Source organism: Pseudomonas sp. BN515, assembly GCF_029873155.1.
In the GTDB taxonomy this organism is placed as follows: Bacteria; Pseudomonadota; Gammaproteobacteria; order Pseudomonadales; family Pseudomonadaceae; genus Metapseudomonas.
On the sequence record NZ_SSOH01000024.1, the window covers coordinates 55456 to 113126 of the forward strand.

Annotated in this window: 50 protein-coding genes (1 of these 50 running past the window's edge); 2 read left to right on the top strand and 48 right to left on the bottom strand. The window is 64.0% G+C overall.

Going from position 1 to position 57671, the window contains the following annotated elements; genetic code table 11:
* Positions 1 to 18: 18 nt before the first annotated feature.
* The 48 genes from E8E91_RS06360 to E8E91_RS06595 form a co-directional block, all read right to left on the bottom strand.
* Complete coding sequence (locus tag E8E91_RS06360; RefSeq protein ID WP_280375049.1) at positions 19 to 1713, bottom strand: fused response regulator/phosphatase; 1695 nt, start codon at positions 1711 to 1713, stop codon at positions 19 to 21.
* 11 nt (positions 1714 to 1724) lie between these two features.
* Complete coding sequence (locus tag E8E91_RS06365) at positions 1725 to 2030, bottom strand: STAS domain-containing protein (protein ID WP_151132628.1); 306 nt, start codon at positions 2028 to 2030, stop codon at positions 1725 to 1727.
* A 313-nt stretch (positions 2031 to 2343) separates the two neighbouring features.
* Positions 2344 to 2790: a flagellar export protein FliJ gene (gene fliJ, locus E8E91_RS06370; protein WP_280375050.1), complete on the bottom strand. Its 447-nt coding sequence runs from the start codon at positions 2788 to 2790 to the stop codon at positions 2344 to 2346.
* A gap of 6 nt (positions 2791 to 2796) precedes the next feature.
* Positions 2797 to 4149, bottom strand: a complete 1353-nt coding sequence (gene fliI, locus E8E91_RS06375) for a flagellar protein export ATPase FliI (RefSeq protein ID WP_190830150.1) — start codon at positions 4147 to 4149, stop codon at positions 2797 to 2799.
* The gene (fliH, locus tag E8E91_RS06380; RefSeq protein WP_280375051.1) at positions 4139 to 4936 is read right to left on the bottom strand and encodes a flagellar assembly protein FliH; all 798 of its coding nucleotides are present in this window, start codon (positions 4934 to 4936) and stop codon (positions 4139 to 4141) included. Before fliH ends, fliI begins: the two co-directional genes overlap by 11 nt.
* Before the next feature lie 10 nt (positions 4937 to 4946).
* Positions 4947 to 5963, bottom strand: a complete 1017-nt coding sequence (gene fliG / locus E8E91_RS06385) for a flagellar motor switch protein FliG (protein ID WP_151132624.1) — start codon at positions 5961 to 5963, stop codon at positions 4947 to 4949.
* Complete coding sequence (fliF, locus tag E8E91_RS06390) at positions 5956 to 7743, bottom strand: flagellar basal-body MS-ring/collar protein FliF (protein WP_280369417.1); 1788 nt, start codon at positions 7741 to 7743, stop codon at positions 5956 to 5958. Before fliF ends, fliG begins: the two co-directional genes overlap by 8 nt.
* A gap of 14 nt (positions 7744 to 7757) precedes the next feature.
* The gene (fliE, locus tag E8E91_RS06395) at positions 7758 to 8090 is read right to left on the bottom strand and encodes a flagellar hook-basal body complex protein FliE (RefSeq protein WP_151132622.1); all 333 of its coding nucleotides are present in this window, start codon (positions 8088 to 8090) and stop codon (positions 7758 to 7760) included.
* 192 nt (positions 8091 to 8282) lie between these two features.
* Positions 8283 to 9698: a sigma-54-dependent response regulator transcription factor FleR gene (gene fleR / locus E8E91_RS06400; protein WP_280375052.1), complete on the bottom strand. Its 1416-nt coding sequence runs from the start codon at positions 9696 to 9698 to the stop codon at positions 8283 to 8285.
* A gap of 6 nt (positions 9699 to 9704) precedes the next feature.
* Positions 9705 to 10910, bottom strand: a complete 1206-nt coding sequence (locus tag E8E91_RS06405; protein ID WP_280375053.1) for an ATP-binding protein — start codon at positions 10908 to 10910, stop codon at positions 9705 to 9707.
* Between the two features lie 110 nt (positions 10911 to 11020).
* Positions 11021 to 12493, bottom strand: a complete 1473-nt coding sequence (locus E8E91_RS06410; protein ID WP_280375054.1) for a sigma-54 dependent transcriptional regulator — start codon at positions 12491 to 12493, stop codon at positions 11021 to 11023.
* A gap of 218 nt (positions 12494 to 12711) precedes the next feature.
* Positions 12712 to 13008 (bottom strand): flagellar protein FliT, encoded by a 297-nt coding sequence (locus E8E91_RS06415; RefSeq protein ID WP_280369425.1) that lies wholly within the window; start codon positions 13006 to 13008, stop codon positions 12712 to 12714.
* A gap of 28 nt (positions 13009 to 13036) precedes the next feature.
* Complete coding sequence (fliS, locus tag E8E91_RS06420) at positions 13037 to 13417, bottom strand: flagellar export chaperone FliS (protein ID WP_151132617.1); 381 nt, start codon at positions 13415 to 13417, stop codon at positions 13037 to 13039.
* A gap of 84 nt (positions 13418 to 13501) precedes the next feature.
* Positions 13502 to 13900: a flagellar export chaperone FliS gene (gene fliS, locus E8E91_RS06425; RefSeq protein ID WP_280369427.1), complete on the bottom strand. Its 399-nt coding sequence runs from the start codon at positions 13898 to 13900 to the stop codon at positions 13502 to 13504.
* A 3-nt stretch (positions 13901 to 13903) separates the two neighbouring features.
* Positions 13904 to 15346, bottom strand: a complete 1443-nt coding sequence (gene fliD, locus E8E91_RS06430; RefSeq protein ID WP_280375055.1) for a flagellar filament capping protein FliD — start codon at positions 15344 to 15346, stop codon at positions 13904 to 13906.
* A 96-nt stretch (positions 15347 to 15442) separates the two neighbouring features.
* Positions 15443 to 15805 (bottom strand): flagellar protein FlaG, encoded by a 363-nt coding sequence (locus E8E91_RS06435; RefSeq protein WP_280375056.1) that lies wholly within the window; start codon positions 15803 to 15805, stop codon positions 15443 to 15445.
* A gap of 81 nt (positions 15806 to 15886) precedes the next feature.
* Positions 15887 to 17080: a flagellin gene (locus E8E91_RS06440; protein WP_280375057.1), complete on the bottom strand. Its 1194-nt coding sequence runs from the start codon at positions 17078 to 17080 to the stop codon at positions 15887 to 15889.
* Between the two features lie 303 nt (positions 17081 to 17383).
* Positions 17384 to 21724 carry a glycosyltransferase gene (locus E8E91_RS06445; protein WP_280375058.1) on the bottom strand — a complete coding sequence of 1447 codons (4341 nt, stop codon included), beginning with the start codon at positions 21722 to 21724 and terminating at the stop codon, positions 17384 to 17386.
* Between the two features lie 14 nt (positions 21725 to 21738).
* Positions 21739 to 22812, bottom strand: a complete 1074-nt coding sequence (locus E8E91_RS06450; protein ID WP_280375059.1) for a CDP-glycerol glycerophosphotransferase family protein — start codon at positions 22810 to 22812, stop codon at positions 21739 to 21741.
* Positions 22809 to 23753 carry a WxcM-like domain-containing protein gene (locus E8E91_RS06455; RefSeq protein WP_280375060.1) on the bottom strand — a complete coding sequence of 315 codons (945 nt, stop codon included), beginning with the start codon at positions 23751 to 23753 and terminating at the stop codon, positions 22809 to 22811. Before E8E91_RS06455 ends, E8E91_RS06450 begins: the two co-directional genes overlap by 4 nt.
* Complete coding sequence (locus E8E91_RS06460; RefSeq protein WP_280375061.1) at positions 23754 to 24848, bottom strand: DegT/DnrJ/EryC1/StrS family aminotransferase; 1095 nt, start codon at positions 24846 to 24848, stop codon at positions 23754 to 23756.
* Positions 24849 to 24897: 49 nt separating this feature from the next.
* Positions 24898 to 25644, bottom strand: a complete 747-nt coding sequence (locus tag E8E91_RS06465) for a class I SAM-dependent methyltransferase (protein WP_280375062.1) — start codon at positions 25642 to 25644, stop codon at positions 24898 to 24900.
* Positions 25641 to 26174 (bottom strand): adenylyl-sulfate kinase, encoded by a 534-nt coding sequence (locus E8E91_RS06470; RefSeq protein WP_280375063.1) that lies wholly within the window; start codon positions 26172 to 26174, stop codon positions 25641 to 25643. Before E8E91_RS06470 ends, E8E91_RS06465 begins: the two co-directional genes overlap by 4 nt.
* Entirely contained in the window at positions 26171 to 26920 is a 750-nt protein-coding gene (locus E8E91_RS06475) for a phosphocholine cytidylyltransferase family protein (RefSeq protein ID WP_280375064.1), read from the bottom strand. Before E8E91_RS06475 ends, E8E91_RS06470 begins: the two co-directional genes overlap by 4 nt.
* 75 nt (positions 26921 to 26995) lie before the next feature.
* The gene (locus E8E91_RS06480; RefSeq protein WP_280375065.1) at positions 26996 to 27592 is read right to left on the bottom strand and encodes a gamma-glutamyl-gamma-aminobutyrate hydrolase family protein; all 597 of its coding nucleotides are present in this window, start codon (positions 27590 to 27592) and stop codon (positions 26996 to 26998) included.
* A complete protein-coding gene (locus E8E91_RS06485; RefSeq protein WP_280375066.1) occupies positions 27589 to 29916 on the bottom strand; it encodes a PEP-utilizing enzyme in 2328 nt (775 codons plus the stop codon). Before E8E91_RS06485 ends, E8E91_RS06480 begins: the two co-directional genes overlap by 4 nt.
* A 216-nt stretch (positions 29917 to 30132) precedes the next feature.
* Positions 30133 to 31383 carry a flagellar hook-associated protein FlgL gene (gene flgL, locus E8E91_RS06490; protein ID WP_280375067.1) on the bottom strand — a complete coding sequence of 417 codons (1251 nt, stop codon included), beginning with the start codon at positions 31381 to 31383 and terminating at the stop codon, positions 30133 to 30135.
* An 11-nt stretch (positions 31384 to 31394) separates the two neighbouring features.
* Positions 31395 to 33446 carry a flagellar hook-associated protein FlgK gene (gene flgK / locus E8E91_RS06495; RefSeq protein WP_280375068.1) on the bottom strand — a complete coding sequence of 684 codons (2052 nt, stop codon included), beginning with the start codon at positions 33444 to 33446 and terminating at the stop codon, positions 31395 to 31397.
* Positions 33447 to 33456: 10 nt separating this feature from the next.
* Positions 33457 to 34614, bottom strand: coding sequence for a flagellar assembly peptidoglycan hydrolase FlgJ (gene flgJ / locus E8E91_RS06500; RefSeq protein WP_280375069.1), 1158 nt, complete (start codon positions 34612 to 34614; stop codon positions 33457 to 33459).
* Positions 34615 to 34623: 9 nt separating this feature from the next.
* A complete protein-coding gene (locus E8E91_RS06505) occupies positions 34624 to 35724 on the bottom strand; it encodes a flagellar basal body P-ring protein FlgI (RefSeq protein ID WP_280369456.1) in 1101 nt (366 codons plus the stop codon).
* Between the two features lie 11 nt (positions 35725 to 35735).
* A complete protein-coding gene (flgH, locus tag E8E91_RS06510; RefSeq protein WP_190830184.1) occupies positions 35736 to 36449 on the bottom strand; it encodes a flagellar basal body L-ring protein FlgH in 714 nt (237 codons plus the stop codon).
* A gap of 18 nt (positions 36450 to 36467) precedes the next feature.
* Entirely contained in the window at positions 36468 to 37253 is a 786-nt protein-coding gene (gene flgG, locus E8E91_RS06515) for a flagellar basal-body rod protein FlgG (RefSeq protein WP_151132596.1), read from the bottom strand.
* 45 nt (positions 37254 to 37298) lie between these two features.
* Entirely contained in the window at positions 37299 to 38042 is a 744-nt protein-coding gene (gene flgF, locus E8E91_RS06520) for a flagellar basal-body rod protein FlgF (protein WP_190830186.1), read from the bottom strand.
* A 329-nt stretch (positions 38043 to 38371) separates the two neighbouring features.
* Entirely contained in the window at positions 38372 to 39709 is a 1338-nt protein-coding gene (gene flgE, locus E8E91_RS06525) for a flagellar hook protein FlgE (RefSeq protein ID WP_280375070.1), read from the bottom strand.
* Between the two features lie 45 nt (positions 39710 to 39754).
* Entirely contained in the window at positions 39755 to 40435 is a 681-nt protein-coding gene (flgD, locus tag E8E91_RS06530) for a flagellar hook assembly protein FlgD (RefSeq protein WP_280375071.1), read from the bottom strand.
* A 19-nt stretch (positions 40436 to 40454) separates the two neighbouring features.
* On the bottom strand, positions 40455 to 40901 hold the full coding sequence (gene flgC, locus E8E91_RS06535; RefSeq protein WP_280375072.1) for a flagellar basal body rod protein FlgC: 447 nt from the start codon (positions 40899 to 40901) through the stop codon (positions 40455 to 40457).
* 14 nt (positions 40902 to 40915) lie between these two features.
* Positions 40916 to 41323, bottom strand: a complete 408-nt coding sequence (gene flgB, locus E8E91_RS06540; RefSeq protein WP_280369464.1) for a flagellar basal body rod protein FlgB — start codon at positions 41321 to 41323, stop codon at positions 40916 to 40918.
* A 275-nt stretch (positions 41324 to 41598) separates the two neighbouring features.
* Positions 41599 to 42303, bottom strand: coding sequence for an NAD(P)H-dependent oxidoreductase (locus E8E91_RS06545; RefSeq protein WP_280375073.1), 705 nt, complete (start codon positions 42301 to 42303; stop codon positions 41599 to 41601).
* 89 nt (positions 42304 to 42392) lie between these two features.
* Complete coding sequence (locus E8E91_RS06550) at positions 42393 to 43583, bottom strand: pyridoxal phosphate-dependent aminotransferase (RefSeq protein ID WP_280375074.1); 1191 nt, start codon at positions 43581 to 43583, stop codon at positions 42393 to 42395.
* Between the two features lie 21 nt (positions 43584 to 43604).
* Complete coding sequence (locus E8E91_RS06555; protein ID WP_280375075.1) at positions 43605 to 45212, bottom strand: 5-guanidino-2-oxopentanoate decarboxylase; 1608 nt, start codon at positions 45210 to 45212, stop codon at positions 43605 to 43607.
* An 86-nt stretch (positions 45213 to 45298) separates the two neighbouring features.
* Positions 45299 to 47383, bottom strand: a complete 2085-nt coding sequence (locus tag E8E91_RS06560) for an acetate--CoA ligase family protein (protein WP_280375076.1) — start codon at positions 47381 to 47383, stop codon at positions 45299 to 45301.
* Between the two features lie 76 nt (positions 47384 to 47459).
* Positions 47460 to 48620 carry an acyl-CoA dehydrogenase family protein gene (locus tag E8E91_RS06565; RefSeq protein ID WP_280375077.1) on the bottom strand — a complete coding sequence of 387 codons (1161 nt, stop codon included), beginning with the start codon at positions 48618 to 48620 and terminating at the stop codon, positions 47460 to 47462.
* Between the two features lie 28 nt (positions 48621 to 48648).
* Positions 48649 to 49431 (bottom strand): enoyl-CoA hydratase-related protein, encoded by a 783-nt coding sequence (locus tag E8E91_RS06570; protein WP_280375078.1) that lies wholly within the window; start codon positions 49429 to 49431, stop codon positions 48649 to 48651.
* Between the two features lie 326 nt (positions 49432 to 49757).
* Positions 49758 to 51155 carry an amino acid permease gene (locus E8E91_RS06575; RefSeq protein WP_280375079.1) on the bottom strand — a complete coding sequence of 466 codons (1398 nt, stop codon included), beginning with the start codon at positions 51153 to 51155 and terminating at the stop codon, positions 49758 to 49760.
* 179 nt (positions 51156 to 51334) lie between these two features.
* Complete coding sequence (locus tag E8E91_RS06580) at positions 51335 to 53581, bottom strand: ATP-binding protein (protein ID WP_280375080.1); 2247 nt, start codon at positions 53579 to 53581, stop codon at positions 51335 to 51337.
* Positions 53578 to 54351: a transporter substrate-binding domain-containing protein gene (locus tag E8E91_RS06585; protein ID WP_280375081.1), complete on the bottom strand. Its 774-nt coding sequence runs from the start codon at positions 54349 to 54351 to the stop codon at positions 53578 to 53580. Before E8E91_RS06585 ends, E8E91_RS06580 begins: the two co-directional genes overlap by 4 nt.
* Before the next feature lie 4 nt (positions 54352 to 54355).
* Positions 54356 to 55078, bottom strand: a complete 723-nt coding sequence (locus tag E8E91_RS06590) for a response regulator (RefSeq protein ID WP_271472211.1) — start codon at positions 55076 to 55078, stop codon at positions 54356 to 54358.
* 77 nt (positions 55079 to 55155) lie between these two features.
* Positions 55156 to 55806 carry a TetR family transcriptional regulator C-terminal domain-containing protein gene (locus E8E91_RS06595; RefSeq protein WP_280369483.1) on the bottom strand — a complete coding sequence of 217 codons (651 nt, stop codon included), beginning with the start codon at positions 55804 to 55806 and terminating at the stop codon, positions 55156 to 55158.
* A gap of 154 nt (positions 55807 to 55960) precedes the next feature.
* Between E8E91_RS06595 and E8E91_RS06600 the strand changes: the two genes are divergently transcribed.
* Positions 55961 to 57055: a polyamine ABC transporter substrate-binding protein gene (locus tag E8E91_RS06600; protein ID WP_280369484.1), complete on the top strand. Its 1095-nt coding sequence runs from the start codon at positions 55961 to 55963 to the stop codon at positions 57053 to 57055.
* A 31-nt stretch (positions 57056 to 57086) separates the two neighbouring features.
* Positions 57087 to 57671 carry the 5' portion of an aminotransferase gene (locus E8E91_RS06605; RefSeq protein ID WP_280375082.1) on the top strand. Its footprint extends 834 nt past the window's final position, so the window shows 585 of its 1419 coding nt (coding positions 1-585); it begins with the start codon at positions 57087 to 57089; its stop codon lies beyond the right edge, outside the window.

Consider the following 57671-nt stretch of genomic DNA (forward strand, 5'->3'; position numbering starts at 1 on the left):
GTACTGAACCTCGGAAAATTATGCCCTAACGGGCCAGTGGAATTCGACGTGGATTCCCTTGCCGTTCTCGGCGGGCTCACAGCGCGCCGTGAGTTGTTTCACCAGGCTCAGGCCTCTGCCACAGAAGCTTTCCATCGACGGTTGGCTGGCCAGCGCCGCGCCCAGGTCGAAGCCCTCGCCGCTGTCCTCCACCTGGATCAGCAACCGCCCTCCCCGGCCCTCGGGAACCAGCTGCAGGTTGAAGCGCACGTACCCTGCCTCCAGCTTGGAGAGGCGTTCGCTGCGCTCGCGGTAGTAGCGGGCGAACCCTTCGGCGTTGCCCTTGAGGGAGGAGTCCAGCCCCAGCACGCCATGCTCCAGGGCGTTGGAGTACAGCTCGGCAAGCACCGTATAGAGCGCGCCACCCTGATCGCGCAGCCCCTGGACCTCCAACAGCAGCTGCAGGAGGAACGGCAGCGGATTGAAGCGTTTCAAGGTCTGCGCACGGAATTCGAAGGAGGCGGACCAGTCCAGCGGACTGGCCTGGCCGCTGTCGGTGAAGGCCAGTTTCGCGCGCTCGGTGGACTCATCGAGCATGCGAATCTCGATCATGCTCACATCGTCCTGGGCATGGCCGCGGAAGGCGCTCAGGGCCAGCTGGATTTCGTCGAACAGCCGATTGCCGTCGCTATTGGCGTCGAACACGGCGCGCAGGCGTTCATCGCCGAAGGTCTCGTCGCTGTCATTGCGCGTTTCCAGCACGCCGTCGGACACCAGCAGGATGCGGTCGCCGGTCTCGATGGGGTAGGACTCGAAGTGCGCGTTGAAGCTGCCCTGGTCAAGCACCCCCAGCGGCAGGTGGCGCGACACCAGCGGCAGCAGCTCTCCGGTCTCGGCGCGGCGCAGGTAGCCTTCGGGCAGGCCGCCGTTCCACACCTCAACCATGCGCCGCTGGAAGCTCAGGTTGAGGAAGGTGGCGCAGCAGAACACCCCGACCGGCAGGATGCGTTTCAGCTTGGCGTTCATCTCCCGCAGGATGTCCGCCATGGCATAACCCTTGGCGGTCATGCCGTAGAACACCTCGGCCAGGGGCATGGCACCGATGGCGGCTGGCAGGCCGTGGCCGGTGAAATCGCCCAGCAGCACGTGCATACCGCCAGAGGGCTTGTAGGCGGCCAGCAGCAGGTCGCCGTTGAACAGCGCGTAGGGCGATTGCAGGTAACGGATGTTCGGGGCGCTCAGGCAGCCGGAGTGCGCCACCTTGTCGAACACGGCCTTGGCCACCCGCTGTTCGGTGACCAGGTGCTCGTTGTGCCGGGCGATCAGGTCGCGTTGTTGCAGCACGGTGTCCTGCAGGCGGCGCAGGCGGTCCAGGGCCTTGATCTTGGCTTCCAGGATGACCCGGTTGTAGGGCTTGGCGAGGAAATCGTCGCCGCCCGCTTCCAGGCAGCGCACCAGGGCTTCGTTTTCTGTCAGCGAGGTGAGGAAGATGATCGGCACCAGCGACTCGCCCGCCAGTTGCTTGATCCGGCGGGCGGCTTCGAAGCCGTCCATCTCCGGCATCAGGGCATCCATCAGCACCAGTTGCGGCTGTTCCTGTCGGAACAGCGCCACGGCCTCGCGGCCATTGGCGGCGGTCAGCGCGCGATGGCCCTGGCGGCTGACGATGGTGGACAGCAGCAGTCGGTCCGCCGCGTTGTCCTCGGCAATCAGGATCGTCAGCGGCGACGGCATGGCAACAGGCCTCAGGCGATCTGGAACAGTTGTTCGAAGTTGGAAATGGCGAGGATCTTGCGCACGTCGGGATTGCAGTTGGCCAGGCGGATCTGCGCACGCTCGCCACCGGCGTGGTCGCGCAACAGCAGCAGCATCCCCAGGGCGGAGCTGTCGAGGTAGGTGGTGCCCTTGAGGTCCACGACATAGCGCTTGGGCGTGGTGTTGACGCGCTCGTATGCGTCGCGGAATTCCTGATGGGCGCCGAAATCGAAACGTCCCTGGATGTAGATGGTCAGCTCCTGCCCATCATCGGAGGGCATCGAGGTGATGGCCATGCAAAGCTCCTTGTTCAAGTTCGGAATGCGCGTGGTGAAGATTTAGCACCCACCTTCAGGCACGGCAACTGGAAAGCCGCGTCGCGGGAGAATTTATGGTTCTGAGATGACGCGCTGAAGAATGCATTCGCGCGTCGGCGTCGGGAGGGGACGACACAAGATCGATCGCTTTAGCTCGGTCTGGACCGTAGGGTGCGCTGTGCGCACCGACTTTTGGATCAACTTCAACGCCTGGTCAAACCGCCGGTGCGCACGGCGCACCCTACCCGATCGGTCCCACCCTGCCAGCCCGGGCATTCAAATAAGTTCGCGCCTACAGGTCTCTGGCCGGCAGGCGCTGCACCAGTTCGTCCAGGAGCTTCTGCTCGCGCTTGTCTTCGGCGGCACGGGCTTCGTCGAGGTAGCGCTGCACCAGCTTGCGCAGCCCTTCGAGACGCGCGTAGCGCTGCTGCCAGGCGCCACGGGCCTTGTCGAGGTTGTCGCGGTGCCAGTTGACGCTCTGCATCTGCTGGCCGATGGCGGATTCCAGCTGGGACAGGAAGCGCTGGTAGTTCATCAGCCACTGGCCGGAAACACCACGCCGCCCCTCTTCGATCCATTGCTGCTGGTAGTCGGAGCGGTAGCGCTCGAGTTCACCGAGCTTCATCTCCGCCTGGGTCAGCTGGCCCTGGCAGCGACCGAGCATGCGCGCCGCTTCTCGCTCGGCGCGCGCGGCCATCTCGACCACCGGCGCCAGACGCGCCGCACGATTTTGCGACATGCCCTATCAGCCCTTGACGCCCAGGCTCGCGGCCAGGCGCTCGGCGCTCTGGGCCAGACGCTCGCTTTCATCCAGGCCCTGGCGCAGGAAGGCGCTCATGGCCGGTTGGCGGGCGATGGCCAAGTCAGTATCAGGATCGCCACCGGCGACATAGGCGCCGACGCTGATCAGGTCGCGGCTCTGCTGGTAGCGCGACCAGAGCTGCTTGAAGCGCTGGGCCATCTTCATGTGTTCGGGGCTGACCACCTGGGGCATCACCCGGCTGATGGAGGCTTCGATATCGATGGCCGGGTAATGGCCTTCCTCGGCCAGGCGACGGGACAGCACGAAGTGCCCGTCCAGCACACCGCGCGCGGAGTCGGCGATGGGGTCCTGCTGGTCGTCGCCTTCGGACAGCACGGTGTAGAAGGCCGTGATGGAACCGCCGCCCTGCTCGGCATTACCGGCCCGTTCCACCAGCTTCGGCAGCTTGGCGAACACCGACGGAGGATAGCCCTTGGTGGCCGGCGGCTCGCCAATGGCCAGGGCGATTTCGCGCTGGGCCTGGGCGAAGCGGGTCAGGGAGTCCATCAGCAGCAGGACGTTCTTGCCCTTGTCGCGGAAGTATTCGGCGATGCGGGTGCAATACATGGCGGCGCGCAGGCGCATCAGCGGCGCATCGTCCGCCGGCGACGCCACTACCACCGAGCGCTTGAGGCCCTCTTCACCGAGAATGTGCTCGATGAACTCCTTCACCTCGCGACCCCGTTCGCCGATCAGCCCGACGACGATGATTTCCGCTTCGGTGAAGCGGGTCATCATGCCCAGCAGCACCGACTTACCCACACCGGTACCAGCGAACAGGCCGAGGCGCTGGCCGCGGCCAACCGTCAGCAGCGAGTTGATCGAGCGGATGCCCACATCCAGCGGTTCGCTGATGGGGTGGCGCTTGAGCGGGTTGATGGTGGGGCCGTCCATCGGCACCCAGTCTTCGGCCTTCATGCCGCCCTTGCCATCCAGGGCGCGACCGGCTCCATCGAGCACGCGGCCCAGCATGGACATGCCCATGGGCAGGCGGCCGGTATCCGGCAGAGGTACGACGCGGGCGCCCGGGGCAATGCCGGAGAGGCTGCCCACCGGCATCAGGTAGATCTTGCTCCCGGAGAAGCCCATCACTTCGGCTTCCACCTGCACCGGGTGGTAGCTGTCGTCGTTGATCACCAGGCAGCGGCTGCCTACCGGCGCGCGCAGCCCTTCGGCTTCCAGGGTAAGGCCCACCATACGCAGCAGGCGGCCCTCCACCAGGGGTTGCGTGGGCAGATCGATGACGTCGTTGTATCCCGCCAGGCGCTTGGCGAAGCTGGCGCGCTCAATACGCATGGTCGAGGCTGTCCGGGGCGTCCAGGTCCAGCACCAGGTCGGCCGACGGCGGGTGGACCTTCTGTTCGCGCTGTTGCTCGAAGAGCTGCTTCATGGCCTGGTTCAGGCGCGTCTCGATGCTGGCATCGATGCGCGAGTGCTCGGTCTCGACCCGGCAACCGCCCGGTTCCAGGGATTCGTCTTCGAGGATGCGCCAGGTTTCCTCATGGCGCTCCCGCAGGGCTTTCACCTGTTCAAAGTCCTGGGGGTTGATGTGAATGCGTACGTTGCTGGCGCCCATGGGCAGCAGCTTCAGGGCCTCGCGCAGCACATGGCGGATCTGCCCGGAATCCATGCGCAGCTCGCGCTGGATCACCTGGCGGGTGATCAGGCTGGTGAGGTGCACCAGGGACTCCTCGATCTGCCGGTCCTGCTCGGCGATGGGGTCCAGCAAATGCCCCATCAGCGTGTCGAACTGGGCCAGGCGGGCGCTCAGCGCGGCTTCCGCTTCCTGCTTGGCCTTGAGCTGACCGGCGTGGAAGCCGTCACGCTCGCCGGTGGCGAAACCTTCGTTGTAGGCGTCCTGGCGGATGGCCTCGAGTTCGTCCAGCGTCAGCGGCTTGACGTCCTCGACCGGCACTTCCTCGATCTGCGGCTCAGGCTCGGGCTCGGGCGACGCCTCGGCTTGTGGTTCTTCAGGTTCTTCGGGCTCCGGGGCGTCCGGGTCGAAGCTGGGTAGCGACCAGCGATCGAAGACGTTGACGTCCTTGGCGCGGATCAGTTCGCTTGCCGAGTCCTTGTTTGCCATGGGCGCCGCCTTAGATCATTTCTTCGCCGCCCTTGCCACCGAGGACGATTTCCCCGGCTTCGGCCATGCGGCGGGCGATGGTGAGGATTTCCTTCTGCGCCGACTCCACGTCGCTGACGCGTACCGGCCCCTTGGCCTCCAGGTCGTCGCGCAGCAGTTCGGCCGCGCGCTTGGACATGTTCTTGAAGACCTTTTCCTTGATGGCGTCGTCCGAGCCCTTGAGGGCCAGCACCAGCACATCAGACGACACTTCGCGCAGCAGCGCCTGGATGCCACGGTCGTCGACGTCGGCCAGGTTGTCGAAGACGAACATGAGGTCTTCGATCTGGGTGGAGAGGTCTTCGTCCACCTCGCGGATGGAGTCCATGAGCTGGCCTTCGACCGAGCTGTCGAGGAAGTTCATGATGTCTGCCGCGCGCTTCACGCCGCCCATGGTGGTGCGGGTGGTGCTGGCGTTGCCGGCGAACTGTTTCTCTAGGATCAGGTTGAGTTCCTTGAGCGCGGACGGCTGTACGGTGTTGAGCGAGGACACGCGCAAGACGATGTCCAGGCGCACCTTGTGGTCGAAGTGGCTGAGCACTTCGGCAGCCTGGTCCGGGTCGAGGTAGGCAACGACGATGGCCTGGATCTGCGGGTGCTCGTAGCGGATCACGTCGGCCACGGCGCGCGGCTCCATCCACTTCAGGCTGTCCAGGCCGCTGGTGCTGCCGCCCAGCAGGATGCGATCGATCAGGTTGTTGGCCTTGTCCTCACCCAGGGCCTGGGTAAGCATCTTGCGGATGTAGCCGTCAGCACCAACGCCCAGGCTGGTCTGGTCGCCGACGATCTCGACGAACTCGCTCATCACCTGTTCCACCTGCTCACGGTGGACATTGCGCATCTGCGCCATGGCAACGCCGACCCGCTGCACTTCCTTCGGGCCCATGTGCCGGAGCACCTGGGCAGCGTCGGTCTCGCCCAGGGACAGCAGCAGGATGGCTGCCTTGTCGACCTTGTTCAGTTTGGCGGGGGCGCGGTTATCACTCATCGGCGTTGATCCACTCTTTGACTACCAGGGCCACGCGGCCGGGATCTTCAGCCACCAGGTTCTTGATGGCATTGAGTTGCGCATCATACCCGTCGCTCGGACTGGGCAGGAGGATGCTTTGCGGTCCACCGAGGCTGACGCGGTCATCCGACAGCTCGCCGGAAAGGCCCATCTCGCCCAGGTCGACGTCGCCATCGCGACCGCCTTCCAGTTCCCTGGACTTGCCGCCGCTGATGTTGCTCAGCACTGGACGCAGCACACCGAACACCAGCACCAGGATGAAGAGCACGCCAAGAACCTGCTTCACCACATCCCAGAACCAGGGCTGGGTGTAGAACGGAATGTCGATGACTTCTTCGCTGTTATCCGCCAGGAATGCGGTATTGATCACGCTGACACTGTCACCACGACTGGCGTCATAGCCCACCGAGTCCTGCACCAGGCGGGTGAAGCGGGCAATCTCGTCGGCGCTCCAGGGCACCCGGCTGGTTTCGCCGGTTTGCGGGTCCACCTTGACCTGGTCATCCAGCACCACCGCGACGGAAAGCCGGCGCAGGCGGCCCTGCTGTTGCTTGGTGTAGCTGATGGAGCGGTCCAGCTCGAAGTTGCGGGTGGTCTGGTCGCGCTTGTCGGTGGGATACGGCGCGAGCATGGGCTTGCCCGTGGCCGGGTCGATGATCTGCTGGCCGTTGTCGTCCAGCAGCGGCTGGCCCGGCTGCACGCTTGCGGTCGTGGTGCTCGTGGCCTGCTGCGGCGCGGCACCAGGGGCCGGCGGCTGGTTGGACAGCGCACCGGGCACACCTTGCGGGCCGCCGTTGTTCTGGCGTTCCTCGGCGAGCTTCTGTTCGCTGCGCAGGGCCGGTTGGTCCGGGTTGTACATTTCAGAGGTGGATTCGACGGCGCTGAAATCCACGTCTGCAGACACTTCCGCCTTGTAGCGGCCACTGCCCAGCACCGGCTGCAGGATGCTGTGCACGCGCTGGGTGTAGAGCGTCTCCATGCGGCGGGTGTAGTCGAACTGCTTGCCCGCCATGGTCAGCTCGGACAGTTCCTGCTGGTCAGACAGCAGGTTGCCTTTCTGGTCGACGACGGTGACCTGGGACTTTTCCAGTTCCGGCACGCTGGTCGCCACCAGGTTGACGATCGCCATCACCTGGCTCGGCTCAAGGGAACGCCCCGGATAGAGTTCGACCAGCACCGAAGCGGTCGGCTTGCGCTCGTCGCGGACGAACACCGAGCTCTTCGGAATGGCCAGGTGCACACGTGCGCCCTTGACGTTGTTCAGGCTGGAAATAGTGCGCGCCAGTTCGCCTTCAAGGCCACGGCGGTAGCGGGTGGCTTCCATGAACTGGCTGGTACCGAGACCCTGATCCTTGTCGAGGATCTCGAAGCCGACGGTGTTATCACTGGGCGCCACGCCGGCGGCAGCCAGCTTCATGCGGGCCCGGGCGAGGTCATCGGACTTCACCAGCAGGGCGCCGGAGTTGGGCTCGATCTTGTAGGGGATGTCGGCAGCGCCAAGGGTTTCCACCACCTGGTTGGCGTCCATTCCAGACAGGCTGCCATACAGCGGGCGATAGTCCGGCTGTTGCGACCAGAGCACCACGGCAAAGCCGATGGCGACGCTGGCGGCCAGGCCGACCAGCAGGCCGACCTGGCGCAGCATGGTCATCTGCGAGAGGTTTTCCAGGAAGGACAGGCCGAACAGCGGCTTCTTCTCTTCCGACGCCCCGGAGGCATCCGCCTTGGCGGGAACCTTTGCAACAGCGGCTTCAGCCATTTCTCAACCCGTCCTCAAACCGGCATCTGCATGATGTCTTGGTAGGCCTGGACCAGCTTGTTCCGCACCTGGGTCATGGCCTCGAAGGAAACGCTGGCTTTCTGCGACGCGATCATCACGTCGGTGAGGTCCACGCCCTTCTGCCCAACCTCGAATGCGGTGGCCATGTCTGTGGAAATCTTCTGGGTTTCAGCCACCTTGTTCACCGCCTTGCCGAGCATGTCGGCGAAGCTCGGCACACTGGCTTCAGGCGCCGCCACGGGGGCGGGTTTGGCACGGGCCATCGCATCCATCTGCATGGCCCGCATTTCCAACATCAGGCGATTGAACTCAACACCCTGGCTCATCACATTCCTCCAACTGCCGCGATTTTTTGACGCTACGCGGTCCGATGAAGGGGTATCTGCAACAAGGGTGCCAAAAGCTCAGGAATGGGTATTACGGGGAGAAAATAGACTTGTAGGAGCGAGCTCTGCTCGCGAAAAATCGCGCGCGGACTCTTCGCGAGCAGAGCTCGCTCCTACAAAAAAGCGTCAGCCTCAGCTGGCGTAGAGATAAGCCTCCACGTCCAAGCCGGCGTCGCGCATCTGGGCCAGCTTGTAGCGCAGGGTGCGCGGGCTGATGCCCAGGCGCTCGGCGGCTTCCTTGCGGCGGCCACGCTCCGAACGCAGGGTGTCGATGATCATCTGGAACTCGTGGCGGCGCAGATCATCGCCCAGGGCACCGGGTGCTTCGGCGGGCGCAGCGGCCGTCGGCAGCGGCACCACCGGAGCGGACACCGGCATGGCAGCGAATGTTGGCGCGACGGGCGCGATGGCCATGCCGATCGGCGCGGTCAGGCACAGGTCGTGGGGCTGAATCACCCCACCCTGCTGCAGGATCAGCGCGCGCTGCACAGCGTTGTCCAGTTCGCGCACGTTGCCTGGCCAGGCGTGGGCCAGCAGCGCCGCCAGTGCTTCAGCGGAGAAACGCACGGCGGCGTGATTCATTTTTTTGACGTGCTTGGCGAGCAGGCGCTCGGCCAGGGGCTGGATGTCCGCCGGACGATCCCGCAACGGGCGCCAGGCCAGGGGGAAGACCGAGAGACGGTAATAGAGGTCTTCACGGAAACGCCCCGCTGCCACTTCACCGGCCAGGTCGCGGTTGGTGGTGGCGAGCACACGGATGTCCAGGCTGATGGGACGACGCGCGCCCACTCGCTCCACTTCACGCTCCTGCAGCACGCGCAGCAGCTTGGCCTGCAGGCCCAGGGGCATTTCGGAGATTTCGTCGAGCAGGATGGTGCCACCGTCAGCCAGCTCGAACTTGCCCGGCGCGCTGGCGATGGCGCCGGTGAACGCGCCCTTCTCGTGGCCGAACAGGGTGGCCTCCAGCATGTTGTCCGGAATGGCCGCGCAGTTGATGGCGATGAAGGGGCCATTGGCGCGAGTCGATTGCTGGTGGATGTACTGCGCCAGCACTTCCTTGCCGGTGCCGGACTCGCCGGAGATCAGCACAGTGGAATCGCTGCGCGCAACCCGCGCGGCCAATTCCAGCAGTTGCCGGCTGGCCGGCTCCAGCGCCACCGGACCGTCACCGATGGGCTGGCTCACGCGACCCAGCGCATGACGCGCCACCAGATCCAAAAGGGTATTGGGCTCGAAGGGTTTGACCAGGTAATCAGCGGCACCCTGGCGAATGGCATCCACCGCACGCTCGACAGCGCCGAACGCCGTCATCAACAGCACCGGGAGCTGCGGGTAGCGCTGGCGGACGATGGCCAGCAACTGGTGGCCGTCCATGCCCGGCATGTTGACGTCGCTCACCATCAGGCCGAAGGACTCCTCCCCCAGCGCGACCAGGGCAGCTTCCGCACAATCCACGGCACGGTAGTCATAGCCGCCGATCATCAGGGTGTCCGCCAGGGCTTCACGCAGGGCGCGGTCATCTTCGACCAGCAGAATTTTGGCAGTCATCGTCCTTTACTCCTGTGTAACCGACTGTGCCGCGGGAATCAGCGGCAGGACCAGGGTGGCGCACGTGCCACGGCCAGGACGCGAGCGCAGCTGCAGCTCGCCCCGGTGGGCGCGCGCCACCGCCTTGACCACGGCCAGCCCCAGGCCGGTACCGGTGGTCTTGGTGGTGAAGAAGGGTTCGCCCAGGCGCGCCAGGGTGGCGGCGTCTATGCCCGGGCCGTTGTCACTGATGGTCAGGCGCAGGTCACCCCCGCGCTTGTAAAGATGAACCTTGAGGAGCAGGTCGCGGCTGGCGGCCTGATTGGCGTTCTCGATCAGGTTGAGCATCGCCCCTACGAGCGTGTCGCGATTGCACAGCAGCTCGCCCCCGCTCAGGTCGCACTGCCAGCGCACCTGTTTGCCTTCGAGGTGGGAGTCAGCCGAGGCGCGCAGCGCGGAAAACAGCGCGGACGGCGCCAGGCGGTCCGGCAGCGGCAGCTCGCCACGGGCGAACACCAGCATGTCGCGCACCTGGTGCTCCAGCTCGTGCAGGCGCTCCTTGAGGCGGCTGGCAAAGCGTTGCTGCTGCTCGGTGGGCAGCACCTGCTCGGCCAGGTGGCTGGCATAGAGCAACGCGGCGGACAGCGGCGTGCGGATCTGGTGGGCCAGGGACGCGACCATGCGCCCAAGGGAAGAAAGGCGTTCGTGGCGGGCCAGTTGATCCTGCAGGCGACGGGTTTCCGTCAGGTCATTGAGCAGTATCAGTTGGCCGGGTTCGCCATTGAGGGAGCGAGTGGCGATGGAAACGCGACGGCCATCCTTGAGGGAAATTTCGTGGCCATCGTCTTCACGCGGGGCGAAATTGCGGGCGATCACTTCGCGCCAGAGCATGCCCACCAGGGGCTGGCCAAGCACGCTGCGCGCCACGGGGTTGGCTTCGCGTACCACGCCCTGCCCGTCGATCACGATGACACCGCCGGGCAGCAGGTCCAGCAAGCTCTGCAGGCGGTTGGCGAGGCGCTCCTTCTCCGCCAGCTCCTGCATACGCTGAGCACTGACCAGGGCCAGCTGGCCCTTCAACTCGGTGACCCGCGCCTCCAGCATGCTGTAGGACTCGCTGAGCTGGGTCGACATCTGGTTGAACAGCGCGAAGGCCTGTTCAAGACCAGCGCGACTGGCCTGCTCGGCTTGGGCGGATTCCGGATTCTGTGCGGGGATTACGGCGTGGCTCATGCTCTTCTCTCGCTCCATCGACCGTCAGCAGACGGTCGGTCGAGGGAGATAAAGCAATACCCGTGCCTAAAATTTATTCCTTTAAAAACAACGACTTGTAAAAAGCGGAATTATTCTTCCGCCAATTCCTCGTCGCGACGGCTCATGCCGTACTTGCGCATCTTCTCCACCAGCGTGGTGCGGCGGATGCGCAGGCGCTCGGCGGCACGGGCCACGACGCCGGAAGCATCGTCCAGCGCCTGCTGGATCAACCCCTGTTCCAGGTTGCCGAGGTAGTCCTTGAGGTCCAGGCCTTCCGGCGGCAGCAGCGCAGGCGAGGAGACACCCGGCAGCCCGGCACCGATGGCCGAACGCTCTTCGATTTCCTCGCGCAGGCTGGCCTTGAGCTGCTCGTCCTCGTCATCCACATGGCGGAATTTCTTCGGCAGTTCGCTGACGCCGATGACACCGTAGGGATGCATGATCGCCATGCGCTCGACGAGGTTGGCCAGTTCACGGACGTTGCCCGGCCAGTCGTGGTTGCACAGGGACATGATGGCGGCGGAGTTGAAGCGGATGGAGCCGCGCTTCTCGTGCTCCATACGCGAGATGAGTTCGTTGATCAGCAGCGGGATGTCTTCCACGCGCTCGCGCAGCGGCGCCATCTCGATGGGGAACACGTTGAGGCGGTAATAGAGGTCTTCGCGGAAGCTGCCCGCCTCGATCATCTGCTCGAGATTCTTGTGGGTGGCGGCGATGATGCGCACGTCGACGTTCTGCGTCTTGTTGCTGCCCACGCGCTCAAAGGTGCGCTCCTGCAGCACGCGCAGCAGCTTGACCTGCATCGGCAGCGGCATGTCGCCGATCTCGTCGAGGAACAGGGTGCCGCCGTTGGCCAGTTCGAAGCGCCCTGCCCGGCTGGTGATGGCACCGGTGAAGGCGCCCTTCTCGTGGCCAAAGAGTTCGCTTTCCAGCAGCTCCGCCGGGATGGCACCGCAGTTGACCGGCACGAAGGGTGCCTCGCGACGCTTGGAATGGTAGTGGAGGTTGCGCGCGACCACTTCCTTGCCGGTGCCGGACTCGCCGAGGATCAGCACGCTGGCGTCGGTGTCGGCCACCTGCTGCATCATCTGGCGCACCTGCTGGATGGCGCGACTGGTACCGACAAGGCTGCGGAACAGGTTGGGTTCGCGCTGGCGGCCACGCTCGCGGGCGTGGTCGTACATTTCGCGGTAGACCTGGGCGCGATGCAGGGAATCGAGCAACTTGTTGTAGCTCGGCGGCATCTCCAGGCTGGCCAACAGGCGACGGCGCAGGTCTTCAGGCCAATCCGCCTGGACCTGGTCACCGATCAGCAGGACCGGCAGGAACTCGTCCCAGGTCAGTAATTGCTTGATCAGCTCGAGCACGCCGCCCTTGGCGCTCACTTCGCCCAGCATGACGCACAGGACGTCGCGGCTGGAATCCAGGGAGCCCGTCAGGTCGCGCCAGTCATTGCTGGCACAGTCCAGGTGCTCTTCCCCAAGGAAATTCAGGATCACCGCGAAGTCGCGGCGGCGATCGCTATTGTCGTCGATCAGCAGAATCTTGGTTTCACGCCACATTGTCTGGTTCTTGCTTTTAGGGCTGAACGCCGCGTTCCACGGCGTATGGGCAGACGGTGCATCCCGAGCGCGGGACCGACCGGCAATTGGCCACTAGTAAAGTGAAAAACCTTTGCCGAGTCAATTTTATGGCGTGCTTTTTTTGATTGAGCCGACGGAATGGCTAAGCGATTGTCGGCGCAGTATCGAAGTAGTGGCAGTTGAGAATCGTGCGGCCATCAGCCGAACAGCTTGTAGACCTTGGCCCCCTGCTGGGCCTGGTTAAGCTGGATCAATTCGCCGGCAATACGCTGCTGCTCCGCCTGGCAAATAGTCACCAGCTCGCGATAGAGCGACAGCAGTTCCTGCAAGCGGCCGCCGAGTGCCTCGACATCATCCACGGCCTCAACCATGGCGTCATCCACCACCTGGCGGCAAAGCTGGTCGAGCTCGCCGATGGCAGCCCAGTCCTGGCGAGCCAGCGCGTCGCGCAGGGCGCTGCCGGTTGCTTCAAGACGCTGGACTGATGCATTCATTGGAAATCTCCTGCCAACCCGGACGGCATCACTGGGCGATGCCATCCCATCCGGTTTTCACGTTGCGCAGCAATCCTGCCACTTCGTCCACCAGCGCAGCGTCGCTTTTCAGGTTCGCTTCCAGCAGGCGGGACACCATGTACTCGTAGAGTGCATCGAGGTTGGAGGCGATCTCGCCGCCCTGCTCGAAGTTCAGGCCGTCACGCAGGCCGCCAATGATAGCGATTGCCTTGCCGATCAGCTCGCCTTTTTGTGCCAGCTGGCCACGCTCGATGGCGCCACGGGCCTGAGCCAGGCGGGTCAGGCCACCTTCCATCAGCATCTGGATCAGTCGATGCGGGCTGGCGTCCACCGCCTGGGCCTGGGTGTTAACGGACTGATACTGCTTGAGGGCCGCCATCGCGTTCATGTTCGCTCTCGCTCGTGTGTCGGGCTGTGATACCCAAGGTATCGGCAGCGACAGCGAGAGCTTTAGGCCGCACCTTTGCGGAAATCAGGAAATTTCCGCGGCGGCCGGAGCGTCCACTTCGGGACCGATGCTGTCCCACGCCTGCTTGATATCCAGCAACAGGGCCTCGACCTCATCGATGGGACGCGGCGAGTTGTCCAGGGCAACCCGGGACAGCCGGCGGGTCATATAGTCGTAGAGGGCATCGAGGTTCTCGGCGATCTCACCACCGAGCTGCTTGTCCAGGCTCGCCTGGAGCACGCCGATAATGCTGAGGGTCGAACCCACGGCCAGGCCGCGCACTTCCGGGTTGCCGGTTTCCAGGCCATGGCGGGCGAGCGACAGGCGCTCCAGGGCACCATCGAGCAGCAATTGCACCGCGCGGTAGGGGCTGACTTCCTGGCTGGTCTTGACCTGCTTGTAGGTATCGATTGGATTGGCCATTGCTTAGCTCTTCTTGACTACACCGGGAAGATTGGAAAGGGCCTGGCTCATCCGGTCGCTGGTCTGCTTCAGATTGGCGATCAGGGAGTCCATGGCGTTGTACTGGGCATACAGGCGCTTCTGGACCTGTTCAATTCGCTGGTTGAGCTTGGTGCGCTGGTCCGTCACCGATTTGAGGGTGTCCTGCAGGCCATCCTGTCGTTTGGCGAGGATGCCCCCGGTCTCGGTATAGGCGTCCAGCTTCGAATTCATGCGAGCGGTCAGCCCCTTCTCGCCAGTGAAGAAACCAGCGACGGCCTCGTACTGGGTGCTAAGGACCTTGTCGAGTTTCGAGTCCTCGATCTTCAGCGTACCGTCCTTCTGGGTCGTGATACCCAGGTCGGACAGGATGGAGATGCCACCGTTCTGATCCGAGGGGTTCACCAGCTCGTTGCGCACGGTGGACACCAGCGAGCGCACCGTGGCATCACCCACGAGGGCGCCGGTCACGGGAGCCTTGTCGTCACCAACCGAGGTCACTGACGTCAGCGTCTTGGTCACCCCCATCAACTTGTTATAGGCATCGACGAACTTCTTGATGTTGCCTTTGACGGTCGAGGTGTCCTGCTCGACCGTTACCTTGAACTGCTTGCCGGGTTCAGCATTGACCAGATTGAGGGTGACCTCGGAAATCGCGTCGGACACGGTGTTGCTGGCGCTGCGCAGGCTCAGGCCGTCGATGGTGAACTCCGCATCCTGGGCCTGGGAGATGTAGCCACTGCTGGCGGCATTGTTGCCGTCCAGTGCGGTCAGGGCGCCGGTGGGACTGGAAGTCGGATCGTTGTCGGCGAAATTGCCGATGCGGAAAGCTTCGAGGCCAGCCGAAGCCTGGACGTAGATGTCCTTGCCGGCACCGGTCGTGTTGGAGCTGAACACCAGGCGTGACGATCCATCCGCCGGGTTGCTGACGATGTTGGCGCTGACACCCTTGTCCTTGAGCGCCTTGTTCAGGCTGTCGCGGATTTCGGAGAGGGTGGCACCGGCAGCAACCTGCACATCGACACCGCGGTCATCGGGCCCCAGCTTGACGGTGAGCGTGCCGGCTGCAGCAGCGGTGGCGTCCTTGGCGAAGGTGGCGGTGCCGACCTTGCTGGCGGTCGCGAGCTTCTCGACAGTGACCTGGTAGGTTCCCGAGCTCGCCTTGTTGGTGGCGGAAACGGTCGCCAGATCGGTATTGCTGGACTTCGCCGCACGTTTGGAAAAAAGGTCGCTGGAGTTGAGGTCCTTCAGCGCGGTCTGGAACTCGCTGATGGCGCTCTTGAGTTGGCCGACAGCGGAGAACTTCGAAGTGGCGGCCTTCTCCACCCGCGACAACTGGTTCTCCTTGGGCGCTCTTTCAGCGTCCGCCAGAGCCTTCACGATGTCGTCGATGTTGATGTTCGAACCGAGTCCGGTTATGCCAGCCATTTTTCCGTTACCTCGCCAATCGTCTGACGCCTTCTCCAATATTCGATAAAGCAGTCAAGAAACGTGCCATGTAGCACGAAGGTACTACCCTGCGTGTCAGGCTTCGGCCTTGAACAGCAGGCTGCGCATTTCCGACAGGCTTTCCGCCAGTTTCAGCGCATCCTCCGACGGAATCTGGCGGATTACTTCTCCGGACTCCGTATCGGTCACCTGCACCACGACCCGGCCACTGCTGTCGTCAACGTCGAAATTCAGGTTGCGGCGAATGCTCTGGACGAACTCCTGGATGCTGGAGGCGGCGGCTTCGACCGGCTCGCGCTCTTCGGCTTCGGACTTTTGCCGTGCCTGCTCGGATACCTTCTCGGGGCTTTCCTTCTCCGCCGGGCCGCGAACCTGGGCATTGCCGGCTGGAGTGGCATTCACGCCCTTCCCCGTCAGGTTGATGATTCCGATATCCATTGTGCTCACCTCACAAATGGCAAGAAGGGGGGAAGCGCCAAGCACTTCCCCCCGCGTTTACCGCCTTGCCTCGTCCGGGCCTTAGCCCAGGAGGCTGAGGACCGCCTGAGGCAGCTGGTTGGCCTGGGCCAGGATCGAGGTACCTGCCTGTTGCAGGATCTGGTTCTTGGTCAGGTTAGCGGTTTCCGCTGCGAAGTCGGTGTCCTGGATACGACCGCGGGCGGCCGACACGTTCTCACCGATGTTCTGCAGGTTCGAGATGGTGTTCTCGAAGCGGTTCTGCACAGCACCGAGGCTGGCGCGTTGGGCGTCGATGGACTGGATGGCCTGGTCGATGATGATCACGGCTTCCTGAGAAGAGGAAACCTCGGTCAGGTCGATGTCCTTCACTTGGTTGCCAGTGGTCACTGCGGTCAGGCTCATGGCAGTACCACCGCTGGCAGCGGTCTCTGCAGCCGCGACACTGGCGCCGGAAGCGAAGCTCAGGGACTGGATGTTGCCGTTGGCAGTACCGGAAGACAGGGCGGAAACCAGATCGATGCCACCATTGGTGTTGACGAAGGCACCCACACCGACGTTGGCGTCGTTGATCACGGTGGCCAGGGCCTGTACCTGCTCGGCTGCAGTGGCGCCGCTGGCGAAGGTGGCGCTGAAGCTACGCGCTTGGCCGCCAGCCATGGTGACGGAGATGGCGATGGCACCGGAGGCGTTGGCGGCTGCGGTGGCAATGGAACCAGAAGCAACGGTGCCCGAGGTGTAGGTGGCATCCAGGGACTCGGTGCTCATCTCGTCGATCTTGACGCTGATGGTTTCGTTGGCAGCGCTGCCCACCTGGAAGGTGGTGGTACCGAAGGTGCCATCGAGGAGCTTGCGACCACCGAAGGTGGTGGTGTTGGAGATACGATCCAGCTCTTTCTTCAGCTCGGTCACTTCGTCGTTCAGGGCCTTGCGTTCCTCGGTGCTGTTGGAACCGTTGGCCGACTGCAGCGACAGGTCACGCATACGCTGCAGGATGCTGGTGGACTGCTGCAGAGCGCCTTCAGCGGTCTGCGCCATGGAGATGCCGTCGTTGGAGTTCTTCACCGCAACGCCGAGGCCGTTGATTTGGCTGCTCAGACGGTTGGCGATCTGCAGGCCGGCGGCGTCGTCCTTGGCACTGTTGATGCGGGAACCGGTGGACAGACGTTGCAGGGAAGTGTCCAGCGCACGGGAGGAGGTGTTCAGGTTGCGCTGGGTATTGAGAGAAGCAATGTTCGTGTTGACGGTCAAAGCCATGGTGGTGTCCTCCGAGGACTGCGTGTTTGCCTGAGCTTGCGACCTTGGGCGGGCATCGCCCAGGCACCCATAAAGTTCGCATTCGTTCTTCGTATCGGCGGTGTCGGAGGAAGCTTTAGGGGCATTAAAAAAAATTTCTTACCCGGGGCTTGCCACGCCAACGTCCGCCATCCAGTCAGCTTTTCGACCCGCATCCCGAAAACTTGAGGGCAGGATGCTGACCGATCCGGCAAGATGCCCTGCCCCGGTCCAGAAACGACAAGGCCCCGCATGTGCGGGGCCTTGTTGGCTTCGACTTCAGCGTCAGCGCGAACCGGGCGTCCAGCCCTTGAGCCAGAGCTCGAGGTTACGGCCTTCCAGCATCCAGTCCCGACGAACCACGGCCTGGAGCTCGTCACCCATGCGGGCGGTGGCATCCAGGTCAGCCAGGTGCATGCGGATCGCCTCCACCCAGTCCTTGAAGCGGTTCTTCACGCGGGTCACTGGCAAATCGCCCTGATAGCAACGGATATCGCTGCAGATCACCGGGAAACCGCAGGCGCCGTACTCCAGCAGACGCAGGTTGCTCTTGCACTCGTTGAACAGGTTCGGCTCTACCGGAGCCAGGGCCAGATCCAGATTCAAACGGGCCAGCGCCGCTGGGTACTGCTCAATGGGCAAACCAGGGTGGTACTCATGGATGTAGGGGCGAATGGATTCGGGGCACATGCCGAAGAAGACCCATTCAACCTCATTGGCCAATTCCTTGACCACGTCCTCGATCAGCTCCAGATCGCCGGTATGGCTCGAACCGCCCGCCCAGCCGACTCTTGGTTTTGCGCCGACTCGGCGTAAGCCCTGGAGTCCCTGCCACCAGCTTGGCGGCAGACGGTTCTCGACGACGCGGATATCGTCATGCAAGCCCGCGAAGGCCTCGGCCAGAGGCTCGGTCGACACCACGAAGCGATCGACGAAACTCAACCCACGCCGCAGGGACTTGAGAATGTCCTTTGGCATGTGCTGCCGGTGAGCGCTCTTCATCGGCAGATTGAGCAAGTAGTCGTCCAGCTCGTACACCTTGAAGGCACGGGAGAACGCCTTCATCCGCCGCATGGCTTCCAGACGCTCGTCACCAATCTGCCGTTGCAGGATCAGGGTGTCCGGGTCGTAGCGCTCCAGGTCGGTCACATGCATGAGCCCGACGGACAGGGCGCCATCGACCATCCCGGCCTGCTGCAACGCGGTGAAAGGCTGGATGACACGGTAGTGCCCACAGCCGTACAGATCGGCAGGATGGGCCAGCACGGTGGGCAGCGGTTTCCAGGATGACAACGGCCGCCAGGAAAGCGCCGTGTCGGCCAGTTTGAAGCCGCCGGGCTGGGCTAGGGAGAAGTTCGGGTTGTAGGCCGGGTCTCGCGCCAACACGGGCAGCCATTTCTCGTAAAGCGCGTCGCTCTCCTCCGCCGAAGCGACACCTGGGGCCTCCCCGTCGAGCATCAGCTTCGCATGGGCAGCCCAGACGGTGAGGTAGCCCGCCTGCCTGGCCCGCAGGCAGAGGTCGGCGTCGAGATAGCGTTCCGGCACATCCTCTGCCAGCCCGCCCAGAGACTCGTGGAGGTCGCGGGGAATCATCAGGCAGTCGAGACTCACCGCGCTGTAATCCTGGTCGACCTGCAGCCGCTGCATATAGCCCGGGGCATCCAGAGCCTGGCCTACGAACGGCCGACCTACCGGCCCCTCCAGACCGAGAATCAGGCCGGCATGCCGGACCTTGCCATCGCGCCCCAGTAGCTTGCCGCCCACCACACCCACTTCGGGGCGCTGGGCATGGTTGAGCAGCTCGTCCAGCCAGTCGCGGTCAATCACGGCGGTGTCCGGCGAGAGCAGGAGCAGGTAGTCCCCTCGAGCCTGAGACGCTGCGGTATTGAGCGCAGCAGATGCGGAGGCCTTCGAAGCGCCGGGTCGGATCGTCCGCACCCGCTCCTCGCCCAGCCCCTCGAGGGCATGCAGCCACTCGCAGACCTCAGGCGTGGTGTCATCACGCTCGATCAGCAAAAGCTCATAGTGAGGGTAGCCAGTAGTTTCCAGCAGGCTTTCGACGCAGCGTTGCAGACGGGGCAGTTGATCGCCCGCCATGATCAGCAACGAAACAAGGGGCTGCTGCGGATGTCCGTAACGCACACGGTAGTGTCCCGGCATGTCCGACCGGACCTCCGGCTGCTCATAGCCTCGCGCCAGCAGGTGCTCGACGATCGCCCGCTTCTCGTCTTCTACATCGACGACCCGGGGTGGGTCAGTGATCAGCAGGGGCTCGGCAATCTGTCCCAGCCCCGCCAGTCCCCCCTGGGTGATCAGACGCAGGACCAGCTCGAACTCCGGAGTCTGCGAATACCGCGTGTCGAAGCCGCCGGCCTGTAGCAGTACATCGCGACGGAACAGCCAGTTGCGTCCCATACCAGCCGGGAAGCTCAGCAGGTAATCGAGGTTGAACGCGGGCAGGAAGGCTGCGCCAAGGCTACCGTCCGGCTGGCGATACAGGCTGTCGCAATAGATCGCCCGACATTCCGGTGCCGAAAGCAGTTCAAGGCTGGCGATCAGCAGACCGTTGGACGTCAGCTCGTCACCGGCGGTGATCAGCGCAAGCCAGTCGAAGGACGACTCGGCGACCAGACTGTTGACGGTGCCGATCCAGTCTTCGGCCGTCACCTGGATCACAGGGCCCTTGAAGTCAGGCGCCACGTCCGGGTCAACCGTCAGCAGCACGGGCTGGATCTTCTCGTACGAATTGTGCGGACCTTTCAGGGTCGCGAGTGACGCCGCGACCCTGGCAGCATCACCTGACAGGTCGAGCACCAGCACGCCAAACACCTGAGCGCCGCCCTGGTCCTGCAAGCGTTCCTCGACCAGCAGCTTCTGCGTGGGTGACAGCGAACGCCGCTGCAGCCATTCGGTCAGGTTCGCCGTACGGGTCGTGCTCGTACCGGCAATGCCGAAGCGTCGCAGCATTTCGCGGCGCCCACGACGAACAGCGTCGCTGCCGAGGTCCGAATGCCGGCGGTACAACTCCTGATACAGCCCACCGAAATTCTTCTGCTCGCGGCCGAGCATGTGGTCGCTGCCAGTGTTGGGCGCATCCCGCAGGTGAACTTCGGCAGTGACTTGCGGGATGCGAACGAAGGGATAGCGCGCAGCCAGGCGCAGCAGCATGTCCCAGTCCTCGAACGCCGTCAGGCCGGTATCGAACTCGCCTACATCCGCGAGGAGGGTACGCGGATGCGCCCAGGTGTTGACCGGAATGTAGTTCTGGATGAACAGCCGCTCCCGATCGAATACCTCATGGGCAAACGGATCGGTTCGGGAAAGCTCGACGCGCTTGCCTTCCTCCAGACGCTCGTTGATGTACTCCACGCCGGTATACGCCACACACTGCGGCTGGCGTTCAAAGGTCTGCGCCAGTAGCGCCAGGTGATCAGGCAGATAGAGGTCATCGTCGTCGAGGTAAGTGACGAAACGTCCTTCCGCCACGCGAAGCGCTGTATTCCGAGCTGCAGAAAGCCCCTCGTTGCGCCCCTTGTAGATATAGGTAATAGGAAAGTCGAACTCACCAAGAACCGACTCGACGGGGTCGCCGTGGTCGTTCACGAGGACAACTTCAAAATCACGGAAGCGCTGTTCAGCCAAGCTGCGCAGGGCGAAAACCAGCAGCTGCGGACGATTGTAAGTGGTCAGAATCACCGAGAAGAACGGGGCATCGGGGCGCATCTTGAGCGCGGCGCTGGGATGCAGCGCGGCACGAATAGCGTTCGCGCGCTCACGGTACTTTTCAGTGATTGCCTGAGGATAGGCATCGATCCGCGACTGGTAGAGTCGCCAGATGCCATCCGGCTCTGCTGCGGCCCTGGAGCGGACGGCTTCGTCGGCCAGATTGAATTCCAGGATTCGCGTGTGTTCGGCAAGCGGTTTCTCCGAGGCGTAGAAGCTCTGGGAAACCTGCCCGCCATGGATGCGGTAGCCCACAGTGGCCTGGCGCAGGAAAACGAAATCCGGGAAGGTGCGGGCAATGCGCGTCCACAGCTCCCAGTCACCGGCGACCATATCCATGTAGTGGACATGGCCGTCGGGCAGGCGGACCCGGTCGAAGATGCTGCGCCGCAGCATGATGGCCGAGGGCGTGATGTAGTTGTCGTGGCGGAGCAAGTCGAGCACTTCGTCCCGACCACCGAAGTAGGAATGCGGTGCATGGCCAGGATGGTCGGCGTATCGCAGCAGCTTGCCGTTCTCGTCGATCCAGTTGCACTGGGTATAGGCCAGAGGAGCCTCGGGGTGAAGCTCCAATGCCGAGAACAGGGATTCCAGGTGGCCCGGGTAAATCAGGTCGTCCGAACCCAGAACCACGGAATAGCGCCCGCTACCGATTTCCAGGCAGCGGTTGTAGTTGCCCATCATGCCGAGATTCTGCGGATTCACCTCGAAGCGAAAGCGCGGATCCCCGCTGTAGCGCTCAAGGATCTTGACGCTGTCATCGCTCGAACGGTCATCCAGCACGATCAGCTCGAACGACACCCCGGTCTGCGCCAAGACCGATTCAACGGTCTCGCCAATGTAGGCGGCGTTGTTGTAGGACATCACCGCGACGGTGATATCCGGCTGGAAATGGTTGGACATGGTGTTCCCCACAGTCAGGCCCTCCGCCCGTCAGTCGCGGCTCGCCCGGTAACGAGGGTCTCGGCCATTTCGACAAAACTCGCTTCGCTTTCCCCGATATTGAAAATCAGCCAATCGCGGAACTGGGCGATCTGGCCATGGAGGAAGCGGCAGTGGCGCTGTGCGAGGCGCAACCGGGGCACCAACTCATCGATGCCACGCACAACCAGGCCGATGTTGTCGCGACGCTCGAACTGGATTCCGCGCTTGCCGCGCTCCTGCTCTGCGTCCGGTGCGAAGAACAGTGCCGGGCGGCCGAAGGTGAAGGCGTAGGTGAATCCGGTGCCGGAGATATCGGTCAGCATCAGGTTCGTCTGGGCGTATTGGTCGAAGTAGTTTCCCGAACGATCCACGGTGAAGCTGGGGTGCGAGCCGAAGCGTTCGACTATGCCTTCCACCACCGGTTTGTCCTGATCCCGCCACGATTCCACGTGGGGCCGGAACACCACGCGAATACCGTCGGCCAGCATGGACTCGACAATCTGCTCGCCATGATTGCGCAGCACCGAGTAGCCCTGGTTGATGTAGTAGGCGTGCGTGGGAGCGAATACCACGGTCAGCGCATCCTCGGCTGGCGCCAGGGATGACTCGGCAAGCTGCCGGCGCTGTCCATCCAGTTTCGGATAACCCACCGGCAAGAGCTCTTTGCTCTGCCAGTTCCGGCGGCGACCAAGGGCCTCGAACTCCTCGACCTGATGGCGCCCGGCACAGGCAATAGCGTCGTAATGGTCGAACATCGACTCGTCGTACACCCCTTCCAGGCTGGTGAGGGATACGAGGAAATGCACACGTTTGGCCCTGGCCGGGAAGTGGCTGCTCTGACCTACATACGGAGACAGGTAGAGATCCGATTCCAGCTCACTGAGCTCGGCCAAGGACATATTGAAGGCGTACTCGACACCTGCGGCCCTTTTCAGTGGGAAGGACTCGGCCGGAAACGCGTTCAGCCAGCGCACCCGCCAGCCCTTTTCGGCCAGTAGTGCAGGAATACGCCCGAGGTTGAGCACATGGGAAACATGCAGGCAATAACAGATGACATCGCGACTCATGCGCTTGCACTCCGCTCTGTAGTCAGCGAGATGAACTCCTGATAGTCACGGATGTAGTCGTCCGCGTCGTAGTCGTGGGAAGCGAATACCATCAGCACGGCATCCTGGCTGTAGGCGTATTGACTGGCCCATGTCCAGGTCGGCAGGTACAGCCCCTTGCGGTTGCTGTCGAGGAGGAACTCCTCCCGGTTGACGCCATCGTCAGCCACCACCCGCACGCTGCCATGGACACATATGAGGAACTGCTCGCAGACCTTGTGTGCGTGTTCGCCGCGAACGTCTCGACTGGGCACATCAAAGACCATGAAGTAGCGCTTGGGCACGAAGGGAATCTCGGCCGGGAAATTGCCCACGGTCAGGGCGCCGCGCATATCCTGGAACACCGGGAATTCGTTCAGCACCACGCCCTTGACCGAAGAGGGCACGCCAGATTCCGCACGGTGGGCGGACGGCGCCGCGCTTGCCCGCGTATCGCTGTTGGTGACGTAGCCCACGATCCGAGCCGGATTGCCGACGACGATGGCATGTGGAGGTACCGAACGGGTGACCACCGCCCCCGCCCCCACCATGGCCGATTGACCGATGGTAATGCCCGGCAGAAGGGTGGCGTTGGCGCCAATCGAGGCATTGCGCTCGATGCGCGTCAGCAGGAACTGCTCGGGATATTGCTTGCTGCGGGGGAAGCGGTCATTGGTGAACGTGGCGTTGGGTCCGATGAACACATCATCGGCCACGCGCAAGCCGTCCCACAGTTGCACGCCGCACTTGACCGTGACTCGATCACCGAGGACCACATCGTTCTCGATGAACACGTGGTCGCAGATATTGCATTCCGCCCCGATGCGGGCGCCCGGCAGGACATGCGCGAAGGCCCAGATGCGGGTGTTCTCGCCGATGTCCTGGCTTTCGCATATGCCTTGCGGATGTACGAAGTAATTCATTCAGGCCACCTGTCCCATTGCCAGTTCACACGCCCTGATCACCTGGTCGACCTCTTCGTCGAGCATTTCCGGGAAGCACGGCAGGGTCAGCAGTTCGTGGCAGACAAGCTCGGTTACCGGCAGCGTCTGCGCGCTCGCATAGGCAGGCTGCTGGTGATCGCCGATGGGGTAATGCACATCAGTGCCTATTCCCTGCTCCTTCAACACCTGGCGAATAGCGTCACGCCCCGCCGTGCGCACGACGAACAGATGGGCGACACTTTCCTCGCCGGGTTCATCCGGCAGTTGCCAGCCAAGCCGGGCGAGCCCGGAACAATATCGCCGGACGATCTCCCGGCGCCGCGCGTTCCAGCCGTCGAGTAGCGGCAACTTCTCGCGCAGCACGGCAGCCTGGATTTCGTCGAGACGACTATTGGCCCCACCGGTCTCTTCGACACAGTATTTCGCCGTCCAGCCGTACTGGCGCAGCCTGGCCACGCGCTCGAGCAATGACTTGTCCTGGCCGGCCACCATGCCGCCATCTCCCAGAGCCCCGAGGTTCTTGGTGGGGTAGAAGCTGAAGGTCGCGAGATCGCCCCAGGAGCCGGCGCAACGACCATGCAGGCGCGCACCATGGGCCTGGGCGCAATCCTCGATCAGCGCTACACCGTGCCGCCGCGTCAGCTCACGTACCGTCTCGACATCCGCCATGCGACCGTAGAGGTGAGTGAGGATCACGGCGCGTGTGGAGGACGAGATAGCGGCCTCCAGTTGCTCGACATCCATCTGCAGATGCACTGGCTCGATATCCACGAAGCAAGGCTCTGCCCCGACGGCCCGAATGGCAGTGCTGGCGTACATGCCGGCATTGGCGACTGTAATGACCTGGTCACCTGGGCCAATACCAAGGGCCCGCAATGCCAAGGTCAAGGCATCAGTGCCATTGCCGACACCCACAGCGCCGACAACGCCCAGATAGGAGGCGAATTCTTTCTCGAACGCCTGGTTCTCCGGACCCAGGATGTAATAGCCGCGCCGCAGCACGCGATCGATAGCCGATCGCAGCTGAGCGTCCAGGGGCCCGTTATGTCGGGCCAGGTCATTGATCAGCAGCATCAGGGGACTCCGTATATGCGCGCGAACCACGGGGCCGCCTTGGCCTGCATCAGGCCAGCGAGGCAACCCAGATATTGGTCGAATAGGGAATGTCGATGCTGTCCGTGCCGAGGCCTTTCAGGAAGTCCTCGATAGACTGCACCACAGCGTGGAAGCCGCTGCCCGCCTGCCTCGCAAGCGTTGCATGGGAGCGCCAGGCCTCGACACATTCCGCGACAGTCTGCTGATGCAGCACGCCGGCGTCCAGATGTACCACGGGGCCGAACAGCCCGGATGACTCGATCACCGCGGTCTGGTCTTCCCGGCGCGTGCCATAGCCGTAGCCGGACACAGCACGCTTGATGATGCTCTCGATCTCTTCCTGGATCGGGTCGTCCAGACGGCGATGATTCCACATGCAGGCGAACGCGCCATTGGGCTTGAGGATGCGCGCCGTCTCCTTGAGTGCCTGCTGCCGGTCGCACACGTTGAACGAGCTGCCGAAGGTCACCATGTCGAAGACGCCGGTCTCCTGGCCAGACTGTTCGCCGGTACCCTCGAACCAGCGCACGTTGGCGAATTGCTCTGTGCGCTTGATGCCATTGGCACGCATCGCATCGTTGGGCTCGACAGCAGTGACGTCGAACTTGCGCGCGGCCAGCATCAGGGTGAGGTGCGCCACTCCTGCCCCGACGTCGCAGACCTTGCCCGACTCCAGCCCGGCGATGGCGAGCATCGCGTCGATGGCTGCATCCGAGTAATCCGGGCGCTTGAGATAGGCGTCGGCCAAGGAGGTGTAATCCCATTCAGTCTTCATGCATGTAGCCCTTTGTTCAGTTGATTCAACAATGCAGTCGCCATCGCATCGGGAGCGAGGGACGGTTCGAATTCCACGACCCAATCGGCGGCCTGCGGCTCATCGATGGCCAAATCCAAGCCCGCCACGTGGCTGATCTCGCCGGCAGCGAAGCGTCGGTAGATACCCTTGGGGTCCCGCCGCTGGAGCTCCTCCAGGGGTACACGCAGGTACACCTCGAAATAACCCGGCAGGTTGGTCCGGTTCCACTCATGGACCTCTCGGAACAGCGAAATGGTGGCGATCACCACTGTCAGTCCCTGGCGAGCGATGACCTGGCACAGGTGCGCGTACTGCATTGCCAGTGCAAGCCGACCTTCTCGACCATGGTTGCCGGCCGAATTGGCCACTGCACCGAAAACCTCGCGCAACTGGTCGCCATCCAGCATCACCACCGCATCGCCCTGGGCACGCAGGCGTTCGGTCACGGCCGTCGCGAGCGTTGATTTGCCGGCGCCGGAAAGCCCGGTGATCCAGACGACGCGGCTCACAGCGGTACACCCTTGGCGAGGTCCGCAGCAGGAATGATACGGTGGTAGAGCGCCAGGTCTCCCGGCTCATCCACCTCACCCCAGGGGCCGACCACGGGGCAAAGGTGAATTCGCCAACCGGCAGCCAGGCCCTTGCGCAACAGGCTCGTCATGTCCAGGCGGTCGATCTCTGCTTCACTGTGGCCCTCGAGGAGTTCGGCCACCTTTCGCCACCCGCTGGGCGTGAACTTCAGCAACCCCATGTACTGGCCCTGGATCTCATCCACACTCGCGCAACGTTCCCCGATGGTTTCCAGCACATCGCCATTGAGGCGGAAGCTCTCGGCATCGGCCAGTGGATCGGCGAAACGTTGCGACCAGAGCCGCAACCAGGCCGGATCGTATGCGATAGCCAGGTCACCCTCGGTGTTCATCAGCGCGGAGACCGTGGCCGGGGTGTAGACGATATCGCTGTAGCTGACGATGCAATCCTCCTGCTGCAGCCACTCCCGGGCCTGCAGCAGCGTGCGCACCATGTTGCTGCTCGACCACGCAGCATTTTCGAAATAGTGCACCGGTTCCTCGAACGCCTCGCGCAGATAGCCGCGCACGATGGAGACCGAATCGATACCCGCGCCCCGGATGGCGTCCAGCTGCCAGTCGAGCAGGCGTCGGCCATGCAGGCGGGCGAAGCACTTGGGCTGCTCGGCGGTCAGTTCACGCATTCGGCTGCCGCGTCCGGCAGCCAGGATGATTGCAGCTGTCATGAAATCTCCAGTCTTGAATCCGGCCCGCTAGGACATGCCCTGCAGTCCGTCGGTCCATGTCTCTTCTCACTCGGTTCAGCCAAGACTGCTCACCAGCAGCTGACGATCCAGGGCATTGAATTCGGCCTCCCGCTCGGGGTGCCACATCACTCCATGCAGGGGAAAATGCGCGTGCCGCACGGCTTCCACCACACCATCGGCGCTTCGCGCCCGCACCACGAACTGTTCGTTCACCTCCCGCGCGGCCCAGCTGTGGAAGCTGTTTACCTGGTGCGGTATGCCGTCCAGCAAGAGTTCGTGGCGGCTGGCCACGTGCCCTTCCACGCGTTCCAGAGGAACGCCGAAGCTGTCCAGCAGCAGTTGCATGCCTCGACACAGGGCGAACAGCGGGCGCCCCGATACCTGGGCCAGGCGCAGTAACTCCTGCTCGGTACGGTCGCGTTCCGGGGCGTCGCCGCCCAGGGAAGCCAAGTCATTGCCGCCCGACAGCACCACGCCATGGGGGCGCAACCGGTCCCAGTACAGTGCCACGCGTTCCGGCTGGTTCGGCACGGGCACGGCCAGGTAGCCGCACTCCGCCAGCCACGCCACCAGACGCTGGTCCACGGCATCGCGGCGCTCGCCCCGACTTGCGAGGATGTCGACCCGCTGGCTCAGCAATACGGTCTTCAACGCAGCACCTCGACGCGCCGGTTGGCACAGTCGACCTTCAGGACTTCGGCTGCTGCCCACTTGCGATAGAGCACCTCGCCGGCACCGATTACTGCCGGCAGGCCCAGTTCATTGGCACGAATCGCCATATGGGAGTTGACCCCGCCATAAGCGGTGATGAACCCCGCGATCCGGTGTGAGAACAGCCAGTCGAAGCCCGGGTCGGCGCTGGGAATGGCGACTATCGCGCCTTCCAATTGATCGCGGCCCTCGTGGGAAACCACTGCTCCGGTCACCTGGGCATGGGTGATGAAGTTGGGCTCGTTCTGTGGCAGGTGGAAGGCGAAAGCATCCTCCGGCCGTGTGATCAGGGGCGGCAGTATCACCTGGCAGGTTTCGGCGAAGCGACGGCGTCCTTCCTTGATGCTGGATGCGATGGCATCCACGGGATCTGCGCTCGCGGCATGCAGCTCCTTGATCACCTGGATGCTGGCGAAGGACATGTCCTCGGCGCTGAAGCCCAGGCTGTGGCCGTATTCGCGGAACAGGGACAGCGCATCGGAAAGGTTGCGGGTGAAGACGAACTTCGCGTACTCGCGCAGCTCGATGCCGGCCTGGAGGAAATCGAACAAACCCACCACATCGTGGGCCAGGCCGTGCTCGGCGAGTAGCTTGCTGATCTGGCGCATCTGTTCCAGGGACAGCGCGAATCGCGCGCCTCGCTTGGCCTCACCGGACAGCGGACGTGTCCAGTCAAAATACAGATCCGGTGTCTCGTCGTAGCGAGGCGAGAGGATGTCATAGGTGCCCGGGCGCAGGTGGCCATAGCGGGCAAGGAAGGTAGTCCTGTCCAGCTGAGCCAGGTCCTGGGTCATCTGCCCACTGACAGTGTTCAGCCCGTTGAGGAAAGCGTCGTACTCCTCACTGTTCAGCACCCCTACTTCCACCAGGGAGCGCAGCAATTGCACAGCAATGAAACCGGCGCGAGCCAGGCCCGCGAACGGCAGGGTGCCGTAGCGGCTGCAATCCTCCAACAACCAGTAGATGCGGGTGACCGGGTCGGTATCGGCGCCAAGGATCTCCTCGCGTCGTGCCAGCAAGGTGTCCAGTTTTTCCTGGTCGGCCCGCCAGAGACCCGTCTCGTTGTGAACGATCCTGTTGGTCAGGTTTCTCAAGCTGTCGGCCAGGCGCTCACATTCGGCTTCACTGAAACCGGCATCCCGCAGCTTGGCGAGGCGCTTGGGCAGGTCCAGCGTGTAGCAGGAGAAGACGATCTCGAACTCCACCTTGTCATGCAGGTTTGGCGCTTCCAGCAACCGTTCGATGTAGTAGTTGACCAACTTGTCGGCCAGCGGACCGTCGATATCGCGCGGGACAAAGGAGTTGAAGCTGACCCGCACATCTATGTACGGCAGACCGTGGAAGTGCAGCATCAGCGGGAAACTGCGCAGGTTGCGGTAACCGTAGTTGTTGCGCTGGTAGGCCCAGATCATGTCGGTCACCAGCTCGCGGTAGAGCGATAGCGCCAGCGGTCTGGGACGTACACCGATGATCTCCGCCGGGTTCCAGTCCGGCATCACGCCATACACGGTGCGCTCGCCGCAGAGGAAGGGCTGCGGACGAATACCCTGGGCGATACGGTCATGAATCAACCGGACGATGCGCCCATGGGCTTCGGGATCGGCGGGCGCCGCACGCATGATCAGCGGCCGCACTTGCAGCAGGTAGAGCTCACCGTTCTCCTCCTGCGCGAATTCGATGTCGATCGCTGGCGTCTGGAACAGCGTCTGCAGCTCCCGCAGTAACTGGATCACCTTCCCCAGCGGTTCTGGAACTACGGATGCGGCGTGATGTGCATAGAAGGTTTGGACCTCGTTGGAGCGTCCGGAGGTCACGCTTTCGGTGCTTCCGCTGGCGTCATCGTAATTGAGGACGAAATAGGGCGCGCCACTGGTGGGGTCCAGGCCGAAGCCGACACCTGAGAGTGCGACGTCCACCAGCATCGGTTGGACGAATACTTCGTCGGAGGGGTGCGCGGATGCGCCGCCCATGGAATCGATCACCGCATTGATGGCGAACTCGAGACCTGCCGCGCTGACATTAAGCTGCGAATCGTACTGGCCGGCGGCGGACGCAAACTCGCCATCTTCCTGACTGCTGCTGCTCCGGGTGGCCATCAGCGGCCAGCCTTGGGCCAAGGCTCGCTTCAGGCAACGCGCCGAGTCCGCGCGCCAATCCCCCACGAGGATGCGCACCTGGGGTAGCAGGGTGGCGGAATGCAGCCGCCCATTCAACGACTCCAGGGTTCCCGCCTTGCTTGAAAATCCGAGTGCCTCAGCCTTCATGCTTCGCATCCGTCAAAAAACCATCCGCCCCATGCTGGAAAATGCCGTCCAGGGGTCTTGTTCGCCAGGCGCGCTGGTACGCGCACAACAGATTTCTGGCGTCGAGACGCCCATCGGTAAGGACGAAGCAAAATGTCAGCCAACATCGGCCAAAAATAGAAAAGCCCCGGAGTACGGGGCTTTAGCGCAAGAAGAGGTGGATAGGCGAGCGACCACCTACCCCAGCTTATTGAACAGACTCAGCCCCGCGATCTTCACGTAACTCTGCTGCGACGCTTCCAGGATGATCGACTGGAACGACAGCCGCGACAGCGCCTCGGCGTAGTCCAGTTCCCGCAGGTCGGCCTGGATGGACTGGTTCACCAGGGTCACGTCTTCGTTGTCGGTGAGGGTCGATTCGACCACGTTCAGGCGCGCGCCGATGTCGCCGCGTACCGAGTCGACCACGGTCATGCCGTTGTCCAGGTTGGTCAGGGCTTCGGCGATGGAGTCGCGGACGAGGTTGTTGCCGGCCGGGGTATCGGGGGAGTTCTCAAGCGCCATGCGCAGGTTGGCGATGGTGTCGAGGATGCCCTGCTTCTGCAGGGTGGGCTGGGGTGTGACCTCGATGGTCTCGCCGCCTACGGGCACGCCGTCGAACTTGATGCTGACGCCGCGGAACACCACCTGGTCGGCGGTTGCGTTATCCGTGTCGATGGCGCCACTGCCGAGCACCGGCGTCGTGGTACCCAGCGCGAAGATTTCGTAGCTGTTGGGGTCGGGGTTGCCGAACACGACCTGTACGCCGGCATTGGGGAACGGCGGGTTGCCGGTGAAGGAAACCTCGTCCTGCACCAGCGGCGCCGAAGGGCTCAGGGTGGAACCTGCGGGGCTGTTGGTCAGGGCGCTGTCCAGCCGTCCGGCATTGATCACGTTCTCGAAGACACGCTTGCCGTTGTCGCTGATGGCGATCTGCAGGGAACTTGCTACCTGCAATTTGCGCTGGCCTTCGTCACCCTGGTAGCTGTAGCTGCCATCCGCATTGCGCACGAAGGGCTGGGTCTTGCCCTGGAAGCCGGAGAAGATGTACTCGCCCCGCGCGTTGCGCGTATTCATCAGGCTCAGCAGTTCGTCCTCGCGCTCCTTGAGTTCGGCGGAGATGGCCTTGCGGTCCTCGGTGCTCAGGGCGCCGTTGCCGGCCTCCCCCGCCAGTTCGCGCACGCGCTGGAGCACGGTGTTGACCGAGTTCAGCGTCACTTCTTCCTGGGTCAGGCTGTTCTTGGCCGCCGTCAGGTTGGAGTTGTACTGATCCAGTACGCCCTGCTGCTGATCGAGTTGCAGAAGGCGTACCGACGCCACCGGATCGTCCGCCGGTGTGAGGATGCGGTTGCCGGTGCTGATCTGTTCCTGGGTGCGGGTGACGTTCGCGTAATTCCGCTGCAGGCCCGACACGCCATTGTTGTATTGCTGGATCGTGGAAATGCGCATGGCGGGCTCCGTTAGCGGAAGGTGCTCATCAAGGTATCGAACAGGCTTCGGGCAACTTGAATCACTTGCGACGAGGCGTTGTAGTACTGCTCGAACTTGATCAGGTTGGCCGCTTCCTCGTCCAGGCTCACTGCCGAGAGCGAGTCGCGGTTGTCCGTGGCCTGCTTGAGGATCGCCGTGCTGGCTTCGCTGTCCACCCGCGCCTGGGCGGTCAGGGTGCCTACCCGCTCCACCAGGTCACCGTAGCTGTCGGTGAAAGTGGAGCCAGTGCCACCCACCAGGGAATCGACACCGATCGCAGCCTTGGTCTGCAAGTCCACCAGCTTGAGGGCGTTACGGTTATCGGACACACCGTTGCTGCTCATGGCGAGGCTGAAGGTGTCGCCGGTTTCCGCCCGTCCGCTGAAGCTCTGGGTGATCTGGTAGTCCTGCGTGGTGGCCGGAGTGCCGGTGGTGACCGAGACGGTATAGCTCAGCTGATTCGTCTGTCCCGGCGTCACGCTCAGGGTTCCGGACGGCGGCTGGGTGATGGTCACACCAGGCGGCAGGCCGGAGAAGCTCAGGCTGCCCGGAGTGCCCGCCGTGTAGTTCATGGTGATGGACGAGATCGCCGCCAGGTGCGTCTGGCTCATGGGCGTCAGCGAGTTGGTGATGTTGGGCTGGCCAATCGCGCCGGTGCCCTTGTTCTGCACGTTCGCTTCCGAATGCAGGGGGGCCGCGAAGGCCAACTGGTCGGCCTGGTCCAGTACCGCGCTGATGTCCTTGGCACCAGTGCGTGTCGGCTGCAGCACGAACTTGTCACCGGTGGTGGGCGGCGGCACACCCAGGGCGATCTGGAAGCCCTGGTCGCGACCCGAGCTGTCCTTGATGGTCAGGGTGCCGGACGGGGTACTGTCGCTGACCACCATCTGCTGGTTGTCGCTCAGGCGACGCACCGTGTAGGGCGGCGTCGCCGTGGCGTCGTACTCCATCTGGTAGTCGCTGGTGTTGAGCAGGCTGGTATTGGTGATGTTCAAGGCCGGTTGGGCATTGCTGTTGCCGGCAAAGGCCTTGACCCGCAGTGCCGACAGGGCCGGGTCGTTGTAATTGCCGAAGAGTGCCGCACCCACCTGCCCTTTCAGGTCCAGGCCCTGGCCGAGCTGGGTATTCACCTGGTCGGTGATCGACATGGCCAGACGCCCCAGGGTGTTCAGGCTGGAGTCCAGCGTCTCGCTGCGATAGCGGATCAGGCCACCCAGCTCGCCACCGCTGAGCTGCGAGGTGACGCCCTGACGGGAATCGCCGCTGACGAACTCCAGTTCGAAACGACTGGGGTCGCCCTTGCCCGGCACCGCCTCCAGGCGGTTGGCGGTGCTCCCTACCACCAGCGGTTGGCCGGTGCCGACGAAGATGCTCTGGGTGCCATCGCTCTGCGGCACCACGTTGACGCCCACATAGGTGGAAAGCTGACGGATCGCTTCGTCGCGAGAGTCCAGCAGGTCGTTGGGGACCTGGCCGCTGGAGGACGCGACGGCGATGGCGTCGTTGAGGCTGGCGATGGAGCCGGCCAGGCGGTTCACCTGGTCCGCCACCGACGACATCTGCTTGTTCAGCGAGTCGTTCTGCGCGCTCAGCCGGTCGTAGATGGTATTGAAGCGGCGCGCCAGCCCCTCTGCCTCCGACAGCACCAGCTGGCGCGCCGGCATGTTGGCGGGGTCTTCGGCGGCGGTCTGCATGGCCGCGAAGAAGCTCTTCATCGACGGCGTGATGCCGGTAGTGGTGCCGGACAACAGCGAGTCGAGCTGGTCGATCTGGCTCTTGTACGCATCCACATCGCTGCTCAGCGAGGTGGTGTTGCGCAGCTGCGCAGTCAGGAACTCGCTGTAGCTGCGACGGATATCCGTCAGGGTGGCGCCGCTGCCGATGTAACCCGAGCCGGAGAACTGCGGCAGGGTCGTGGACTGCGTCGCGCTCTGCCGCGTGAAGCCGGGTGTATTGACGTTGGAGATGTTGTGGCCGGTGACGGTGAGCTGTGTCTGGCTCACGCGCAGCCCCGACAGGCCAATGTTCAGTAAGTCAGCCATGACTCAAGCCTCATATCCTGGTGGTCGTGCTGTCGACTGCAGCAACGGCCTGGTAAACCTGCATGCCGCGGGCAATCTGGGAAATCTTGCGGGCGTATTGGGGGTCGGTGGCGTAGCCGGCCTTCTGCAGCTCGCGAACGAACTGCTCGGAGTTGTCAGCGGAATTCAGCGCCTTGTCGTAGCGGTCGTTGTTCTGCAAGAAGCTCACGAAGTCGTGGAAGCTCTGCTCGAAGGAGTTGTAGGAGCGGAACGATGCCGCCTCCTTCACCGCCTTGCCGCCCTTGTACTCGGTGGTCATCACCCGCGCGGAATCGCCGTCCCAGCTCTTGTGGGCCTTGATGCCGAACAGGTTGTGGCTGCTGGTGCCATCGCCTTCGCGGATGATCGACTTGCCCCAGCCGGTTTCCAGCGCGGCCTGGGCCACCAGGTAGCGCGGGTCGACACCGATGCGTTCAGCGGCCTTCTCGGCCATCGGCAGCAGCGTCTCGATGAATTCATTGCGGGACGCGAACACACGCTTGCTGGTGCCCTTGGTGGCCTCGACGCCCACCGACTCGCGCTCCGGAGCGGCGTAGGTCTTGGCCGGGGTCCAGTCCTTGCCGGCCAGTGAGGTACCGGCAACCTGCTCGGGCGACGGCACGATGCCGGCGGCCTGGCGGTCGCTGAGCTTGCCCGGCAGGGCCAGACGACGCTGGTTGAGCAGCTTGGAGTCGTCGCGCTCCGCGAAGCCCGAGGCCTCGGCTTTCGCCACCTGCTTGCTGCCCTGCACCGGCCAGTTGGCCTGGACGCCGGATTGCACCTGGGCGAAGGGATTGGGGCCCGTCGACTTGTTGGTCTTGGACAGCTGACGGGTCAGCACATCGGCCAGGCCGACGCCGCCCTGCTTGGACAGGGTTACGGCCAGCTGCTGGTCGTGCATGTCCTGGTAGGTCTTGGTCTCGTTGCTGTTCAGGTAGTTGCCTTCGGCGAAGGCTTCGCCCGCCTGACGCATGGACTTCATCATCTCGTTGAGGAACAGAGATTCGAATTCCTGGGCCACCTTGCGGATGTTGGCCTCGCTGTCGCGATCCTTGCCGGTCTTGAACTGGCTGAGCCGGTTCAGGTCGGTGTAGGCGCCGCTGTCCACCTTGGAACCGCTGGCGAGACCTGCGGAGAATTTCGCGTTCATCGCTTTCCCTTAAATCACGATCAGGTCGGCTTGCAGGGCGCCGGCCTGCTTCAGCGCTTCGAGAATGGCCATCAGGTCGGATGGCGCAGCGCCCACCTGGTTGACCGCGCGGACAATCTCATCAAGCGTCGTGCCGGGGCCGAACTTGAACATCGGCTTGGCTTCTTCCTCGGCATTGACCTTCGAGCGCGGCACCACGGCGGTCTGGCCACCGGAGAAGGCTTCCGGCTGGCTGACGATCGGGTCCTCGGTGATGGTGACGGTCAGGCTACCGTGGGTCACGGCGGCCGGCTGCACCTTCACGTTCTGGCCGATGACGATGGTGCCGGTGCGCGAGTTGATGATGACCTTGGCCACGGCCTGACCGGCCTCGACTTCCAGGTTCTCGATCACCGAGAGGTAATCCACGCGCTGGCCTGGATCCAGCGGTGCGCTGACCCGGACCGAGCCGCCGTCCACCGCCTGGGCGACGCCCGGGCCGAGCAGTTCGTTGAGCTTGTCGACGATGTTCTTCGCGGTGGTGAAGTCCGGGCGGTTGAGGTTCAGGGTGAGGAAATTGCCCTGTTCGAAACCACTCGGCACCGGGCGCTCCACGGTGGCGCCGGAAGGAATGCGCCCGGAGGACGGGACGTTGACGGTGATCTTCGAACCGTCGCTGCCCTCAGCGTCGAAACCGCCCACCACCAGGTTGCCCTGAGCGATGGCGTAGACGTTGCCGTCGATACCTTTCAGCGGGCTCATCAGCAGGCTGCCGCCACGCAGGCTCTTGGCGTTGCCGATGGAGGAAATGGTGACGTCGATGGTCTGGCCCGGCTTGGCAAACGGCGGCAGGTCGGCGTGGATGGACACCGCCGCGACGTTCTTCAGCTGCACGTTGCCGACGTTGGCCGGCACCTTGATGCCGAACTGCGCCAGCATGTTGTTGAAGGTCTGCAGGGTGAACGGCGTCTGGGTGGTCTGGTCACCCGTGCCGTTCAGGCCCACCACCAGGCCGTAGCCGATCAGTTGGTTGCTCCGCACGCCCTGGATGCTCGCCAGGTCCTTCAGGCGCTCGGCCTGGGCAACGCCCGCGGCGAGCAGCAGGCAGAGTGCGGTGATCAGTCGCTTCATGGTCGGCCTCATCAGAACGGGAACAGCGGGCTCATGAAGAACCGGTCGAACCAGCCGGGCTGGCTGGCATCGGCGAAGGCGCCGGTGCCGGAATAGGTGATGCGCGCATCGGCCACACGGGTGGACGGCACGGTGTTGTCGGTACCGATGTCGTCGGCGCGGACCATGCCGGCGATGCGCACCAGTTCGTCGCCGGTGTTCAGGGTCAGCCACTTCTCGCCACGGACCGCAAGGATGCCGTTGGGCAGCACTTCGGACACGGTGACGGTGATGGAGCCGGACAGGCTGTTGCTCTGCCCCGCCTTGGAATCGCCCTTGGTGTCGCGGGTGGCGTTGTACTCGGCATCCAGGGACAGGCGCGCGGCATCCAGCGGGTTCAGGCCGCCGTTCGGGTTGTTCACCGACACACCGCCGCCAAACAGCGAGGTCAGGCCGATGTTGGCGTTGCTGTCCTTCTGGATCTGCGAGTTGGCGTTCTTGCTGGCCTGGGTGCGCTCGTTGAGGGTGATGGTGATGATGTCACCCACGCGATAGGCCTTGCGGTCGTCGTAGAGGTTGGTCTCGAAACCGGCCTGGTAGATGGCGCCATTGTTCTGCGCCACCGGCAGCGGAGTGCGCGGCAGGACCGGCGCGTAGTACGGATCGTTCGGCCGCGGAGCCGGCTGCACACAGCCCTGGACAAGGGTGATACCGAGCAGCGGGAGAAGAATGATCAGCCGGTTCATGGCGACTACCTCAGGGCGTTACAGGTTCTGCGTGACGAAGGAGAGCATCTGGTCGGCGGTGGAGATGACCTTGGAGTTCATCTCGTAGGCGCGCTGGGTGGTGATCATGTTCACCAGCTCCTCGACCACGCTGACGTTGGAGTTTTCCAGGGTGTTCTGCTGCACGGTGCCAAGGCCGGTGAGGCCCGGCGTACCGACTTGCGGCGCACCGCTGGAAGCGGTCTCCAGGAACAGGTTGTTGCCGATGGCCTGCAGGCCGCCGTAGTTGACGAAGTCGGCGGTCTGGATGTTGCCGATCACCTGGGCGGCGGGGTTGCCGGTGGTGGTCACGGAGACGGTGCCGTCCTCACCCACGGTGAAGGTCTGCACTTCGGCGGGCAGGACGATGGCCGGCTCCAGGGCAAAGCCCTGGGAGGTGACGATCTGGCCGTCGGAGTTGAGGTGGAAGCTACCGTCGCGGGTGTAGGAGACGGTGCCATCGGGCAGCAGCACCTGGAAGAAGCCACGGCCGTTGATGGCCATGTCCAGCGGCTGTTCGGTGGTCTGCAGGCTGCCCTGGGTGAAAATCTTCTGGGTGCCGGCGATGCGCACACCGGTACCCAGTTGCAGGCCGGTGGGCAGTTCGCTGTCCTGGCTGGTCTGGCCACCGGGCTGGCGGCGGATCTGGTACAGCAGGTCTTCGAACTCGGCGCGGTCGCGCTTGAAGCCCGTGGTCGAGACGTTCGCCAGGTTGTTGGAAATGGTGGTCAGGTTCATGTCCTGGGCGGACAGGCCGGTCTTGCTGACCCAGAGTGCCGGAAGCATCTATTTCTCCTCGGGCGCCGGAAACATGGCGCCGCGTACTGGTGATTAGCTGAACTGCAAGACCCGCGCCATTGCCGAAGAATTGTCCTCGGCGGTGCGCATCATCTTCACGGAAAGCTCGAACTGGCGGGACAGCGAGAGGATCGCGGTCATCTCTTCCACGGCGTTGACGTTGCTGGCTTCGATGAAGCCGGAGGTCACGCGGACGTTGGCGTCGGCCTGCACCGCCTGCTGTGGGTCCTTGATCCGGATAAGGCCGTCGGTGCCCTTCTCCAGTTGCTTGGGATCGGGGTTGACCAGCTTGATGCGGTCCACCTCGGCCACCACGTTGGGGGCCTCGCCCAAGGCACGAATGCTGATGGTGCCGTCCTGGCCAATCTCGACTTTCTGCTCCGGCGGAATGGCGATGGGACCGGCATTGCCCATGACCGGCAAACCATTGCCGGTGCGGAGCTGGCCAAGGGCATCGATCTGCAGGCTGGCGGTGCGCACATAGGCTTCGCCGCCGTCGGCGGCCTGAACGGCAATCCAGCCCTCCCCCTCGATGGCCACGTCCAGGTCGCGACCGGTTTCCTGCAGGGCACCGGGAGTGAAGTCAGTGCCGGGCCGCTCGGTCATGGCATAGACCCGCGACGGAAAGCTGTCACCGAACACCGGCATGGAGCGCGCCTGTTCGAAGTCGCGGCGGAAACCGGAGGTCGAAATGTTCGCCAGGTTGTTGGCATGAGCACGCTGGGCCAGGCTGTTCTGGCTGGCTCCGCTCATTGCGACATAAAGCATCTTGTCCATGAATCTCTCCGAGTGGGCGTTGCCGCCCTTGGCGCTGTGCAAGCTATCCAGCAAGCCGCGTGCCAACCTCTAAATTCACAAACAACCTATTGAAATAAAAGGATTTTTCAGAAAAGAAAAAGGCCCTTTGCAGGGCCTTGTCAAAGCGCTGGCGGCGAGGGGATGCCGCCAGCGGCAAGGGGATTTGCCGCTTGGGAAACGCTTTCCCGGCTTGCTTCTCGTAGGAGCGAATTCATTCGCGATCGGCCGACGCAGCCGGCCCAGGCCTCAGACGGGCAGGTCTTCGACCTGCTTCGCGATTGAAATCGCTCCCACAGGCAGTCTATTTATCAGCGGAGGTTGATGATGGTTTGGGTGACGGCGTCTTCCGTCTGGATAGTCTTGGCGTTCGCCTGGTAGTTGCGCTGGGCGACGATCAGGTTCACCAGTTGGTCCGATAGTTCGACGTTGGAGTCTTCCAGCGCACCGGCCTGCAGGGCACCCAGGGTGCCGGAACGCGGGGTGCCGACTACCGGCTCGCCGGACTCGAACGATTGCACCCAGCCGGTCTTGCCTACCGGGGTCAGGCCCTGGACGTTGGCGAAGTTGGCGAGGATCACCTGGCCCTGCACCTTGGACTGGCCGTTGGTATAGCGGGCGAAGATCACACCGGTGTCGTCGATTTCCAGGCCTGCCAGTTGGCCGGTGGTGTAGCCGTCCTGGCTGATGCTGTTGACGGCGAACGAACTGGAGTACTGGGTGGAGCCACGGATGTCGACGCTGATGCCGCCGGCGTTGGCGGTGGCGCCGTTGGACGACCAGTTGGCCGGGGTGCCGCCGTCGGAAACTGCGGGCACCCAGTCGTCGAGGTTCATCAGGCCAGTGGCGGGGTCGTAGTTCAGCTCGCCGCCTGCGGTCATGCCTGCGGTGTCCAGGCTGCCGTCGGCGTTGAACAGCAGGTTGGTGGTGTGCGGGTCGGTACTGGCCGGGTTGGACGGATTGCGTCCATCCACCAGCACCGCCATGGTCCAGTTGTTGGTCACCGGCGGAGTGGCGGCCGGGTCCGAGTTGTTGATGAAGTACTGGGTCATGACGTGGGCGTTGCCCTGGGAGTCATAGATGTTGACCGAGGTGGACGAGGTGTAGGTGGTCGGGTCGCTCGGATCGAACGGCGTATTGGTCGGCGCCTTGGTGGTGGAGTTCAGGTTGAACTTCTGCGCGACCTCGGTGGTGGCCTTGGGCGCCTGGTTGGAAGTCTGGATCTGCAGGTCGCTGACTACGCCGTTCTGAACGTTGCCATTGCCATCGATGCCGTAGCCCTGCAGGCGATAGCCGAAGTTGTTGACGATGTAGCCGTTGCGGTCAGTACCGAAGTAACCGGCGCGGGTGTAGCTGATCTCGCCGTTGTTGCTGGTCTGGAAGAAGCCGTTGCCGTTGATGGCCAGGTCCAGGGCGTTCTGGGTGTAGTTGATGTTGCCCTGGTTGAACAGCTGGGACACGTCGCCCAGGGCCACGCCGCTACCCTGGGCGTTCTTGCCGGTGCCGAGCACCGAGGCGGCATAGACGTCGGCGAACTCGGCACGGGACTGCTTGAAGCCCGCGGTGCCGGCGTTGGCAATGTTGTTGCCGGTGACGTTGAGGTCGCTGGTCGCTGCGCGCAGACCGCTGAGACCGATGTTGAACGCCATTACTTTCTCCTTTGCCGGTGCTTCCCGGCGCTCTTGACCGGGAAGTTACTGACCGATGACCTGGACCTTGGACAGGCCGACGCTGCCGATGCCGGCGAGGTTGAGCATCAGCTCGCCGCCGTTCTGGCCGAGGGTGACGCTGTCGACGTTGGCCGGAAGCATGGTGTAGAGGGCTTTGGTTTCGCCGCTGTACTGGGCCTGGGCTTCGAACTTGTAGGTGCCAGGCGGCATGACCTTGCCGCTGGAGTCCTTGCCGTCCCACATGAAGCTGACGCTGCCGGCCGGTTGTTCGCCGAGGTTGATGCGGTTCACCAGGGTGCCGGCATTGTCGTAGACGTTGACCCAGACGTTGCTGCTGGAAATGGGCAGGTTGGCGCTGGCCTTGAAGGTTTCCGCGGTATCCACCACGGCCTTCTCGCTGGGCACGATGACCTTGCGCCCCACCAGGGACGAGGCCTGCAGTGCCTGGGAAGACTGGTAGCCGGACAGCAGCGAACCCATGCTGCTGTTCAGCTTCTCGATGCCTTCCACCTGGCTGAACTGCGCCAGCTGGGCGATGAACTCGCCGTTCTCCTGGGGCGCCAGCGGGTCCTGGTTGTTCAACTGGGCGACCAGCAGCTCGAGGAACTCGTTCTTGCCGAGGTCCTTGCTCTTGGTTTCGTTCTTGATGGCGTACTGGTCGAGGAACGACTGGCCATCGGTGGACGCTACGTTACTGACACTCATGCTGTTCCCTCGCGCGCTATCACTGACCCAGGGTCAGCACTTTCTGCATCATCTGTTTGGCGGTGTTCATCATTTCCACGTTGGTCTGGAAGGACCGGCTGGCGGAAATCATGTCGGCCATCTCTTCAACCACGTTCACGTTCGGGTAGTAGACGTAGCCGTCCGCGTTGGCCGCCGGGTGGTTCGGCTCGTAGCGCGGGGTCAGGGTGCTCTGGTCCTCGATCACGCCAAGCACCTGTACGCCGGCGCCGGACTGGTCCTGGTCGCCGAACAGCGAACCACGGTCGCCATTGCCCAGGCTGTCCTGCATCACGGTGGCGAACACCGGATGGCGGGCGCGGTAGGTCTGGTCGAGGCTGGAGGACACCGTTTCGGCGTTGGCGATGTTGCTGGAGATGGTGTTCAGCCGAGTGTTCTGGGCACTCATGCCGGTGCCGGCGATGTTGAAGATGCTGGACAGGGACATGGCTTGGCTCTCCGTTATTCGCCGCGCAGGGCGTTCATCAGCCCTTTGAACTTGCTATTGAGGAAGGTGAAGCTGGCCTGGAACTGCATGGCGTTCTCGGTGTAGTTCGACTGTTCCAGCTGGGCGTCGACGGTGTTCTGGTCGATGGCGGCCTGGAACGGAACGCGGTACTTCAGCGAGGCATCAGCGATCTCGAAACCTTCGGCGGCAATGTGGTGCTCGTTGGTCCGGGCGGCCTGGAAGCTGCCGTGCGCGGCCTTCTCCGACTGCTGGGCCAGCACGCTGGCGAAGTCCAGGTCGCGAGCCTTGTAGTTCGGGGTATCGGCGTTGGCGATGTTGTTGGCCAGCACCTCGCCACGCTGAGCGCGGAAGCTGAGGGCTTGCTGATGGATGCCGAGGGCCTTTTCGAAACTGATGCTCATGTCCGGAACCTTTGCCAGTGGCAATGTGGTTTTGCTTGCCTGACATTCAGCAAAGGCCGTGCCAAAAACATTTTTCTTTTATTTTCAGCACGTTAGCGCAATGTGGAGCGGCAAAAAGCGGCAATAGACGCTGGTCGGGCGGCAAAGCGGCAAGGGCTGTTTGCCGCTGGTTGCCGCTTTGCCGGGGGTACGAGTGGTGGGAGCGAATTCATTCGCGAATGAATTCGCTCCCACCGGGAAAAGAAGAAGGCCGCCCTTGGGCGGCCTTGCTGCACTCATCGAGCCAGCGGATACAACCTGTCGTCGAACTGGTCCAGCCGGGGAAACGCGAGCGGCACATCCTGCTCCAGCCCCTGCAGTCGCGCCTGGTAGTCACGCAGGAAATCCTGGCGCGCGTCATTGCTGATATAGGGCACGTGCCAGGCCACGAAAGGCGGCAACACGTCCAGGCCGACGTAGGCCAGGGTGCCGCGCAGCAGCGGACGCAGCATGTCTTCCAGCGGACCATGAATGGCGCCCTCGCCGAACATGTGCTCGCGGCCGCCCAGGGTCAGGGTGACCAAAGCCTTCTTGCCGGCCAGGCCGCCCTGGTCGTAGAAGCGCTTGCCGCCGTAGCAGATGCCAGACACCAGCACCCGATCGATCCAGCCCTTGAGGATTGCCGGCACCGAGAACCAGTAGAGCGGGAAGTTGAGAATCAGCAGGTCGGCCCAGAGCAGCTTATCCAGCTCGCGCTGGATATCCGGCGCAATCTTGCCGGCCTTCACGCCTTCGCGCTGTTCCAGGGCGTAGACCAGGTAATCGGGGTTCTGCCGCTCGCTGAAATCGGCAGCGCTGGCGACCGGGTTCCACTCCAGTGCGTGGAGGTCGGACTGGCGGACTTCATGCCCCTGCCCTTGCAGGGTTTCCACTGCGAGATCGCGCAAGGCGCTGCAGAACGACTGCGGCTCGGGGTGGGCATGGACGATCAGAATCTTCATGGGTGTTCCTTATGGCACGGTCCGTAGGTTGTTGCAGAGCGCAGCGAAGCCCAACAATCAGGGATACGCCGCGCAACGCAAACCTTCATTCATGCGATTTCTAGTTGATCAATCAGTTCGGCTGCACAGCGGGCAATGCGGCGACAGGCCTCTTGCAGCGGCTCACTGCCCAGCACCAGGCCCAGGCGGATATGCCCGGCCGCGCTGGGGCCAAACGCTTCACCTGCCAGTACCGACACGCCATGGTTGTCCAGCAACCGATCAGCGAAGTCCTGGGCGGACAGGCCGGTCGGGCGGATATCCACCATCACGAACATGCCGCCGTCCGGTCTCAGCGCACGCAAGCCGGGACAGCCTTCGAGGGTGGCGCACACCAGGTCACGCCGCTGGCGATAGGCCTCGCGCATGGCTTCCAGCTCCGGAAGTCGCGCCTCGAGGGCAACGCAGGCGGCGTCCTGAACGAAGTCCGGCGAGCCGTAGAGCATGCACAGGGCGAGGTTTTCCAGGTGCCCGGTCAGTTCCTCCGAACCGACCACCCAGCCCACGCGCCAGCCGGTCATGGCATGGGACTTGGACAGGCTGTTGATGGTCGCGGTGCGCTCGGCCATGCCCGGCAGGCTGGCCGGGCTGATGTGCTCACCCTCGAACAGCAGCTCGCTGTAGACCTCGTCGGAGATCATCCACAGGTCATGGGCGATGCAAAGTTCGGCCAGGGCGTTCCAGGTGGAACGCGGCAGGCTGGCGCCGGAGGGGTTGTGCGGGCTGTTCAGGGCCAGCGCGCGAGTGCGCGGAGTGATAGCGGCAGCCACGTCCTCGGGCTGGATGCGGAAGCCGTTCTCCGAACGCACCGGCACCGGCACCACCTTGGCTCCGCAGGCACCGAACACCGCCTCGTAGGTGACGTACATGGGCTCGGCGACGATAACCTCGTCCCCCGGGTTGAGCAGGCACTGCACCACGCAGAACAGCGCACACTGGGCGCCGGCCAGCACCACCACCTGGTCGGAACCCACGCTCTGTCCGCTGCGCCGGTTGTGCCAGGCGGCAATGCGTTGCCGCAGGGGGAGCTTGCCGCGCACGTCGGAGTAGTGGGTATTGCCGTTGAGCAGGCTGTCGATGGCCGCCTGGATGATGGGCTGCGGCGTGTCGAAATCGGGGTCGCCTACCGACAGCAGGAGAATGTCGTCACCGTTGGCCTGGCGCTCCAGCGCACGGTAGTGAATGTTCCAGGCCGCCGCGCCGTCGCCGGCGATACGTTGGGTGAGGTCGGAAAAGCGCATGTTCAACTCCTTGCCTGATGCTCAACGAGCACAGGCATGTTTCAGTTCGATCAGGGTGACGCCGGGGTGGCCGAAGCCTGCGCGCAGGTCGTCTTCCAGTTCGTCGAGGCTGCGGGGCTGCTTCACGGCGCAATGGAAGGCCCGGGCCAGGCCGGCGAAGTCCGGGTTGCGCGGCAACACGCCCACCGGCTCGATATCCAGGGCCAACATGTCGTCGCGGATCTGGCCCAGGGCGTCGTTGTTCCACAGCAGCACCACCAGCGGGCTGTCGAGTTCCTCAGTGGCGGTCGCCAGTTCCTGGGCGGTGTAGAGGAAACCACCATCCCCCACCAGCACCAGGCCGGGCCGTTCCGGTGCGCCGAACTTGGCACCGATGCCGGCTGGCAGGCCGTAGCCGAGGGTGCCGTAGCCGGTGGGGTGCAACCAGCTGCGCGGTGCCCGGCTGGCGAAGGCGTAGTTGCCGGTGTAGGCCAGCTGGGTCATGTCGGTACTGATGAAGGCATCTGCCGGCAAGGCAGCGGCAACGCGGTCGAGAATCGCCTGGTGGATACCCTGCAGCGGTGCGTGCCCGTTGCGGATGGCCTCATGCAGCCGGGCGACACGGGCAACAGATGCCTCCCCTGCCCTGCCCGTTTCCGGCAGGCGCTGCAGCAGTGCCTCCAGGGTCTGGCGGGCGTCGCCCTTGAGCGCGACGGCACAGGGATAGAAGTCGTTGAACTTGCGCGGATCGATATCGATTCGGATCAGCTCGCCGGACAGCGGCAGGCGTTCGCGCCAGAAATCGGTATCGGCCATCTCGGTGCCCACCGCCAGGACCAGGTCGGCCTCGGCGATCATCTCCCAGCCCGGCGCAACACAAAGGCTGGCACCGGCATTGAGCGGGGCCTCCGGCGGCAACAGTCCCTTGCCGGCCACGCTGGTGAATACCGGAGCGGCCAGACGTTCGCTGAGTGCCTGCACGGCGCCGGCAGCTTCCAGCGCGCCACCACCGGCGATGATCATCGGCCGCTTGGCTGCCGCCAGCCGCTTGGCAGCAGCGTCCAGGGATTCGCCATCGGCCACGCCTCGGCCAGGACGGCGTACCACCTCAGCGGTCCAGTCACGGGCCACCGGCGCGGCGAGTACATCCAGCGGTACCGAGATATGCACAGGGCGCGGGCGCTCACCATCGAATACGGCGAAGGCCCGCGCCACCAGCTCGGGCAGGTCTTCCGGGGTCAGGGCTACAGCCGAGAAGGCCGTGATGGGCGCGGTGATGGCGCGCTGGTCCTGGGTCTCGTGCAGACAACCCCATCCCTTGCCGAGGCTGGCGGTGTGGTTGACGCTGGAAATCACCAGCATCGGAATCGAATCGGCATAGGCCTGCCCAATGGGTGTAGCCGCGTTGGTTACGCCCGGGCCGGTGATGATGAAGGCCACGCCGGGCTTGCCGCTGACGCGCGCGTAGCCGTCGGCCATGAAACCGGCGCCCTGCTCGTGGCGGGTCAACACATGGCGGATGCCACTGCCGGGCAGGCCGCGATACAGCTCCAGGGTGTGCACGCCGGGAATGCCGAACACGGTGTCCACGCCGTAGTTGGCCAGGAGGCGGACCAGGGCCTGGCCGCCAGTGAGAGTGTTCTGTTGCATGAGGTGTCTCCTCGAATCGATGCCAAGACCTGTAGGAGCGAGCTTGCTCGCGAATCGCCAGCAAGCTGGCTCCTACAGGGGAGATGTCATTCCGCGATGCGAATCAGCGCATCCACCGCCACGGCACCGTCGGCGCCGACCAGCAGCGGATTCACGTCCAGCTCCAGCAAGCGTCCGGCGTTCTCGCAGGCGTAGTCGGCCACCGAGCGAATGGCGGCCACCAGCGCGTCCAGATCTGCTGCAGGGCGACCACGGAAGCCGGTGAGCAGCGGCGCACTGCGCAAGCTCAGCAAGGCATCGCGGATCGCGGCATCGTTGGTAGGCAGCAGCAGACTGCGGCTGTCCTTCAGCAACTCGACGAGAATGCCGCCGGCGCCTATCACCAGGGCCAGGCCGAATCCTTCCTCGCGCTTGACGCCCACGATCAGCTCCGCAAGTGGCGGTGTGGCCATGCGCTCCAGCAGCACCTGGTCGAAGGCCACGTCCGGTGCGTAGGCGGCAATGCGTTGCCGCATTTCGCCCAGGGCCCGTTGCAGCGCTTCGGCATCACGCAGATTGAGAGCCACGGCGCCGGCTTCGGTCTTGTGCGGCAGGTCTGCGCTGACGGCTTTCAGCACCAGCGGGTAACAAAGCTGGCCGGCATCCTCCACGGCACGCTCTGGCGTACTGAGCAGCGCCTGCGGAACCGGCAGGCCAAAGGTGCGCAGGGCCTGTTTGGATTGCCATTCATCCAGCAACTCACCGCCGGCCAGAGGCGACGGGCTCAGGGGCACCAGGGCCGACTCGCCCCGGGCCAGCAGTGCTTCACGGCGTTGCTTATAGGCGGCGATCCGGCCCCAGGCGGCCAGGCCGTCCTCCACGCCTTGCAAGGCAGCGACGCCACGGGCATGCAGGTACTCGCGGGCGGATTCCGGCAGCAGTTCCGGGAAGGCCGAGGCAATGAAACCGGTCTTGCCATGACGCTCCAGGGCTTCGCAGTACAGCTCCAGCAGCAGGTCGCACTGGGGCCGCTCTCCGGTCTCCTCGCCCGGGTAATCGAGCACCAGCAGCGCGGCGTCAGCAGGACTGCTCATCGCACTGTCGAGCATGCGTGCGAGGGCTTCCCCATCGCCCCAGATGGCGGTGGTGAAGTCCAGCGGGTTGGCGATATTGGCGTAACCCGGCAGGACCTGCGCCAGCTCGTGGCGTTGGCCGTCGTCCAGCTTCGGCAGCTGCAGGCCGTTGGCTTCGGCGTAGTCGGCGATCAGCCCGGCATCGCCGCCGGAGCAGGCCAGGGCGATCAGGCCTGGGCCGCTTGGCAACTTACCGCAGGCCGCTGCCTTGAGGGTTTCCATGAAACTCACCGGGCCGCTGACACGAATCACCCCGAGGCGGTCGAAGAGGCTGTCGTACAGCGCATCGGAGCCGGCCAGGGAGCTGGTGTGGCTGAGGGCGAGTTCTGCGCCTATCTGAGACACGCCGGTCTTCAGGGCGATGATCGGGATGCCTTTCTCCAGGGCCTTGTGCGCCGCCCGGGCGAAGCCCGGTACGTTCTTCAGACCTTCGAGATGCAGGCCGATGGCGGTGACGCGGGGCTCATCCAGCAGCACATCCATCAGCTCTGCCACGCCCAGTTGGGCCTGATTGCCTACAGAGGCCATGTAGGCCACCGGCAGAGAACGGTCGCTCATGGACAGGTTGTAGGCGAAGTTGCCGCTCTGGGTGAGCACGGCCACGCCCTTCTCCACCAGTTGGCCACCGTGGGCCACCGGCCAGAGGGCGGCGCCGTGGAGGTAGTCCAGCAGGCCGTAGCAGTTGGGTCCGAGCAGCGCCATGTCACTGGCCGCTGCCAGCAACTGCGCCTGCAGGGCCTGGCCCTCGGCACCGGTTTCGGCGAAGCCGGAGGCGTAGCAGATGGCCCCGCCGGCCCCCTTGGCGGCCAGGGCGGCGACGCTGTCCAGCGTCTGTTCACGGTTGGTGGCGATGAACACCGCGTCCGGCCCGCACGGCAGGTCGGCGACGCTAGCCACACAGGGCACGCCTTCCAGTTCGGCGTGCTGGGGATTGACCAGCCACATCTGGCCGGCGAAGCCACCTTCGGCGCAGCGCTTGAGGGCGCGGGCCATGCTGCGACCACCGATGAAGGCCAGGTGCCGGGGCGCCAGCAGGCGCTTGAGGTTGTCTCGATTCATGTCGGATCTCGGAATAGGTTTTGCCGGATTTCCCTCACCCCTGCCCCTCTCCCTGAGGGAGAGGGGAGCTGTAGCGTCAGCGCAGCAGCGGGCGCAGCAGTTCGCGGGAAATGATGTGGCGCTGGATTTCCGAAGTGCCTTCCCAGATCCGCTCGATCCGGGCGTTGCGCCAGATGCGCTCTACCGGGCCTTCGTCCATCAACCCCATGCCGCCGAAAATCTGCACCGTCTCGTCGGCCACCTTGCCCAGCACTTCGCTGGCGAAGAGCTTGGCCATGCCGGCTTCGCCATCGGTCATGGTGCCCTGGTCCATCTTCCAGGCGGTGTGCAGGGTCATCAGCTCGGCCGCGCGAATCTGCGTGGCCATATCAGCGAGCTTGAAAGAGATGCCCTGGTAGGTGCCGATAGGCTGGCCGAACTGCTTGCGGTCGGCGGCCCATTGCAGCGACAGGTCGAGTGCACGCTGCGCCTGGCCGACGCAGTTGGCCGCGACCATCACACGGCCGGCGGTGAGCCAGGCGTTGGCCACCTCCCAGCCCTTGTCCACTTCGCCGAGGACCTTGGAGGCTGGCACGCGGCAGTCATCGAAGAAGATTTCGTAGGTGTGGTAGCCCTTGTTGCTGACACAGCGGGGGCCACGGCGCACGGTCATGCCGGCGGTGCCCTTGTCCACCAGGAAGGCGGTGACGGCATTGCGCTTCTTGCCGTTGTGCTCGTAGGTGTCGGTGACGGCGAAGACGATGGCGAAATCAGCATGGCCGGCATGGCTGATGAAATGCTTTGCGCCGTTCAGCACGAAGTCGTCGCCATCGCGCACCGCGCGGGTCTTGATGGAGTTGGCGTCGGAACCGGCGCCCGGTTCGGTCAGGGCGAAGCAGTCGATCTTCTCGCCCTGAACGCAGGGCAGCAGGTACTGCTCGATCTGCTCACCCTTGCAGGCCATGAGGATTTTCGAGGGACGCGCGACGAATACGTGAAGCGCCCAGGACACCCTGGACAGCTCGCGCTCCACCAGTGCCTGGGACAGGTAGTCGAGCCCGCCGCCGCCTACTTCCTCCGGCATGTTGAAGGCATAGAAACCCGCCGCCAGCGCCTTGCCGCGAATCTGCGCGGCAAGCTCCGGGGACACGGCGTCGGCGCGGTCCACGGCTTCTTCATGGGGCAGCAGTTCCTTGTCGACGAATGCGCGCACCGCGTCGACCAGCATTTCCTGTTCCTGGGTCAGTTGGAAGTTCATTGCTCTGTCCTCTGGCGGGTTCGGCGCATCAGCGACCGGTGAATTGGGGGGCACGCTTTTCGGCAACGGCGCGCAGGGCTTCGGCGGCATCCGCGCTGCGGCCGCACAGCAGCCCGGCGACCTGCTCCGCAGCCAGTTGCTCGGCCAGGCTGCGGCTGGCGCCGCCCTGGATCAGGGCCTTGGTCTGGGCGAACGCGAAGGTCGGGCCGGCGGCCAGGCGCGCAGCCAGTTCACCGGTAACGGCCTGCAGTTGCTCGTCGGCGCACACCTCGCCCACTAGGCCTACGGAAAGTGCCCGCTCGGCGCCCCAGAGCTCGTCGAGGAACAACAGGCGCTTGGCCTGCTCGGCGCCGATCAGGCGCGGCAAGTGCCAGCTGGCGCCAGCATCCGGTGAGTAGGCCATGCCGGTGTAGCCGGCCTTGAAGCGCGCGGAGGCGGCAGCGATTCGGAAATCGCAGCACAGCGCCAGGTCCATGCCCGCGCCGACCGCCGTGCCGTTGACGGCGGCGATGGTGGGCTTGGCCAAGCCATGCAGCTGGGTCATCAGGGCGTGGGCGGCTTCGGTCCAGCCATAGGTTTCCAGTTCGCCCCGGGCTTCGGCTTCGGCCCACTCGGCAAGGTCTGCGCCTGCACAGAAGCTGCGCCCCTCACCGCTCAGGATGACCACGCGCACAGCAGGATCCGCCTCGTGGGCATCGAGCAGTTCGAGCAGGCCTTTCAGGGTGGGAATGTCCAGCGCATTGCGCTGCTGGGGGCGGTTCAGGGTGATGCGGGCAACGCCGCCATCGACCTGGCTGAGCAAGGTGGTCATGGGAACCCTCGTCTTGTTGTATTGCTGTGAGGAAGAACGTGGAAAGATCCTAAACGAGTGTTCAGGAAGGCGGCAATCCTGCCCATTTGGGGTATGTAACGCAGCAACACAAACCTATCTATTTGTTTTTATTGGTTTTTTATTCATAAGCCAGGAACGAATAAGGCGGACTGTTACATCTTCGAACAAGTCAGAACGGGCGTTCTCCGCGCTCCATTCCTGCAAGGCAGAACCGGTCCCCATCAAACGCCAACGGCCTTCTCCCAAATGGAAGAAGGCCGTTGCATGTGCCTGAGACCAGGCAGGACGGTGGTCCGTCTAGGCAATCACACTGCTGGAGCGGCAATCACACCGCGCTGACGCTTGAACTGCAGGAAGAAGTAGGCGGCGTAGCAGACACCGACGAAACCGAAGCCCCAGTAAAGCGACGGACGCTGGGTCGGATCCATGGCGAGGAAGACGAACAGCGAGCTGCACAGCAGGATGCAGGCCAGTGGCAGGAAGGGATACAGCGGCGCTGCGTACTTGAGGTCCTTCAGGGTGCCACCAGCCTTGTAGTGTTCGCGCCGGAAGCGGTACTGGGCCAAGGCGATGACGATCCAGGTCACGGTACCGGCCATGCCGCTGATGGCCATCAGCACCATGAACAGGGTATCGGCGGCCACCACGCTGGTCAGCAACGACAGCAGCGCGAAGCACAGGGTGATGCTCAGGGCACGCAGCGGTACACCGCGCTTGCTGAGTGTTGCCAGGCTGCGCGGTGCCATTCCGGTCTTGGACATGGCCCAGAGGATGCGGGTGGAGGCATAGAGGCCGGAGTTACCCACCGAGAGGATGGCGGTGAGGATGACGAAGTTCATCAGGTCAGCGGCGAAGGGAATGCCCACCATGTCGAACACCTGGACGAAGGGGCTTTCCATCAGGCCGGCTTGCTGCCAGGGCACGATGGCCGACAGCACGACGATCGCGAGTACGTAAAAGATCAGCACGCGGAACACGACGTTGCGCACGGCGCGCGGGATGCTCTTTTCCGGCTGGTCGGTTTCGCCTGCGGCCACGCCCATGATCTCGCAACCCTGGAAGGCGTAGACCACCGCCATCATCACGGCGAACACCGCGGAAAGGCCGTTGGGGAACAGAGTGTCGCCGATCAGGTTGGAGAGCATCGGCGCCGGCTCGCCACTGGCCAGCGGCAGGACGCCGAAGATCGCCAGCAGGCCAACGATGATGAAGCCGAGGATGGCGGCCACCTTGATGCCGGAGAACCAGTATTCGGCTTCACCGAAGGCGCGGGTGGCCAGTCCGTTGAGGGAGAACAGCACCACCACGAAGAGCGCCGACCAGTACCAGATGGGAACGTCGGGGAACCAGCGGGTCATGAGCATACCGGCGGCGGTGAATTCCAGGCCGACGGTGGTGGCCCAGCTCATCCAGTACACCCAGCCGATCATGAAGCCGGTGCCCGGTCCGATGTAACGGGTGGCGTGGGCCTGGAAGGAGCCGGATACCGGCATCTGCACCGAGAGCTCGCCCAGGCAGACCATCACCAGGTACATCAGCACGCCGGCTACCAGATAGGCCAGCACGGCACCGGCCGGGCCGCCCTGATTGATGGTGACGCCCGAGCCCATGAACAGGCCGGTGCCGATCACGCCACCCAGGGACAGCATGAAGATGTGGCGGCTTTTCAGCGCGCGGGTGAGCTGGATGCGATCTTCAGACATGACGCACCTCCAAATGGAGGTGGCGGGACAGGTGGGCTTTGCGGGTCATTATTCTTGTCTCCAATAGGCCACGAGGACCGCGTTGGACGCGGTTCGGACCGATTATTGGAAGGACTTGTAAGACCCCGTTGTACGTGGGGATCGAAGTTGTAAAAAGTCGTAAGGAATTTGTTCGATTCCTACGAAGCGCCTTGCAGCTGTGCGTCCAGCACCTCCGTCGAACGCACCAACAGCTCTTCCAGACGCGGCTTCAGCGCCTGCAAGGCGTTGGCATCGCCGGCCAGCGCCAGGGTTTCCAGCTCCCGCAAACACGCGGCCAGGGCCCGCAGGCCAAGGGATTCGCTGCTGCCTGCAAGGCGGTGGGAGAGGTGTCCGACTTCGGCGCAGTCCTGGGCGGCCAGGGCTTCCAGCAGGCCCGCGCGCTGCTCATCAAGCATGCGCCGCAACATGACCAGCAGCCCCTGGACCTTCTGCTCGCCCAGCAGGCCACGATGGGTATCCAGCAATTGCCGGTCCAGCAATTCGGCCGCACCTTCGCCCTCCTGCGTCACCCCCTGCCCGGCCAGTGCCCGGCGCAGGTCATCGAGCTTCAGCGGTTTGGCCAGCGCACCTTGCATGCCGGCATCCAGGCAACTGCGCACCAGCGCCGGCTGCAGGCTGGCGGTGAACGCAAGGATGCGGCTACTGCGGTTGGCGCCTTGTTCATCGGCACGGATCAGCCGGCACAGGTCGATGCCGGACATGCCGGGAAGGTGCAGGTCGAGGAGGATCAGGTCGAAGCGCCGCTGCCGGCACAGTAGCAGGGCCGGTTCGGCGTCTTCGGCCAGGGTGACCCGATGGCCGTCGCGCTCCAGCAGCCCGGACACCACCTCGCGGTTGAGTGCGACGTCCTCCACCACCAGCACATCCAGTGGCTCTTGCTGCGGAACGACATTCGGAACGGAAGGCAGGTTTCGCGCGGCAGCCAACTCCAGCTCGAACCAGAAGCAGCTGCCCTCGCCTTCCACGCTCTCGACGCCGATTCGCCCGCCCATCAGCTCCACCAGACGCTTGCTGATGGCCAGCCCCAGGCCGGTCCCACCGTAGCGCTGGGCAATGGCCTCGCTGGCCTGGGTGAAGCGTTCGAAGATCTTCGCCTGCAGCTCCGGGGCGATGCCGATCCCGTCGTCGGTGACGCTGATGCGCAGGCGTTGCCCCGTCTCCCGAGCCTCCAGCAATTGGACCTCGACGAGGATTTCTCCCTCTTCGGTGAACTTCACCGCGTTGGCCAGCAGGTTGCTCAGCACTTGACGCAGGAATTGCTCGGCACCGTGGCAGCGGCTGTGCACGCGGGAGTCGATGCGCGTACGCAGGATGGTGCCGTTGGCACTGGCCCGCGGTTCCAGCAGGGTCAACACCTGATCCAGCAGCGCAGGCAGGGAGAAGTCGACCAGTTCGGGCCGGCCCTCCCCTTCTTCCAGGCGGGCGAAATAAAGCACCTCGTTGAGGATCGCCAGCAAGCCTTCGGCGGCCTTGTATAGGGCCTCCAGGCGTTTGCCGTCGCGCTCATCCAGCGAAGCACCCCGCAGCAGTTCCGCCATGCCGAGGATGCCGTTGAGCGGCGTGCGGATCTCATGGCTCATGGTGGCAAGGAAACGCGATTTGGCCAGGTTGGCGGTCTCGGCGTCTTCCTTGGCCCGCTGCAGGCTGGCGGTGCGTCGTTCCACCATGCTCTGCAGGGCGGCGCGGTCTTCCTCGCGGCGCTGGATGTCGTCGAGGATGGCCTGGCGCATGTCATCCAGGGCCTGGGCCACCGTGTCGATTTCATCCGCGCCACGGCCGGGCCGCCGATCCAGATGCAACGCCTCGTACCAGTCACCCGCGCCGACCCGGCGGGCGAAGTCGGCCATCACCTGCAGGTGACGGGTGACCAGGCGGTGGAACAGCCAGGAAAGGGTCACGGCAAGGCCGCAGAGGAAGATCCCCATCCACAGAAGGCTGGTAAGACCGGTGGCATAAAGGCGCTGGTAGACAGCCCCGAGGTCAACAGCGACTTCCAGCTCACCGAGCTGGCGCCGTTCACCGCTGGGGGGCTGGTAGGACAGTGGAAAGCTCGCGCGGCGCAGGGGGCCGGCGGGCTCGCTGGCGCCTTCCTGCAGGTCGAAATCGGCACTGGTCAGGCGCACCCGGGCGATGTCGGGAAAGTCCGCCAGGCCGCGCAGCTGCATCTTCAACTGCTCCTGGTTGAGGTCCCAGAGGCTGCGTTCGAAGCTGGCCAGGTAGCCGACGCGGATCAGCTCCAGTCGCGCCTCGATATCGCGCATTTCGCGGCGGTACTCCAGGTGCAGCTGCACTGCGCTGGCGACCAGGGTAAAGCACAGGCTGAACAGCAGGATGAACAGCAACAGCCGGCGCAGCAGGCCGCTGGCAGGTTTCGATGCCGTCATGGCCTGGACTCCGGCTGGACGATCATGTCGCGGTAGGCGGCTTCGCTCTCGGCCAGCCAGCGCTCGATCTCGCCACCGTCGGCCAGGCGCTGCAACTCGGCGTCGATCTCCGCCATACGCGCGGCAAGGGGCGAATGCCGGGACACCGCCAGGCGCAGATGGTCGACGGCCAGGGTCAGGGGCAGCGCACGGAGGTCGTCACCGCCGGGCAAGTGCTCGATGTACAGCAGGCCGGTGCGCCGCTCGTAGGGGATGAAATCGATGCGCCCGCGGATCAGCTTGCCGAAGTTCTGCCTGCTGTCGGAGACCCACTCGATATTGCCGGCGCGGGCAACGATCTGGTCGAAGGCGTCGCCATAGCTCTCGCCGAACAACAGGCCGCCGCGATAGCGCTTGAGGTCTTCCAGCTGGTCCACCTGGAGCGGGTGCTGGCGGTTGTAGAACACCGCCACTTCCTCGCGCAGCACCGGCACGTCGGCGAAGGCCAGCGTGGCCTCGCGTTCGGGCGTGCGGTACGCCAGCACCACGTCTACCCGGCCCTGTGCGGCATCCATCAGGCAGCGTTTCCAGTTGCCCAGCACCACCACTTCCACGTCCAGGCCAAGCCTGGCGAACACCGCCTTGACCACTGTCGGCGCCAGGCCACGGACCTGCTTGCCGTCACTCCAGGAAATCGGCGGGTAGACCGGGTAATCGCAGTAGCGCACCGCAGGCGCGGCCTGGGCGGCACCGCAGAACAGGAGGATGGCCAGCAGCCAGGCGCGCGCCATGAGTTCAGGCGGCGCTGGCCGTGGCGGTGAACAGGTAGCCCGCGCCGTGGATGGTGATGATCAGCTGCGGCTCGGCCGGATCGTCGCGCAGCTTTCGGCGCAGGCGCCCGACCAGCACGTCGATGGAGCGATCGTTGGGCAGCCATTCGCGGTTGCGGATCTGGTCCATCAACTGATCGCGGCTGAGGGTGTGCCCGGCATTGCGCAGGAACACGCTGAGCAACTGGAACTCGCCATGGGTGAGCAGGGTTTCGCTGCCGTCCTGATCGATCAGGCGGCGGCGGTCGTTGTCCAGCGTCCAGCCGGCGAAACGCTTGAGCTGCGTGGAGGGAGCGGCGGCGGCCGGTTGCTGGGCATGACGTACCCGGCGTACCAAGTTCTTGGCGCGGGAAACCAGTTCGCGGGGGTTCAGCGGCTTGACCACGTAATCGTCGGCACCGCATTCAAGACCGACGATGCGGTCGACTTCGTCGTTACGGCCGGTGATGAGGATGATGCCGACCTCGGAGCGCACCCGCAGTTCGCGGGTCAGGGTCAGGCCGTCCTTGCCAGGCAGGCGGATGTCGAGCATCACCAGGTCCACCGGGCTTTCCGCCAGGCAGGCTTCGGCCTGTTCGGCCGTACTGGCGCAACGCACCTGATAGCCCTCCTGGGCCAGGTAGGACTGGAGCAGTTCACGGATCAGCGGATCGTCGTCGACGATCAGCACACTGGGAGCCATTGCAATTGCCCTCCGCCTCCGCACGTTGGCGGGGCGCTCTTATTGTTGGAGTGGCTGGAGGTTATCGCCGGTTGAACGACCGATCAACAGGCCCCGACAGGACGCAGGAATCGCCGAACGCCACCTGCCTCGAGACCATCCACCCAGGCCTCGCAGATCTGCACGCCCTGGTCCGGCGTGAAGGTCTGCGGATTCAACCCGGATTCCAGCCAGAGGCCGTCCAGTAGCGCACTCAGGCTGATGGCGGCGAGTTCCGCGTCAAAACCCTGCCAGCCCTCCTCCAGCGCCAGTTCGGTGAGCACCTTGACGAGGATGGCGCGGTACTCGCCATAGGAATGGTCGTGTGCATGGTTGATGGACTGGGCGGTCTTCACCGCGCCCCAGAAGGCCAGCCAGGCATCCAGCAGCTGCGGGTCCAGCAGTTCGGCGCAGAACGACGCCTGGAAGAACGCCGACAGCCGCGCCCGCGGGCCGGGCGGCGCCGCGTCGATGGCATCGCGCAGGAGCTTCATCACCCGCCCGGTCACAGCCAGGTAAGCCTCAGCCACCAGTTCGTCCTTGCTTGCGTAGTGATGGTTGATCAGCCCCACGGAGACACCGGCTTCGGCGCAGATCTTGCGGATGGACGCCCCCTGGAAGCCGTGCCGTTTGAGGCAGGTGAGGGTCGCTTCGATCAGGTGGGCCTTGCGCAGCTCGGGGTCCAGACGGGAGTAGCGCACATCCTGGGTTGTCATGCCGAAAGCTCCTGTAGTCGTTCACGCGGTTCTGAACGACTGTACAGGATCCCACGACACGCCACCTACCCGTTCGGGTTATGGCCGCTACTCGGCAGGGAGCACACAGTAGGCAGCAAGGTGACTCGATAACAACAAGTAGAGGTGAACCGACATGCGCAAGACCCTGGCTGCAGCCTTCAGCGCAACACTGATCCTGATACCGGCCCTCAGTCCGGCGGACGATAGCAACACCCTGCGCCTGTACAACTGGTCGGACTACATCGGCGAACACACCCTCGCCGACTTCGAGAAGGCCACTGGAATCAAGGTGGTCTACGACACCTTCGACTCCTACGAGACGGTCCAGGGCAAGCTGCTGCCGGGCCGTTCCGGCTACGACCTGGTGGTGCTCAATGCCGCCCTGGTGCCGCCGCTGCTGAAAGCCGGGGTCTTCCAACCGCTGGACAAGGGTCGTCTGCCCAGCTGGGGCAACCTTGACCCGCAGGTGCTGGCCAGCCTGGAGCACTTCGATCCGGGCGTGACCTACTCGGCGCCCTACACCTGGGGCAGCAACGGCATCACCTACAACGTCGACATGATCAAGGCGCGCATGCCCGACGCCCCCATCGGCTCCCTCGCGATGGTCTTCGATCCCGAAGTGGTTTCACGTTTCGCCGATTGCGGCGTGACCCTGATCGATTCGCCCACCGATGTGCTGCCGCTGGCGCTGGCCTACCTCGGCCGCGACCCGAACAGCGCGGCGCCCGAAGACCTCAAGGCCGCCCAGGACCTGCTGATGAAGGTGCGCCCCTATATCCGCAAGTTCGACTCCATGAGCTACCTCAACGGCCTGGCCAACGGCGACCAGTGCATCGCCATGACCTGGTCCGGCGACTACGCCACCGCCCAGGCCCGCGCCACCGAGGCCGGCGCCAAGGTGAAGCTGGATTACTTCATTCCCAAGGAAGGCTCGCTGATCTGGTTCGATGACTTCTACATCCCCAAGGACGCGCCCCATGTGGAGAACGCCCACAAGTTCATCGAGTACATGCTGCAGCCCAAGGTGATCGCCCAAGTCACCGACTACATCCGCTATGCCAACAGCAACCAGGCCGCCACGCCCCTGATTTCGGCCGAGGTGCGCAACGATCCGGCGATCTACCCCGACGACGCCACCCGCGCCCGCCTCTTCACCCAGAAAACCCAGCCGCAGAAGGCCATGCGCCTGATCACCCGCACCTGGAATGCGGTCAAGACCGGCAAATGAATTGAACTGCCCAGCATCCGAGAGCACGACCATGAAGACCCCAAACGCCGACTTCTTCGCCCAGTTCGACAATGAGAGCCTCGTGGCCGCCGACAAGGCGCACTACATGCACGGCTACCACGTCTTCGACGACCACCGGGAAAACGGCGCACTGAACATCGCAGCCGGCCAAGGCGCCTACATCTACGACACCGCCGGCAACCGCTACCTGGACGCTGTGGGCGGCATGTGGTGCACCAACATTGGCCTGGGTCGCGAGGAAATGGCCGAGGCCATCGCCGACCAGGTCCGCCAACTGGCCTACTCCAATCCGTTCTGCGACATGGCCAACGTCAAGGCCATCGAACTCTGCGAGAAGCTGGCGGAACTGGCACCCGGTGACCTGAACCATGTGTTCCTCACCACCGGCGGCTCCACCGCCGTGGACACCGCCTACCGTCTGGTGCAGTACTACCAGAACTGCCGTGGGAAACCGGAGAAGAAGCACGTCATCACCCGCATCAACGCCTACCACGGCTCCACCTTCCTCACCATGTCCCTGGGCGGCAAGGTGGCAGATCGTCCGGCGGAGTTCGACTTCCTCAAGGACCGCATCCACCACATCTCCTGCCCCAAC

What these genes read in the sequence shown, in the direction of transcription:
- E8E91_RS06360 (WP_280375049.1), bottom strand. Translation starts at nt 1,713, where the DNA reads ATGCCGTCGCCGCTGACGATCCTGATTGCCGAGGACAACGCGGCGGAC.
- E8E91_RS06365 (WP_151132628.1), bottom strand. Translation starts at nt 2,030, where the DNA reads ATGGCCATCACCTCGATGCCCTCCGATGATGGGCAGGAGCTGACCATC.
- fliJ (WP_280375050.1), bottom strand. Translation starts at nt 2,790, where the DNA reads ATGTCGCAAAATCGTGCGGCGCGTCTGGCGCCGGTGGTCGAGATGGCC.
- fliI (WP_190830150.1), bottom strand. Translation starts at nt 4,149, where the DNA reads ATGCGTATTGAGCGCGCCAGCTTCGCCAAGCGCCTGGCGGGATACAAC.
- fliH (WP_280375051.1), bottom strand. Translation starts at nt 4,936, where the DNA reads ATGGCAAACAAGGACTCGGCAAGCGAACTGATCCGCGCCAAGGACGTC.
- fliG (WP_151132624.1), bottom strand. Translation starts at nt 5,963, where the DNA reads ATGAGTGATAACCGCGCCCCCGCCAAACTGAACAAGGTCGACAAGGCA.
- fliF (WP_280369417.1), bottom strand. Translation starts at nt 7,743, where the DNA reads ATGGCTGAAGCCGCTGTTGCAAAGGTTCCCGCCAAGGCGGATGCCTCC.
- fliE (WP_151132622.1), bottom strand. Translation starts at nt 8,090, where the DNA reads ATGAGCCAGGGTGTTGAGTTCAATCGCCTGATGTTGGAAATGCGGGCC.
- fleR (WP_280375052.1), bottom strand. Translation starts at nt 9,698, where the DNA reads ATGACTGCCAAAATTCTGCTGGTCGAAGATGACCGCGCCCTGCGTGAA.
- E8E91_RS06405 (WP_280375053.1), bottom strand. Translation starts at nt 10,910, where the DNA reads ATGAGCCACGCCGTAATCCCCGCACAGAATCCGGAATCCGCCCAAGCC.
- E8E91_RS06410 (WP_280375054.1), bottom strand. Translation starts at nt 12,493, where the DNA reads ATGTGGCGTGAAACCAAGATTCTGCTGATCGACGACAATAGCGATCGC.
- E8E91_RS06415 (WP_280369425.1), bottom strand. Translation starts at nt 13,008, where the DNA reads ATGAATGCATCAGTCCAGCGTCTTGAAGCAACCGGCAGCGCCCTGCGC.
- fliS (WP_151132617.1), bottom strand. Translation starts at nt 13,417, where the DNA reads ATGAACGCGATGGCGGCCCTCAAGCAGTATCAGTCCGTTAACACCCAG.
- fliS (WP_280369427.1), bottom strand. Translation starts at nt 13,900, where the DNA reads ATGGCCAATCCAATCGATACCTACAAGCAGGTCAAGACCAGCCAGGAA.
- fliD (WP_280375055.1), bottom strand. Translation starts at nt 15,346, where the DNA reads ATGGCTGGCATAACCGGACTCGGTTCGAACATCAACATCGACGACATC.
- E8E91_RS06435 (WP_280375056.1), bottom strand. Translation starts at nt 15,805, where the DNA reads ATGGATATCGGAATCATCAACCTGACGGGGAAGGGCGTGAATGCCACT.
- E8E91_RS06440 (WP_280375057.1), bottom strand. Translation starts at nt 17,080, where the DNA reads ATGGCTTTGACCGTCAACACGAACATTGCTTCTCTCAATACCCAGCGC.
- E8E91_RS06445 (WP_280375058.1), bottom strand. Translation starts at nt 21,724, where the DNA reads ATGTCCAACCATTTCCAGCCGGATATCACCGTCGCGGTGATGTCCTAC.
- E8E91_RS06450 (WP_280375059.1), bottom strand. Translation starts at nt 22,812, where the DNA reads ATGAGTCGCGATGTCATCTGTTATTGCCTGCATGTTTCCCATGTGCTC.
- E8E91_RS06455 (WP_280375060.1), bottom strand. Translation starts at nt 23,753, where the DNA reads ATGAATTACTTCGTACATCCGCAAGGCATATGCGAAAGCCAGGACATC.
- E8E91_RS06460 (WP_280375061.1), bottom strand. Translation starts at nt 24,848, where the DNA reads ATGCTGCTGATCAATGACCTGGCCCGACATAACGGGCCCCTGGACGCT.
- E8E91_RS06465 (WP_280375062.1), bottom strand. Translation starts at nt 25,644, where the DNA reads ATGAAGACTGAATGGGATTACACCTCCTTGGCCGACGCCTATCTCAAG.
- E8E91_RS06475 (WP_280375064.1), bottom strand. Translation starts at nt 26,920, where the DNA reads ATGACAGCTGCAATCATCCTGGCTGCCGGACGCGGCAGCCGAATGCGT.
- E8E91_RS06485 (WP_280375066.1), bottom strand. Translation starts at nt 29,916, where the DNA reads ATGAAGGCTGAGGCACTCGGATTTTCAAGCAAGGCGGGAACCCTGGAG.
- flgL (WP_280375067.1), bottom strand. Translation starts at nt 31,383, where the DNA reads ATGCGCATTTCCACGATCCAGCAATACAACAATGGCGTGTCGGGCCTG.
- flgK (WP_280375068.1), bottom strand. Translation starts at nt 33,446, where the DNA reads ATGGCTGACTTACTGAACATTGGCCTGTCGGGGCTGCGCGTGAGCCAG.
- flgJ (WP_280375069.1), bottom strand. Translation starts at nt 34,614, where the DNA reads ATGAACGCGAAATTCTCCGCAGGTCTCGCCAGCGGTTCCAAGGTGGAC.
- E8E91_RS06505 (WP_280369456.1), bottom strand. Translation starts at nt 35,724, where the DNA reads ATGAAGCGACTGATCACCGCACTCTGCCTGCTGCTCGCCGCGGGCGTT.
- flgH (WP_190830184.1), bottom strand. Translation starts at nt 36,449, where the DNA reads ATGAACCGGCTGATCATTCTTCTCCCGCTGCTCGGTATCACCCTTGTC.
- flgG (WP_151132596.1), bottom strand. Translation starts at nt 37,253, where the DNA reads ATGCTTCCGGCACTCTGGGTCAGCAAGACCGGCCTGTCCGCCCAGGAC.
- flgF (WP_190830186.1), bottom strand. Translation starts at nt 38,042, where the DNA reads ATGGACAAGATGCTTTATGTCGCAATGAGCGGAGCCAGCCAGAACAGC.
- flgE (WP_280375070.1), bottom strand. Translation starts at nt 39,709, where the DNA reads ATGGCGTTCAACATCGGTCTCAGCGGTCTGCGCGCAGCGACCAGCGAC.
- flgD (WP_280375071.1), bottom strand. Translation starts at nt 40,435, where the DNA reads ATGAGTGTCAGTAACGTAGCGTCCACCGATGGCCAGTCGTTCCTCGAC.
- flgC (WP_280375072.1), bottom strand. Translation starts at nt 40,901, where the DNA reads ATGTCCCTGTCCAGCATCTTCAACATCGCCGGCACCGGCATGAGTGCC.
- flgB (WP_280369464.1), bottom strand. Translation starts at nt 41,323, where the DNA reads ATGAGCATCAGTTTCGAAAAGGCCCTCGGCATCCATCAGCAAGCCCTC.
- E8E91_RS06545 (WP_280375073.1), bottom strand. Translation starts at nt 42,303, where the DNA reads ATGAAGATTCTGATCGTCCATGCCCACCCCGAGCCGCAGTCGTTCTGC.
- E8E91_RS06550 (WP_280375074.1), bottom strand. Translation starts at nt 43,583, where the DNA reads ATGCGCTTTTCCGACCTCACCCAACGTATCGCCGGCGACGGCGCGGCG.
- E8E91_RS06555 (WP_280375075.1), bottom strand. Translation starts at nt 45,212, where the DNA reads ATGCAACAGAACACTCTCACTGGCGGCCAGGCCCTGGTCCGCCTCCTG.
- E8E91_RS06560 (WP_280375076.1), bottom strand. Translation starts at nt 47,383, where the DNA reads ATGAATCGAGACAACCTCAAGCGCCTGCTGGCGCCCCGGCACCTGGCC.
- E8E91_RS06565 (WP_280375077.1), bottom strand. Translation starts at nt 48,620, where the DNA reads ATGAACTTCCAACTGACCCAGGAACAGGAAATGCTGGTCGACGCGGTG.
- E8E91_RS06570 (WP_280375078.1), bottom strand. Translation starts at nt 49,431, where the DNA reads ATGACCACCTTGCTCAGCCAGGTCGATGGCGGCGTTGCCCGCATCACC.
- E8E91_RS06575 (WP_280375079.1), bottom strand. Translation starts at nt 51,155, where the DNA reads ATGTCTGAAGATCGCATCCAGCTCACCCGCGCGCTGAAAAGCCGCCAC.
- E8E91_RS06580 (WP_280375080.1), bottom strand. Translation starts at nt 53,581, where the DNA reads ATGACGGCATCGAAACCTGCCAGCGGCCTGCTGCGCCGGCTGTTGCTG.
- E8E91_RS06585 (WP_280375081.1), bottom strand. Translation starts at nt 54,351, where the DNA reads ATGGCGCGCGCCTGGCTGCTGGCCATCCTCCTGTTCTGCGGTGCCGCC.
- E8E91_RS06595 (WP_280369483.1), bottom strand. Translation starts at nt 55,806, where the DNA reads ATGACAACCCAGGATGTGCGCTACTCCCGTCTGGACCCCGAGCTGCGC.
- E8E91_RS06600 (WP_280369484.1), top strand. Translation starts at nt 55,961, where the DNA reads ATGCGCAAGACCCTGGCTGCAGCCTTCAGCGCAACACTGATCCTGATA.